Source organism: Xenorhabdus budapestensis, assembly GCF_017743015.1.
GTDB lineage: Bacteria > Pseudomonadota > Gammaproteobacteria > Enterobacterales > Enterobacteriaceae > Xenorhabdus > Xenorhabdus budapestensis.
The window spans coordinates 3,807,672-3,865,342 of the sequence record NZ_CP072455.1; the positions used below are offsets into that span (position 1 = coordinate 3,807,672).

At 43.6% G+C, this 57,671-nt stretch carries 44 protein-coding genes, 4 tRNA genes and 1 riboswitch (2 of these 49 cut by a window edge); of the genes, 20 read left to right on the top strand and 28 right to left on the bottom strand.

Annotated elements, in window-relative coordinates; genetic code table 11:
- From HGO23_RS16775 to HGO23_RS16805, 7 genes are all read right to left on the bottom strand, one after another.
- Positions 1 to 1,257, bottom strand: the 5' portion of a protein-coding gene (locus HGO23_RS16775; RefSeq protein WP_099135042.1) for an HlyD family type I secretion periplasmic adaptor subunit. 96 nt of this gene lie to the left of the window's left edge; only the first 1,257 of its 1,353 coding nucleotides appear in the window; it begins with the start codon at positions 1,255 to 1,257; its stop codon lies beyond the left edge, outside the window.
- A gap of 105 nt (positions 1,258 to 1,362) precedes the next feature.
- Positions 1,363 to 3,066, bottom strand: a complete 1,704-nt coding sequence (locus HGO23_RS16780; protein ID WP_209028812.1) for a type I secretion system permease/ATPase — start codon at positions 3,064 to 3,066, stop codon at positions 1,363 to 1,365.
- Between the two features lie 113 nt (positions 3,067 to 3,179).
- Positions 3,180 to 3,497 (bottom strand): protease inhibitor Inh/omp19 family protein, encoded by a 318-nt coding sequence (locus HGO23_RS16785; protein ID WP_099135144.1) that lies wholly within the window; start codon positions 3,495 to 3,497, stop codon positions 3,180 to 3,182.
- Between the two features lie 166 nt (positions 3,498 to 3,663).
- Positions 3,664 to 5,100, bottom strand: a complete 1,437-nt coding sequence (locus HGO23_RS16790) for a serralysin family metalloprotease (RefSeq protein ID WP_099135044.1) — start codon at positions 5,098 to 5,100, stop codon at positions 3,664 to 3,666.
- 457 nt (positions 5,101 to 5,557) lie between these two features.
- Entirely contained in the window at positions 5,558 to 6,655 is a 1,098-nt protein-coding gene (rlmM, locus tag HGO23_RS16795) for a 23S rRNA (cytidine(2498)-2'-O)-methyltransferase RlmM (protein ID WP_209027309.1), read from the bottom strand.
- A complete protein-coding gene (locus HGO23_RS16800) occupies positions 6,648 to 7,043 on the bottom strand; it encodes a DUF423 domain-containing protein (RefSeq protein WP_099135046.1) in 396 nt (131 codons plus the stop codon). The genes rlmM and HGO23_RS16800 overlap by 8 nt, the downstream gene beginning before the upstream one ends.
- A gap of 30 nt (positions 7,044 to 7,073) precedes the next feature.
- A complete protein-coding gene (locus tag HGO23_RS16805) occupies positions 7,074 to 7,994 on the bottom strand; it encodes a transcriptional regulator GcvA (RefSeq protein ID WP_038259423.1) in 921 nt (306 codons plus the stop codon).
- A 467-nt stretch (positions 7,995 to 8,461) separates the two neighbouring features.
- Between HGO23_RS16805 and csdA the strand changes: the two genes are divergently transcribed.
- Both csdA and csdE read left to right on the top strand, forming a co-directional pair.
- Positions 8,462 to 9,700: a cysteine desulfurase CsdA gene (gene csdA, locus HGO23_RS16810; RefSeq protein WP_209027310.1), complete on the top strand. Its 1,239-nt coding sequence runs from the start codon at positions 8,462 to 8,464 to the stop codon at positions 9,698 to 9,700.
- 7 nt (positions 9,701 to 9,707) lie between these two features.
- Positions 9,708 to 10,175, top strand: a complete 468-nt coding sequence (csdE, locus tag HGO23_RS16815) for a cysteine desulfurase sulfur acceptor subunit CsdE (protein ID WP_099135049.1) — start codon at positions 9,708 to 9,710, stop codon at positions 10,173 to 10,175.
- A gap of 17 nt (positions 10,176 to 10,192) precedes the next feature.
- Here the strand turns inward: csdE and tcdA are convergent, their stop codons facing one another.
- Positions 10,193 to 11,005 carry a tRNA cyclic N6-threonylcarbamoyladenosine(37) synthase TcdA gene (tcdA, locus tag HGO23_RS16820; RefSeq protein ID WP_099135050.1) on the bottom strand — a complete coding sequence of 271 codons (813 nt, stop codon included), beginning with the start codon at positions 11,003 to 11,005 and terminating at the stop codon, positions 10,193 to 10,195.
- 104 nt (positions 11,006 to 11,109) lie between these two features.
- Positions 11,110 to 12,207 (bottom strand): murein transglycosylase A, encoded by a 1,098-nt coding sequence (gene mltA, locus HGO23_RS16825; RefSeq protein WP_209027311.1) that lies wholly within the window; start codon positions 12,205 to 12,207, stop codon positions 11,110 to 11,112.
- Positions 12,208 to 12,432: 225 nt separating this feature from the next.
- Between mltA and HGO23_RS16830 the strand changes: the two genes are divergently transcribed.
- From HGO23_RS16830 to HGO23_RS16850, 5 genes are all read left to right on the top strand, one after another.
- Positions 12,433 to 12,509 (top strand) — tRNA-Met (locus tag HGO23_RS16830).
- Between the two features lie 60 nt (positions 12,510 to 12,569).
- A tRNA-Met gene (locus HGO23_RS16835) sits at positions 12,570 to 12,646 on the top strand.
- A gap of 60 nt (positions 12,647 to 12,706) precedes the next feature.
- Positions 12,707 to 12,783: transfer RNA gene (locus HGO23_RS16840), tRNA-Met, on the top strand.
- Between the two features lie 60 nt (positions 12,784 to 12,843).
- Positions 12,844 to 12,920 (top strand) — tRNA-Met (locus tag HGO23_RS16845).
- Between the two features lie 246 nt (positions 12,921 to 13,166).
- On the top strand, positions 13,167 to 13,922 hold the full coding sequence (locus HGO23_RS16850; RefSeq protein ID WP_209027312.1) for a hypothetical protein: 756 nt from the start codon (positions 13,167 to 13,169) through the stop codon (positions 13,920 to 13,922).
- 30 nt (positions 13,923 to 13,952) lie between these two features.
- Here the strand turns inward: HGO23_RS16850 and amiC are convergent, their stop codons facing one another.
- Positions 13,953 to 15,200, bottom strand: coding sequence for an N-acetylmuramoyl-L-alanine amidase AmiC (gene amiC, locus HGO23_RS16855; RefSeq protein ID WP_099135053.1), 1,248 nt, complete (start codon positions 15,198 to 15,200; stop codon positions 13,953 to 13,955).
- Positions 15,201 to 15,500: 300 nt separating this feature from the next.
- Here amiC and argA point away from each other — a divergent pair, with 300 nt between their 5' ends.
- On the top strand, positions 15,501 to 16,835 hold the full coding sequence (gene argA / locus HGO23_RS16860) for an amino-acid N-acetyltransferase (RefSeq protein ID WP_099135054.1): 1,335 nt from the start codon (positions 15,501 to 15,503) through the stop codon (positions 16,833 to 16,835).
- Between the two features lie 33 nt (positions 16,836 to 16,868).
- On the opposite strand, the gene recD is transcribed toward argA, so the two are convergent.
- The 12 genes from recD to rppH all read right to left on the bottom strand — a co-directional run bounded on the left by recD (position 16,869) and on the right by rppH (position 35,612).
- Complete coding sequence (gene recD, locus HGO23_RS16865) at positions 16,869 to 18,758, bottom strand: exodeoxyribonuclease V subunit alpha (protein ID WP_209028813.1); 1,890 nt, start codon at positions 18,756 to 18,758, stop codon at positions 16,869 to 16,871.
- Positions 18,759 to 18,775: 17 nt separating this feature from the next.
- Positions 18,776 to 22,435, bottom strand: a complete 3,660-nt coding sequence (gene recB, locus HGO23_RS16870; RefSeq protein WP_209027313.1) for an exodeoxyribonuclease V subunit beta — start codon at positions 22,433 to 22,435, stop codon at positions 18,776 to 18,778.
- Positions 22,432 to 25,317, bottom strand: coding sequence for a pitrilysin (gene ptrA, locus HGO23_RS16875; RefSeq protein WP_209027314.1), 2,886 nt, complete (start codon positions 25,315 to 25,317; stop codon positions 22,432 to 22,434). The genes recB and ptrA overlap by 4 nt, the downstream gene beginning before the upstream one ends.
- Before the next feature lie 31 nt (positions 25,318 to 25,348).
- On the bottom strand, positions 25,349 to 28,729 hold the full coding sequence (gene recC, locus HGO23_RS16880; RefSeq protein ID WP_209027315.1) for an exodeoxyribonuclease V subunit gamma: 3,381 nt from the start codon (positions 28,727 to 28,729) through the stop codon (positions 25,349 to 25,351).
- Positions 28,722 to 29,093, bottom strand: coding sequence for a prepilin-type N-terminal cleavage/methylation domain-containing protein (locus HGO23_RS16885; protein ID WP_099135058.1), 372 nt, complete (start codon positions 29,091 to 29,093; stop codon positions 28,722 to 28,724). Before HGO23_RS16885 ends, recC begins: the two co-directional genes overlap by 8 nt.
- On the bottom strand, positions 29,090 to 29,551 hold the full coding sequence (locus HGO23_RS16890) for a YgdB family protein (RefSeq protein WP_244589854.1): 462 nt from the start codon (positions 29,549 to 29,551) through the stop codon (positions 29,090 to 29,092). The genes HGO23_RS16885 and HGO23_RS16890 overlap by 4 nt, the downstream gene beginning before the upstream one ends.
- On the bottom strand, positions 29,544 to 30,167 hold the full coding sequence (locus tag HGO23_RS16895) for a prepilin peptidase-dependent protein (RefSeq protein WP_209027316.1): 624 nt from the start codon (positions 30,165 to 30,167) through the stop codon (positions 29,544 to 29,546). Before HGO23_RS16895 ends, HGO23_RS16890 begins: the two co-directional genes overlap by 8 nt.
- Positions 30,168 to 30,181: 14 nt before the next feature.
- A complete protein-coding gene (locus HGO23_RS16900) occupies positions 30,182 to 30,670 on the bottom strand; it encodes a prepilin peptidase-dependent protein (protein WP_209027317.1) in 489 nt (162 codons plus the stop codon).
- A 360-nt stretch (positions 30,671 to 31,030) separates the two neighbouring features.
- Entirely contained in the window at positions 31,031 to 31,825 is a 795-nt protein-coding gene (thyA, locus tag HGO23_RS16905) for a thymidylate synthase (RefSeq protein ID WP_209027318.1), read from the bottom strand.
- A complete protein-coding gene (gene lgt, locus HGO23_RS16910; RefSeq protein WP_209027319.1) occupies positions 31,822 to 32,727 on the bottom strand; it encodes a prolipoprotein diacylglyceryl transferase in 906 nt (301 codons plus the stop codon). Before lgt ends, thyA begins: the two co-directional genes overlap by 4 nt.
- A gap of 85 nt (positions 32,728 to 32,812) precedes the next feature.
- Positions 32,813 to 35,059 (bottom strand): phosphoenolpyruvate--protein phosphotransferase, encoded by a 2,247-nt coding sequence (gene ptsP, locus HGO23_RS16915; RefSeq protein WP_209027320.1) that lies wholly within the window; start codon positions 35,057 to 35,059, stop codon positions 32,813 to 32,815.
- Between the two features lie 22 nt (positions 35,060 to 35,081).
- Positions 35,082 to 35,612 (bottom strand): RNA pyrophosphohydrolase, encoded by a 531-nt coding sequence (rppH, locus tag HGO23_RS16920; protein WP_209027321.1) that lies wholly within the window; start codon positions 35,610 to 35,612, stop codon positions 35,082 to 35,084.
- A 116-nt stretch (positions 35,613 to 35,728) separates the two neighbouring features.
- A riboswitch (TPP riboswitch) is annotated at positions 35,729 to 35,833 on the top strand.
- 126 nt (positions 35,834 to 35,959) lie between these two features.
- Here rppH and thiB point away from each other — a divergent pair.
- The 3 genes from thiB to thiQ are packed head-to-tail and all read left to right on the top strand — an operon-like array spanning position 35,960 to position 39,253.
- Positions 35,960 to 36,985, top strand: coding sequence for a thiamine ABC transporter substrate binding subunit (gene thiB / locus HGO23_RS16925; RefSeq protein WP_209027322.1), 1,026 nt, complete (start codon positions 35,960 to 35,962; stop codon positions 36,983 to 36,985).
- On the top strand, positions 36,961 to 38,565 hold the full coding sequence (gene thiP, locus HGO23_RS16930) for a thiamine/thiamine pyrophosphate ABC transporter permease ThiP (protein WP_209027323.1): 1,605 nt from the start codon (positions 36,961 to 36,963) through the stop codon (positions 38,563 to 38,565). Before thiB ends, thiP begins: the two co-directional genes overlap by 25 nt.
- Positions 38,558 to 39,253, top strand: coding sequence for a thiamine ABC transporter ATP-binding protein ThiQ (gene thiQ / locus HGO23_RS16935; RefSeq protein ID WP_209027324.1), 696 nt, complete (start codon positions 38,558 to 38,560; stop codon positions 39,251 to 39,253). The genes thiP and thiQ overlap by 8 nt, the downstream gene beginning before the upstream one ends.
- Positions 39,254 to 39,303: 50 nt before the next feature.
- Here the strand turns inward: thiQ and HGO23_RS16940 are convergent, their stop codons facing one another.
- A complete protein-coding gene (locus tag HGO23_RS16940) occupies positions 39,304 to 40,146 on the bottom strand; it encodes a hypothetical protein (RefSeq protein WP_209027325.1) in 843 nt (280 codons plus the stop codon).
- Positions 40,147 to 40,343: 197 nt separating this feature from the next.
- Between HGO23_RS16940 and HGO23_RS16945 the strand changes: the two genes are divergently transcribed.
- From HGO23_RS16945 to rluA, 3 genes are all read left to right on the top strand, one after another.
- On the top strand, positions 40,344 to 42,692 hold the full coding sequence (locus tag HGO23_RS16945; RefSeq protein ID WP_209027326.1) for a DNA polymerase II: 2,349 nt from the start codon (positions 40,344 to 40,346) through the stop codon (positions 42,690 to 42,692).
- Positions 42,693 to 42,935: 243 nt separating this feature from the next.
- Positions 42,936 to 45,845: an RNA polymerase-associated protein RapA gene (rapA, locus tag HGO23_RS16950; RefSeq protein ID WP_099135070.1), complete on the top strand. Its 2,910-nt coding sequence runs from the start codon at positions 42,936 to 42,938 to the stop codon at positions 45,843 to 45,845.
- A 217-nt stretch (positions 45,846 to 46,062) separates the two neighbouring features.
- Positions 46,063 to 46,716 carry a bifunctional tRNA pseudouridine(32) synthase/23S rRNA pseudouridine(746) synthase RluA gene (rluA, locus tag HGO23_RS16955; protein ID WP_209027327.1) on the top strand — a complete coding sequence of 218 codons (654 nt, stop codon included), beginning with the start codon at positions 46,063 to 46,065 and terminating at the stop codon, positions 46,714 to 46,716.
- A gap of 26 nt (positions 46,717 to 46,742) precedes the next feature.
- Here the strand turns inward: rluA and djlA are convergent, their stop codons facing one another.
- Positions 46,743 to 47,552 carry a co-chaperone DjlA gene (gene djlA, locus HGO23_RS16960; protein ID WP_099135072.1) on the bottom strand — a complete coding sequence of 270 codons (810 nt, stop codon included), beginning with the start codon at positions 47,550 to 47,552 and terminating at the stop codon, positions 46,743 to 46,745.
- Positions 47,553 to 47,752: 200 nt separating this feature from the next.
- Between djlA and lptD the strand changes: the two genes are divergently transcribed.
- The 6 genes from lptD (at position 47,753) to apaH (ending at position 54,497) form a co-directional block, all read left to right on the top strand.
- Entirely contained in the window at positions 47,753 to 50,098 is a 2,346-nt protein-coding gene (gene lptD / locus HGO23_RS16965) for an LPS assembly protein LptD (RefSeq protein WP_099135073.1), read from the top strand.
- A 67-nt stretch (positions 50,099 to 50,165) separates the two neighbouring features.
- A complete protein-coding gene (surA, locus tag HGO23_RS16970) occupies positions 50,166 to 51,467 on the top strand; it encodes a peptidylprolyl isomerase SurA (RefSeq protein ID WP_209027328.1) in 1,302 nt (433 codons plus the stop codon).
- Positions 51,457 to 52,449 carry a 4-hydroxythreonine-4-phosphate dehydrogenase PdxA gene (gene pdxA / locus HGO23_RS16975; protein ID WP_209028814.1) on the top strand — a complete coding sequence of 331 codons (993 nt, stop codon included), beginning with the start codon at positions 51,457 to 51,459 and terminating at the stop codon, positions 52,447 to 52,449. Before surA ends, pdxA begins: the two co-directional genes overlap by 11 nt.
- Positions 52,442 to 53,257, top strand: a complete 816-nt coding sequence (gene rsmA / locus HGO23_RS16980) for a 16S rRNA (adenine(1518)-N(6)/adenine(1519)-N(6))-dimethyltransferase RsmA (RefSeq protein WP_099135076.1) — start codon at positions 52,442 to 52,444, stop codon at positions 53,255 to 53,257. Before pdxA ends, rsmA begins: the two co-directional genes overlap by 8 nt.
- A 35-nt stretch (positions 53,258 to 53,292) precedes the next feature.
- Positions 53,293 to 53,670: a Co2+/Mg2+ efflux protein ApaG gene (apaG, locus tag HGO23_RS16985; protein WP_099135077.1), complete on the top strand. Its 378-nt coding sequence runs from the start codon at positions 53,293 to 53,295 to the stop codon at positions 53,668 to 53,670.
- 2 nt (positions 53,671 to 53,672) lie between these two features.
- Positions 53,673 to 54,497 carry a bis(5'-nucleosyl)-tetraphosphatase (symmetrical) ApaH gene (apaH, locus tag HGO23_RS16990; RefSeq protein ID WP_209027329.1) on the top strand — a complete coding sequence of 275 codons (825 nt, stop codon included), beginning with the start codon at positions 53,673 to 53,675 and terminating at the stop codon, positions 54,495 to 54,497.
- 74 nt (positions 54,498 to 54,571) lie between these two features.
- On the opposite strand, the gene folA is transcribed toward apaH, so the two are convergent.
- The 4 genes from folA to ftsP form a co-directional block, all read right to left on the bottom strand.
- A complete protein-coding gene (gene folA, locus HGO23_RS16995; RefSeq protein WP_209027330.1) occupies positions 54,572 to 55,057 on the bottom strand; it encodes a type 3 dihydrofolate reductase in 486 nt (161 codons plus the stop codon).
- Positions 55,058 to 55,332: 275 nt separating this feature from the next.
- On the bottom strand, positions 55,333 to 56,610 hold the full coding sequence (locus tag HGO23_RS17000; RefSeq protein WP_099135080.1) for an insecticidal delta-endotoxin Cry8Ea1 family protein: 1,278 nt from the start codon (positions 56,608 to 56,610) through the stop codon (positions 55,333 to 55,335).
- A gap of 102 nt (positions 56,611 to 56,712) precedes the next feature.
- Entirely contained in the window at positions 56,713 to 57,144 is a 432-nt protein-coding gene (locus HGO23_RS17005) for a JHE-like toxin PirA (RefSeq protein WP_209027331.1), read from the bottom strand.
- Between the two features lie 517 nt (positions 57,145 to 57,661).
- Positions 57,662 to 57,671 carry the final stretch of a cell division protein FtsP gene (ftsP, locus tag HGO23_RS17010; protein WP_209027332.1) on the bottom strand. The gene runs 1,415 nt beyond the window's last position, so 10 of the gene's 1,425 nt are visible here — the last part of the coding sequence; the start codon falls outside the window, past its right edge; its stop codon occupies positions 57,662 to 57,664.

A 57,671-nucleotide genomic window follows, 5' to 3' on the forward strand; every position in this document is an offset into this window, starting at 1 on the left:
TGGCATACCCGGTTTGATATGCAGATCAGCCAGTTTTTCCATACCTTCTGGCGTAACCCTTACCCGGATTTGGTAATAAGATTCTCTGGTCATATCATCGACTAAACGATCGGCAGAAATGACCAATAGTTTTCCAGTCACTTTAGGTGTACTGTTCTGGTTCAATGCAGTAAACATCAGATCAACATTCTGCCCGATATTCACTTTATCAATCAGGTGCACCATCAAACGTGCCTCAACTTCCAACGCACTCTGATCAGGCAGGATTTCCATCAGTTTCTCCCCCGATGCCACAACGCCTCCCTGGGTAAATACTTTCAACCCCACAACTGTTCCCTCAACAGGTGCCGTAATAGAAGTGTGGGATAGATCAAACTGCGCTGTTTCCAGTTTATTTTTCAGCTCATTGGCCTGAACCTGAATATCTGCAAGCTGGCTGCGTACTTCACGCTGATAATCTGCCTGCCGTTGAATCATGCGCTGATGCGTTTCCTGTTGCTGCTTCTCAAGTTGTCCTATTCGACCAGTCATCTCAGCCATACTGCCACTTAACTCAATTTGGTTTCGTTGCAGTTCCAGATAACGGTTACGGGGAAAATAGCCTTCTTCCGTCAACGGACTCAGGTTAGTAACCTGTTCTTTAAGTGAGGCCTGCTGACGCTGTTTGTTTGCCATTGCTTCCCGCAGCCCTTTGATCTGGAAAATCAATCCTTCCTCTGCCTGCTGTATTCCCGCCAGATCACTTCTCAACATTTCCCGACGTGACATGAAAAGCTGTTTCTGCAACGCCAGGATATTGTCAAACCGTGGTTCTGAGCGCTGAGCCAGTAAATCAGGCGAAAAAACCAGTGTATCCAACCCCTGTTGTTCAGCCAGTAATCGCGCCTCCGTTGCCAATGTGGTATGTAACTGTTGTGTCAAAGAATCAATCTGGGCATTGACTTGAACCTGACTGAGCTGAACCAATACCTGACCTGCACTGATATGTTCTCCTTCTGTCACCAGTATCTGCCTGATGATGCCATTAGTCGGGGACTGCACCGTTTTACGATTACCATCCACCACGACAAGGCCAGAAGAGGCAACCCCTTTATCGAGCGGGGCAAATGCCGCCCAGATGAAAAATCCCAGTATGCCAATGCCGATAATCAACCAGCCTAGCCGCAGATAGCGATTTGCATCCAGCGGTAATAATCCTGGCTTATCATTTTGTGCACTCTTTATGTCAGTCTGAACAACTTTGGTCTGATAGGACATCTTTACTCCCGGACAAGTTTTTCCCCGGCTAGCAGCTAAAACTATGTTGAAGCCATGCTAAAACCATGCTGAAACTGTATTAAAGCTATGAAAAATGATGGCAGGTCATGATGCAGTACGCTCAGCAGCCTTTGACTGTGCTAATGCCGCCATAACTTGCTGAGATGGGCCAAACAGTTTCATTTTTCCCTGTACTAGCAATAAAATCTTATTTGTTTGGGAGAGCAATGCCGGACGGTGAGTAATTACCACAACTGTTTTTCCCTGTTCCCGTAATTCTCCAATCGCACCGCTCAGTGCTTTTTCACCAATATCATCCAGATTGGAATTAGGCTCATCCAGCACAACTAACGATGGATTACCGTACAATGCCCGAGCCAACCCAATCCTCTGTTTTTGTCCACCAGACAACCCCATCCCTCCCGCACCGATGACGGTGTCATAACCTTGTTCAAGATTAAGGACCAGATCATGTACGCCTGCTTTCTGTGCCGCTTCAATGACTTTTTCCGGATCAAGGTCATTAAAACGTGCGATATTCTCCGCAATTGTTCCGGCAAACAGTTCAATATCCTGCGGTAAATAACCGATGAAAGCTCCCAGTTCATCCTTGTTCCATTGATAAATATCTGCACCATCAAGTCTCACCACTCCCTCCTGAGCTGGCCAGACTCCCACCAACAAACGGGCCAGAGTGGATTTTCCTGATGCACTGGGGCCAATCACTCCCAGAATATCCCCGGCTTCCAGAGAAAAATTGATGTCTTGCAAAACCTGCTTATTCTTTTCAATTGGTTGAGCTGCTTTAGTTTTAGCGGGAGGAGTGGCAAACACTTTCTCTAACAACAATGCTCCCTTAGGTACGGGTAATGTCATACCACTTTCACGCTCTGGCTGTGCTTGCAGTAATTTATCCAGTCGCTGCCATGATAGACGGGCAGAACTCCAGCTTTTCCATGCCTGGATGAGTTGTTCAATCGGAGACAATGCCCGTCCCATTAGAATTGAGCCAGCAATCATCATACCCGGCGTGATATCGCCTCCAATTGCCAGCCATCCTCCGAGGCCAAGGATTAATGATTGCAAAGCCATACGTACTGTTTTAGTGATTGCGGTAATGGATACTGCCCGTTCACTGGCAATACGCTGAAAATTGAGAAAACGCTCATGCAGACCAAACCAACGCTGACGTAATGTAGGCAACATACCCAATGCTTCAATTACTTCGGCATTACGTAAGTTGGTACTGGCAAGGTTAGCGGAACGTAAAGAGAGCTTATTAGCTTCCGCCAGCGGAGACTGAGATAACCATTGATTTAATACCGCCAAAGCTACCAAAATAAGTGCCCCAATCAACGCCAACAACCCTAAATATGGACTGAACAGAAAAATGACACCGAGGTAAACAGGGAACCAAGGGGCATCAAAAAAGGCAAATAATGCACTACCCGTCAGAAATTGACGAATTGTTGATAAATCATTCAGCATCTGCCCCGCATCCGTAGAGCCATTTTTCAGATTGGATTCATATGATGCGGTATAAACACGCTGGTTCAGGCACATATCAAACTGACTACCGACCCGGATCACTACCATACTTCGGATATATTCCAACCCACCGATGATGGCATACATGCCAAGCGTAATCAGCGTCAACATCAGCAAAGTCATCTCGTTACCGGATGGCAGTACCCGATCATATATCTGAAGCATATAAATGGAGGGAACCAGCATCAGTAAGTTAATAAATGCTGTAAACAAACCAATCGTCCAGAATACTTTGCTGCGTGCACGGATAACATCCGTCATTTCATCTTTTGGCTGGCGTAATTTCACAGAAATCCCTTCATTATCAGAAGCAAAATAGTTTAATTATGTTCTTATCTTTATATTATTTTTTAATATCGCTTTCTTGATCACAGTTACATCTTCTTCTTGAGTGTCATGACAAGTTCCCTGCCATCAACAAGGTATGCCACCCATTGTTCAGATTCCTGACCAAAAAAGGCCCGGCTATTACCGTCAGCATCTGTCAAAGTGATGCCATCAGGAGTCGGTCGCCAGCCTGCAACAGTATTTCCTACCAGTTTTGTCAGACAAGCGTCACTTTTCAGTGCCCAGATAGAGCCTTCTGGCAAACGTGTATCCGTGAGTTCAACGCTGCACACCTGATGTTTATCCGATATCTGCCATATTCCTGTCAGTTCAGTCGGTTTAGGGAGATTCAAACTACTGGCCATACATCCTCCAATCAAAAACAAAGATAACATTATTGATAAAGTGCAAGATTTCAACAAAGCAAACAACGCATTGAAGGAAACTAAATGTCGTTGTAACATTGCCCCTCCTATAAAAGGCTGCCGCCTGAGCAACAGGCAGCAGCTTGTTTTATTAAAATGAATGTTACTAAACAATGAAATCAGCTTCAGGTGATGGCTGACCAATAATTTTCACCAGAAAATCGTTGTCAGCTAACTCTCCTCCAAGACTGATAGACATATCCGTTACATCTGTTGATTCGTTATAAGTCAGTAAAACTTCACCTGCCTTACCTGAAAATGAATCAACAAATTTAAGATCCCCCTTGCCCCCGAAGTTAAACTGAGACAAGTCGATTTTGTCTTCGCCAGACACAAAATCATGGATCCAGTCCGGGTTGTCTTTTAGGGATTCTTTGCCATCCAGATAGACAAATGTGTCCTTGCCTGCTCCACCCCAGAGATGATCACCGCCTAAGCCGCCATAAATGACATCATTTCCGGCCCCCCCTTTCAGGGTATTGTCTGCACTGTTACCAACAATGATATCGTCACCGCTGCCGCCAATCGCATTTTCAATGACTACACCACGCGCAATAGAAACGTTACCTTTCAAGCCGCCTACATCAGAGAAAGCGCCTTCATTCAGGTTAATGCGCTGATTTTGGGTAAAACCGGAGAAATCAAATGTATCTTCTCCACCCGCATCCCAAACACTGAATATCAGTTTGCTATCAGCATCTGTTGCTGTCATAAAATCACGGTCAGTATTGGAATTAAAACCATATACTGTGTCACCTTTACGGGTTTCAGTATTGGCACCATATAAAGCCTGAATGGCAGAGATATCATTCAACAAAGGCGCTGATGAGAAATTTCCTTTGAAATCCTGCCCCGTGTATTTCTCGTTGAAATAACTCATCACGGTATAAGCACGGCTATCTTCGAAATATTCACCGACAGTGATATAACTTGGTCTTACGACATCGGAAGCGTCATATTCAGCAGGATGTTCCAGACCCAGAGTATGCCCTATTTCATGAACAAACGTCTGCCGTCCATAACCATTCACATCAATATCATTTGTTTTGAAAGTTTCGTCTTTAGCATGATACCAAGAGTACATTGTTTTTTGTCCTCTCGGCAAAGTTGCAAATGCATAATCATCAGTCTCACTATAATCAAAAAAGCCCAAAGTAATATTGGCATCGAAACGTGAGCTGACTTCAGTAAATTTTATATTAGCAACATCAGACCAAGACTGTAATGAAAGTTTTGCGGCTTCTTTTTGTTCCTCATTAAAAGCACTGAAACCTGCAATACCAAATTTCGACATTATTAAAGCAGGCGCAGTTTTTAGAAAATGATAGGACAATTCCAGCGTGCCAGAAGGCCCGATTTTACTGTCCTGCCAATGAAAATCAGTCCGCAAAAGTTCATCTGGGGCCTTATCCCCCAAAGGCTTATGCATGACACGAATATTCATATCAGAGTTTGGAACGTAGGCTGAGAGTAGTGCTTTCACATCCTGAACAGAGTTAGAGTCAGATAACCCCGTATAGGTATATTTTTTCTTTGAGGTCATGTAAATCTCCTGTAAAAAAAGACTCATAATCTCAGACCCGATATATCAGCTATAACGGGTACTTGAGTTTTTTTATTCTTCCTAAGTAAGGTATTAGAAATAAAACCCTTGAATAAAATAACGCCAGTTTTTGACCATGTAAAAATGATTAAGATATCATTTTAAAAAATACATTAAACAAAATTAATTTATATGTCTAATTATTAATTTTTGATTAAACGTTTGCGTTAACAAAAAAATATATTTTCTTAACAATACACAAATTAATTTCTACCTGATTGAAATTAATTTAAATGAAGAGTTACCTTAAAATTAATATAGCTAATTGGTTTTATTTTAATAAAAGAAAAAATAAATAAATGCCCCGGTTACGCAAGAAACTCGATAACCGGGGCATTTTCAGATCACTTTAAGCAACAACGGCGGGAAAAATAAAGACGGATATATCAAACAATAATCAATAATCGCGGTTCATTGCATAAACAGACCAGATACGTTGAACGTGCACTGTGATCTCTTCACGGTCGTGATACAAATGTTTCGCCTGAATTTTGGCATTAACGCCATTTTCTTTCAATTGTCGTTCAATTTTTTGTAAAATATTAGCAACTTCTTCGTAACGTTTTTTCATCGGCAACTTGAGGTTGAAAATAGCTTCCCGGCACCAGCTTTTAACCAACCAATCCGTCATAAGCTGAGCAACTTTAGCCGGCTTCTCAACCATATCGCACACTAACCAATAAATATTTTTTACCGATGGTTCAAACTTAAAGCCATCCACACGATGATGCTTTACTTGGCCAGTATCCATCAGGCTATCAGCCATTATCCCATTATCTACCGCATGAACGATCATACTGCGCTTCACAAGCTGGTAAGTCCATCCACCCGGACAAGCCCCCAAGTCTACGGCATACAGACCACTATCGAGACGCTCTTCCCATTCGTCATAAGGAATGAAGATATGAAAAGCTTCTTCCAGCTTCAGTGTCGAACGGCTCGGAGCATCCGATGGGAATTTCAGACGTGGGATCCCCATGTAAAAACGGGAATTATTATTACTGTAGGAATACCCCACATAACAGCATCCGGGAGCAATAAAAAACACATGAGCCACTGGACGGGTATAGTTTTCCTTTGCCAACAGGATCTTTTCCTGCCGCATCGCATTACGCAAAGGAACCGTAAACTTGCGGCAGAATTTCATCAATTCCTTGCTTTCATTGGTATCCGGCACTTCCACACGCAGTTCACCCGCGCGCTCAATAACACCGCTCAGCATCCCAATGATCGGTGTAATACGATCTTCCTGCGGTAAATCTTTCAGCAGCTCACCGACAACCAACATTTGGCGGGCAAAAATCAATTCACGAAATGGAATTTCACGAATAAGACGGTCAGCATCATCATACTGATAACATTCAAACAGCACATAACCACTGTTTTCTTTCACACGAGCGAAACCGTAAATTTCTTTCTTACTCGCTTTATCTGTAATTTCTGCCGCACACTCTTTTTCAAACCCAGGGCGGCAATACAAAGCAACTTTATTCATGGCTAGGCGCCAATTTCCTTAGACGCAAAGCGCCAATTAATACACATAACCAACCGATGAGGAAACTCAGCCCACCGACAGGTGTCAGATAAACCAAATATTTTAGCGGTAAAAAGGCCAGGCAATAAAGGCTGCCACTAAACAGTACGATCCCCACAGCAAAAAATATTCCTGCCCGGCTGAATTGCACCGATGGCTGCCATATCAACACAGCCGCCAGTGCCATCATCGCCAATGTATGTAATCCTTGATATTGCAGGCCAGTATGAACCCATTCCATTTGCTGTGACCGCAACACCGGTGCCAGAAGATGGGCACCTATTGCGCCAAAGGCCACGTAGAAGAAACCACTGATCCCGGAAAAAATAAGCATCGCACGACTGTTCATCGATCTGCTCCTGCTCTCATTCGTTTAGTGTCATTCATTAGTAATAAAGCCTAATCTTTCCTGCTCGCTTGCAGCCTGTGCAAGGATCCATTTACGGAAAGCCGCAATCTTGCCCAATTCTGCCTGATTATCATGGCAAACTAAATAAAATGCATTCTTACTGACCAGAACATCATTGAACGGACAAACAAGACGACCTGCATCAATTTCATTCTGTGCCATCACATTATTCGCAAGTGCTATGCCCTGCCCATGTACCGCAGCCTGAATGACCATTGCACTATGGCTGAATATCGGCCCTTGTTGCACATTGATCAACTGCTGTATATCAAGTTGGCGAACATAGGCTTGCCAGTCCCGTCTGGAAGAATCATGCAATAAAGTGTGGTTGGCGAGATCCGCCGGTGTTTTCAGTGGGCGCTCCCCCATTAACAAAGAAGGAGAACATACAGGCAGCAAATATTCAGGATAAAGACGGTCTGTCCGCAACCCCGGCCAGTTACCCCGTCCATAAAAAATCGCCACATCAACATCATCTGCCAGCTTATCTTCTTCCCGATCCACAGCCTGAATTCTGACGTCAATCCCCGGAAAACTCTGGTTAAAACCAGAAAGCCGCGGCACTAACCATTGAATCGCAAAGCTAGGGGATAAACTTACCGTCAACGCCCCTTTGGCACTACGTGCCTGAAGTTTTCGGGTAGCTTCATTGATAGCCGTGAAGATTTCTTTAATATCCAGATAGTAACTTTGCCCATCTTCCGTCAGCAACAAAGAACGGTTACGGCGACGAAACAGTTTCAGTCCCAAAAAATCTTCCAGACTTTTCATCTGGTGGCTGACCGCAGCTTGAGTGACAAATAATTCTTCTGCCGCTTTAGTAAAGCTTAAATGACGAGCGGCAGCATCAAAAACTCGTAACGCATTGAGTGGTGGTAAACGTTTGGACATGTTGGTTTCTTATATGATGGTTACGATACCGGTAACTCTTTTCATTCAGGTATTAGTTTTTATAATCCGAATCATTATAATTTGTCCATTGATGATATACCAGCAAATCCCTATAGTGTGCGCACTTCCTAAGCCGGAACGAAAAGTAGCTCTGTCGCGAGGCAAATTTGGAGTGATATAAATTTGTAAAAGCACATAGATACTTTTGGCTTTGTGGTTGTGATGTTGTGTTTGCAAGTTGTCTGGGACAACCAGGCTTTGTAGCGTATGCTACTGTTTTTTTCACTTCCTGTACATTTACCCTGTCTGTCCATAGTGATTTTTTTAATGCACCGCAATTGCGGTGCTTTTTTTCCCTGCTTTGCTGTAAAATCCCTCAAACTTGATTAAAGAAAAATTTATTCTTTTATACCTTCTGGATTGTAGAACGAAAGGTATACGACATAGCATTCAAATTAACATAATTTATGAAAGCCTTTGATTCAGAAAAATTTCGCCGACAATTTCCTGCTTTACAGCCATCCTCTGAGTATCCAAAACCTACTGTGTTTCTGGATAGCGCAGCGACTTCTCTCAAACCCACATGTATGATTGAGGCAACTCAACGCTATTACCAGAATCACAGTGCAACTGTTCATCGCAGTCAACACGAGACTGCACAAGCAATGACCTTACGTTATGAACAGGCACGTTCTTTAGTCGCTGAATTGCTCAATGCACCGCAACCTGAAAATATTATCTGGACCAAAGGCACCAGCGAAGCCATTAATCTGGTTGCACAAGGGTATTTTCGTTCCCGCTTATCAGCCCATGATGAGATTATTGTCAGTGAACAAGAGCATCACTCCAATCTACTACCGTGGCTGATTCTGGCAGAACAAACCGGTGCTAAGATCGTTAAATGGCCGATTGGAAAACGATGTCAACAAAAACAGTATCAGCCAGAAATTGAAACGCTGGCAGAACTGCTCAATGAAAAAAGTCGGTTAGTTGCTATCAGCCAAATGTCAAATGTGACCGGAGCTACTGTTGATTTAACACAAGTCACAACCCTCGCCCATCAATATAACTGTCTGGTACTGGTCGATGGGGCTCAAAGCATTGTTCACACTCCCGCCGATGTACAACAGTTAGATATCGATTTTTATGCTTTCTCTGCACATAAGCTCTATGGACCTAATGGGTTGGGAGTATTGTATGGAAAAGGATCACTGCTGAATGCCATGTCTCCGTGGCAAGGGGGCGGGAAAATGCTGACTCAAGTCTCCTTCGACAGTTTTACACCAGAAGCAATACCTTATCGTTTTGAAGCCGGCACACCGAATGTCGCCGGAGTCATCGGGTTTGCTGCTACGTTGGAATGGTTAAAAACACTCGATATTTCACTTGCCGAATCCTATGCTGTTGCCCTGACAGATTATGCTGAGCAGCAACTCAGCGCGATACCGGGTTTTATCAGTTATCGTGCGACAAGAGCCAGCCTATTGGCCTTCAACTTTGCAGGCATACATCATAATGATCTGGCAACGCTGATCGCTGAACAGAATATTTCCCTGCGTTCAGGGCAGCACTGCGCCCAACCACTGCTTGATGCTTTGGGGATCAACGGTTGCCTGCGGGCTTCTTTTATGCCTTATAACACCCAACAAGATGCAGATAAATTAGTCAGTGCAGTAAAATTCGCTCTGTCACTACTTGAGGAATAAATCACCAATGACATCACTGCCAACTCCTATCCTTGCCCCACATCCGTTTGGTACAGAAATTACGGAGCAACAACTGATTGAAAAGTTTGAGCAATGCCGGCTGTGGGAAGATCGCTATCGGCAACTCATCGGGCTTGCTAAAAAGCTACCGGACCTGCCCGATGAGTTAAAACAACAGCAGATTGAGATTTCCGGCTGTGAAAACCGGGTTTGGTTAGGACATCAATTGCTTACTGAAAACCGCCTACATTTTTATGGTGACAGCGAAGGGCGCATCGTGAAAGGTTTATTAGCATTTATCCTGACCACAGTGGAAAGAAAAACGGCGGAGCAGGTTTTACAAACGCCATTAACCGAGCTGTTTCAGCAAGCAGGTCTCGAACAGCAATTAAGTGGATCGCGGCTCAACGGCGTAAAATCTTTGATTAATGCCGTGCAGGAAATTGCCCGCTCGTATCAAAACTGTTCATACTAAAACTGTTCATACTAAAATTAAAGACAGCTTTCCCGCTCCGCTCTAGCCACCATTTTTTTCAATGCGTGAGATACAGCAACAAACCCAAAAGTCGCCGTAACCATCGTTGCGGCACCAAAACCAGAGGCACAATCCATCCGCTTTGAACCATCAGCCGTACTTTTGACCGCGCAAACCGTACCATCAGATTGTGGATACACTAATTGTTCCGTTGAGAAAACACAGTCGATGCCCAATTTTCCTTTACCGTTCTTCACGACCCGATAATCAGATTTCAGGCGTTCTTTCAATTTAGCGGCCAAAGGATCCTGCACTGTTTTGGCTAAATCCACGACCTGAATCTGGGTTGGATCAAGCTGCCCACCCGCACCACCCGTTGTCACCACAGGGATCTTATAACGGCGGCAATAAGCCAGCAGGGCTGCTTTCGGGCGAACACTGTCAATAGCATCAATAACATAATCAAAATCCGCAGAGATCAATTCCGCCACATTATCAGGCGTAACAAAATCATCAATACAAGTGACCTGACATTCAGGGTTAATCGCCCGTATCCGCTCAGCTATCACTTCGGTTTTTGGTAACCCCACATTCTGCACTAATGTATGCAGTTGACGATTGGTATTGGTAGTGCAGACGTCATCCATATCAATCAGCGTAATCGCCCCAATACCTGTGCGAGCCAATGCTTCCGCTGCCCATGAACCCACACCTCCAATGCCAACCACACAAACATGTGAACGGGAGAATAATGAAAGCGCTTTCTGGCCATATAATCGTGCAGTACCAGCAAAACGCTGAAGATAAGCATCAGAGAGAGAAACTTGCATCAATAATAAATCCTGAATAAAACCTATGCTATCAGACACACTTTATTTTCCGCGCGAAAATATCAGGCAGAGATAGGTAACGATTGTTTGAACTGAGCAGGATCTTACTGGTTTGCTGCCAAAAAGCCAGATAATGCTTTCTTCAATATCCAAACACGTCCATAGTGGTTATAAAAACCAGCCATTTCTCCGGCAAGACTGCCAACACCATGATAAATATCGAAATGATGTCCTTTAATTGCTCCCCCGACATCCAGTGCCACCATCAGGTGCATTCGGTACTGTCCGGTAAACTTGCCGAGGTTATCCAATATCGGTACTTCCGCCAGCAACACTGTTCCGGGAGGAACTAATGCCTTATCCGATGCTACTGAAGCTTTTGCGACTAAAGGCACTGCACTGGCTCCCCGCACTGCGGTATAAGGTTCAGGCTTAAAAAATACGAAAGAAGGATTCTGTTCCAGAATTTGCCGAACTTCAGATTCATTATGCTTTTCAGCCCACTGCCGAATGGCTCTCATTGATATTTCTTCCTGGGGAATTTCTCCACTATCAATTAACACTTTACCTATACTGCGATAAACATGACCATTCTTTCCACTATAACCAAAAAAGGTTAATAGTTTGTCGTCACCAAAATCCACATAACCACTCCCTTGTACTTCCATCAAAAAATTATCTATTAGAGAGTTGCTGTAGCCAATGATCCACTTTTTATCGAGAACCCCATTATATATAGCCGCACGATCCGGCAAGCGAGAATACGCTTGATCTGGCATTTGGTACAAAGGATATTTAAATTCACCTTGTTTAATATGGCGAGCCTGCAATATAGGGGTATAGTAGCCGGTAAATTTGACATTACCGTAATTATCTTCGCCTTCCATCTGATAAACGAGCAAACCAAACTGAGCTAAATTGCGAATATTTCCACCATATTGCATCCAGTTTTCGATGGCATTAAAGGTAGCGCGTTGATTGGCATACAATTGGGGAGAAGACTCGCTGATTAATTTGACCTGAGTGACAAAATCTCCGGCATTGACGGGAGAGCCTTGCGCATTTGGCGTATTAACAAGCCGGAAGTCCTGGGTAAAGTGACCATCTTTATACTGCTGACCTTGCTCCGTCGGGCGCAAATGACAAGCAGATAACAGAGAAACGACAACACCACATAAAAGATATTTGCCCCAAAGTTTCATATTATACTTTATCTCCTGCCATTCCGTTTCGACAGCAAACAATATCAAACCCCAATAAATAATAAAATGTAGTTAGAAAAAAATAGATTACTCTGCTTAAATCACAAGAGAACAAAAATAAAACAACAAGCTTTATTTTTAAGCAAAAAAACAAACAAAATTGGTAAATATCAACAAAAAAGCTTGCAACGGAATCGATCCGGAGTATAGTGTGCCGACATCGGACGCGGGGTGGAGCAGCTTGGTAGCTCGTCGGGCTCATAACCCGAAGGTCGTCGGTTCAAATCCGGCCCCCGCAACCAATTCGGTATCGTTTTTATCGATACTGTTTTTATAGATATAATGTAGCATTTGCAGACGGACGCGGGGTGGAGCAGCCTGGTAGCTCGTCGGGCTCATAACCCGAAGGTCGTCGGTTCAAATCCGGCCCCCGCAACCAATTTAGTATCGTTTTTATCGATACTGTTTTTATAGATATAATGTAGCATTTGCAGACGGACGCGGGGTGGAGCAGCCTGGTAGCTCGTCGGGCTCATAACCCGAAGGTCGTCGGTTCAAATCCGGCCCCCGCAACCAATTTAGTATCGTTTTTATCGATACTGTTTTTATAGATATAATGTAGCATTTGCAGACGGACGCGGGGTGGAGCAGCCTGGTAGCTCGTCGGGCTCATAACCCGAAGGTCGTCGGTTCAAATCCGGCCCCCGCAACCAACTTTCTGATTAAAATCTCACTTCTTACCAAATTTTCAACCTGTTTATCACTCTTTTTTATTCATTATTTGTATATATTCAATGCGTAATATTACAACCACAGGGTAGTCAATCCCCTGTTTGTAAACAAAAATCATCTCCTCCATTAAAATAATTTATAAAACCATACAAAAATAATACATTTAATTAACAAGTTGTTATTATAGTTAGGCTATTTTAAAACCGACCTAAAATAAGGGTAGCAACATGCCATTTTTTCGTCCCTTTAGAGAAAATTTTTATAAAGGTGATTTAATATATGGTTTAACTGATAGCAGGAAAAAATATGTTAATGAAAGTAAAAACTTTCTGATTGCTAAACATTGTAATGATGAAGCTCTTTATCCACCAATATTTATTGATAATTATTTAACACCTGCCGAATTAAACCATATGAAAAATTTTATGAAAAATTATCAAGGAAAAAACAAAAAAAATAATTGGATAAATAACGAGGAAAAATCCAGTTTTCAAAATAGAGCGGAAGAATACAGCAGAAGATACTGGTATGAAAAACCCAAAAAGCAAGAGGATGAAGACAAATATAATCACTATAAAAGAGATTTCTTTAATCATCTGAAAAGTCACCATAAATACCGCACTGTTACTGAAAACATCAATGAATATAATAAGATAGACATAGGAAGAAAATGTAAAGGCGGATTATCATGGGCAAGCATAGTCAATGGAAATTTACCTCATGATATGCATATCCACTTTATACTTGATGGTATAAATATGGATACTGTAGTTTATAAACACGACAAAAATATCACTGGAAAAGAATTAAGATGGCTTTTCAGACACAGAGAGTATCCTAACGTCGCTAAAAAAATACAATTTTGGCTGAATGACACCCCAACTACTCCACCTTGGGAAGGAACAGGATCAACTCTATGGAAAAATTATGTATGCCAAGATGACTACTCTGAAACACTTTCCCTATTATTTAACGCTCTATAATGTTTTCTTTATTTTATATGGGTGGATATTTCACCGCCGTGCTAATTCTGCTCCATTTTTAAAATAGGCTTTAATACCGGCAAAAATAGATTCAGCCACTTGTTGCTGGAATTTCGCAGTACGTAGTTTTCGTTCTTCTTCCAAATTACTGATGAATGCAGTTTCAACCAGAATAGAAGGAATATCCGGTGCTTTTAATACGGCAAACCCCGCCTGATCGACACTGTTTTTATGCAGTTTATTCACTTTACCCATTCGCTTAAGCACTTCATCCCCAAATTTCAGGCTGTCATTAATCGTCACAGTCTGAACCAGATCCAGCATGGTATGATCCAAATATTTATCACCGCTTTTACTCACCCCACCAATCAAGTCAGCCTCATTCTGCGTTTGGGCCAGAAAACGGGCAGCATTACTGGTTGCCCCTTTCGTTGACAAAGCAAATACGGACGATCCCCTAGCGGCACGATTAGTAAAAGCATCAGCATGGATGGAAACAAACAGATCCGCCTGCATCTTACGTGCTTTTGCTACCCTGACTGTCAGCGGAATAAAAATATCTTCATTACGGGTCATATACACTTTCATCCCCGGTTGACGTTTTATAAGGGCTTGCAGACGGCGGGCAATCTGTAAAACAACATCTTTCTCACGGGTTTTGTATTTCCCGATAGCGCCAGGATCTTCACCACCATGACCGGGATCAAGCATAATCACAATTGGCCTGTTCTTCCCGGCCTTGCCTGTTTTTTTCCTCTCTGTCGGTGGCATATGCTTTTCCAGATTTCCACTGTTGTACTCTTCAAGCAGTGCCAGCAAAGGATCATCATTGGCTTTCGCTACCTTTGGATAGAAATCTAACACCAAACGATGCTTGAATTTCGCAATAGGCGGCAAAGTAAAAATATGTGGTGCAATCGGCTGCTTAATTTCAAACACCAAACGCACAGTTTTGGGATCAAATTGCCCGGCTCGTACCAGTTTCAGATAAGGATCACGTTGCTGAACCTGCGATCCTATACTGCTCAGGACACTATTGAGCTGGATACCCTGCAAATCAATAACAATTCGGTTGGGATTTGAAAGTGAAAATTGGCGGTATTTAAGCGGAATATTAGACTCCAGCGTCACCCTGGTATAACTTGATGCAGGCCAAATACGCACAGCAATCACTTGTGACGTTGCTGCATACCCTATCGGACTAATACTTAACAACCAAAGCGCTGCTGCTCCTTTCAACAAACGGCGACGTGAAGAATTATGGTCTGAATGACTCATTATTTATTCCATTTAAAAACAACCAGACAGTAACTTTTATCTAAGAGACAGTTAGGTGGAAGACTCTAATTAATTATAAAGGAACTGTCATCAAAAAAAGCATTTTCTGCTATCTCAACAGCTATACTCTATGAATTTCAAGATGCAGCGTAGCCAACAAAGCTGCGACCTGAGAGATAACAAACATAAATATCAATATAAATAATAGCTTTGTTTTTATCTATATTCCCTCTTGCCATTTCCCTTCTAAAGAATAAAAATATAAAAAATACGAATAAAAATGCAATTGAGGGGAATATCATGAAAGAACGCCGTACCGAATTGGTCGAAATTTTCCGGCATTCGGTTCCGTATATTAATGCACATCGTAACAAAACTTTTGTCATTATGTTGGTCGGTGAAGCTATCGCCCATGAAAATTTTCCGAATATCGTTAATGATATCGGTTTATTACATAGCCTCGGCATTCGTTTAGTTATTGTGTACGGTGCTCGGCCACAAATCGATCAGAACCTCACCCAACATCACTATCAACCGATTTATCATAAATACACTCGGGTTACTGATGTTAAAACGCTGGATTTTATCAAACAAGCCGCTGGCGTGTTACAGCTTGATATTACAGCCCGACTTTCCATGAGCCTCAATAATACGCCATTACAAGGTGCGCATATTAACGTGGTCAGCGGCAACTTTATCATCGCTCAGCCTTTAGGGATCGATGATGGTATTGATTATTACCACAGTGGTAAAATTCGCCGGATTGACGATGAAGCCATAAATCAGCAGTTAGATAACCATTCCATTGTATTAATCGGGCCTGTTGCTGTTTCCGTTACCGGCGAAAGTTTCAACCTGACGACCGAAGAAATTGCTTCACAACTGGCGATTAAATTAAAAGCCGAAAAGCTGATAGGATTCTGTTCATCACAAGGCGTCACCGATACGGAAGGGAATACCTTGTCAGAAATTTTCCCCAATGAGGGGGAAATACTGTTGAATAAACTGGAAAGCACCGGGGATTACTCCTCCGGGGCAGTACGTTTTTTACGTGGCGCCATTAAAGCCTGCCGCCGCGGAGTTCGGCGCAGTCATTTGATCAGTTATCAGGAGAATGGCTCACTAATCCAGGAATTATTCTCCCGCGAAGGCATCGGAACCCAAATTGTTATGGAGCGCTCTGAGCAGATCCGTCGCGCCAATATCAACGATATAGGAGGCATTCTCGAACTGATCCGTCCACTGGAGCAAAATGGGATCCTGGTTCGCCGCTCACGGGAACAACTGGAAATGGAGATCGATAAGTTTACCCTGATAGAACTCGATAATGTCACTATCGCCTGTGCTGCCCTGTACTCTTATCCTGCGGAAAAAATCGGTGAAATGGCCTGTGTTGCCGTACATCCGGATTACCAAAATTCTTCACGTGGCGAGGTGTTATTAGGCGCTATTATTAATCAGGCCATACAAATCGGACTGGAACGATTATTTGTCCTTACAACTCAAAGTATTCACTGGTTTCAGGAGAAAGGTTTTGAACCCGCAGAAATTACTATGTTACCAGTGGAAAAACAGGCGCTGTACAATTACCAACGCCGTTCCAAAATTTTGATGTTGGATCTGAAAACTCATTGACATAACTCCACCCACATATATATCCAATAGATTTCAAGTTGCGTCACGACGGCAAGAGAACGAATCCACTAACCCACTCCGCCTTTGAGTGGGTGTCGCAACTGCCTTGGACAAAACCACCTTGTGTGCGTATAGCGTCAATTTCTCACGGGCGCGGGTCAAAGCCGTATAAACCAGCTCGCGACTAACAACAGGAGAAAACTGGGTTGGCAACACTAATGCAGTATGCTCAAACTCAGAGCCTTGTGATTTGTGCACTGTCATTACATAAGCCGTTTCATGTAAGGGCAGACGGCTTGGCTGAAAAGGTTTTATCTGCCCGTCAGATAACTGGAAATAGGCTTTCAACTCATTATTCTGATCCTTAAGCATAATACCGATATCACCATTAAACAGTCCCAATGTACTGTCATTGCGCAAGATCATGATCGGCCGCCCGGCATAGCTCCTATTCTCCATAAACTGATTTCCCGTATATTTGGGCAAAGCAATCATTCCTTTACGATGCAGCAATTGTTCCACTCGCTGGTTCAATCCACTGACACCAAACGGCCCTTCTCTTAAAGCACATAACAACCTGAAACGGTTAAATTCTGCCAGGATAGTCTTTTCAGATGCCTTTTCGTTCACCAGCGCCAAATAGCGGTAATAACCTTCTGTGGTTTCAATCAACAAACGCTGATAATCTTCATCTTCTGCTAGGGGATTAAAATTCACATCAGGCAGAGATTGCCTTAATACAGCAGCAACACACTTACTGTCCCCCTGATTGACTGCTGAAGCTAGTTGCCCAATACCAGAGGCAGAATTAAAACGATAGCTTTTACGCAGCAAACATAAACAATCCCGTACTGCCAAAGTTAAATCTTCTGGCTCAGACACTGAATATGACACTAACTGACAACCCGTTAACTTCGTCAGTTGTTTTGCACGATCGACACTGTATCCTTGTTCAGCAAAACGACAGATATCTCCCAATACCGCTCCCGCTTCTACAGAAGCCAGCTGATCCTTATCTCCCAGAAAAATCACTTTTGCTTTTGCTGGCAAAGCATCAATCAGACGCGCCATCATGGGTAAATCTACCATGGAGGCTTCATCAACAATCAGGATATCAAGGGCAAGCGGATTATCACGGTGGTAACGGAGTTTTTGGCTTTCAGGCTGTGCACCTAGCAAGCGATGGATGGTTTGTGCCTGCTCAGGGATATTGCACCGTTGTTCATCTGTCAAAGCAAGTTTGTTGACAGCCTCACCAAGCGATTCAGTCAACCTGGCAGCCGCTTTCCCTGTAGGAGCCGCCAGTTGAATATTCAATGGCTTTCCTTCGTTCAATTTAATCAATGCGGCCAGTAATTTCGCTACCGTCGTTGTTTTTCCGGTTCCCGGCCCACCAGAGATAACAGAAATACGACTGGTGACAGCAACTGCTGCCGCCACTTTCTGCCAATCGATTTCACTTGCAGCAGCAACACCAAAAAGCTCATCTAAAATTTTCCGTAGCTGAATTTCATCAATATCATCAGCCAATGCCACATCAGCAAAAAACGCGGCTATCCGACGTTCGCTTTGCCACATCCGCTGCAAGTAAAGGCGATAACCAGAAAGTATTATCGGTGTAGGAGATTGCCCATCGCCTATTGCCGGACATGCCTGCAAAGCAGCAATCATTTGTTGTTGATTAGGTTCTCCTACGAAAGTCCACAGTGATGCCACTAACTCAGTGTGTCGTCCTTCAAATAAATGTTCAGGTGAGATCCTGTTCAAAAGCAGGCAAACATGACCAGCCCCCACTTCTGCACTCAAATAGGCAGTGATCAGCAATAACAATGGATTTTCATCTTCAATCATCGCATAGGCAAACTGCACATCTAACGGACGCAGCAATTTTTGGGCAACAGCTTGCTGCAATAATGACATTATTCCATTCATGGCTGCACTCATGCACTTTGTTCCTCATCAGTTGCATAGTCATCGTTTATACAGTCAACAGTACAATCGACGGTACTAAAGAGCGCATCCAGTGCATCAACAAATTCAACGGGTGGCAAATAGCGATAAATACCATGCCCCGGATTATTGTTATCAATGCCACGCAGAAACAAATATACCACCCCGCCAAAATGCTGCCGATAATCATAATCCGCCAACCGATGGCGTAAATAACGGTGCAGTGCCAGCGTATAGAGTTGGTACTGCAAATCATACCGATGCTCTATCATGGCTGAGGCCATGGCTTCCTGAGTGTATGATTCGCTGCTCTCTCCCAACCAGTTCGATTTGTAATCCACCACGTAAAACTTATCCTGCCAGCAAAACACTAAATCAATAAACCCTTTCAACATGCCTTTGACCTGATGGAAGGACAAAGGAGCGCACTGTGCTGACAAGGGATCATAACGATGAGTCAAGGCATCCAGTGCGTTGGAACGCAGTAAATTATCAACAGGCAAATAAAACTGCATTTCGTTTTGTTGATGATAATGTGGAATATCAGCAAGCCGCATTCCCTGTTCATTTAACTCTGCGGTCTGGATATCCGTCATCCATTGCTGCAATACGGATGCCCAACTCTCATCAAAACCTGCGGTTGTCAGCTTTTCCGCCAGCCAGATCTGATCCGGTGGGGAGCTGAAATCCAGCTCTTCCAGAACTGAATGTAAGAACGTTCCGGCTGTTGCCCCGCGCGGAAAAGTATGCGGTGTCATCAGCAATGACGGTTCAACTTGTTTTTCACCACGGACGTCAATATCAAGTTTCGGTGCAATGGATTGGACAATCACTTCTACTGATTCGCCAAACGCACTGACATGAGCCTGGGAACTGATGTAATTATGGGAAATCGAACCCTGTAAGCCGGAATAACTGGTCACCCGCCAGTCATCCCGAATGGAACGCCGGAATTTTCTGGCAGCCAGCAATAGCACATCTTCACTTTTGGGTTCCCATCTTTCATCTCCGATATCCTTTATCGGTATCACCTGAATATTGTCATCTTTGAGTTCATTTAAGCTGCATTCCAGTAACTCTGCATCACCTTTCTGCCCTTTTTGCACCAAATAACCAAGGGCGGAAAGATGTAAATCCGTATCTCCGGTTTTTTTCTTATTACCCTGAATCAATGGCGCAACACCGACACTACAGTGATACACAGCTCGCGTTAAAGCCACATAGAGCAGACGCAAATCTTCCGCCAACCGTTCTTCATCGGCTAATGCCAGCTTTTCACTATCCTCAAAGAGACTGAAATGGGTTTCAAAATTCTGACGATCGTGATAAATGGCCCGTTCCTGTTTTTTGAAGCTGCAAATAAAAGGCAACCAGACTAAAGGGTACTCCAGCCCCTTTGATTTGTGGATGGTACAAATCTGAACCAGATGTTTATCACTTTCCAGACGCATTTGCTGACTTTCTAGCTGTGGATCAGGACGGGAAATCTGCTGTGCCAACCAGCGAACCACTGAATGTTCGCTATCCAATTGCAACGATTCTTCCTGCAACAGTTCACTAATGTGCATAATATCAGTCAGACGACGCTCACCGTCGTATCCTGCCAACAAATTCTCTGCAATCCGGTATTTCCCCATGACCGCCCGTAACATCGGTAAAACACCACGTGAGCGCCACAACCGGGCATAACCGTCAAACTCATCCACCAGCTTATCCCATGCCGTTTCATCATGATTTAGCTGATCAATCTGCCGGGCACTTAAGCCAAATAAACTACTGGCTAATGCACTTCTGAGTACACGTTCCTTTTCTGGTGATAACACCGCTTGCAAAAGCCAGAGCAAGTCCTTAGCTTCCGGCGTATCAAATACATTCTCACGATTGGAAAGGAAGACAGACGGGATTTTCAATTCATTCAATTCATCACGAATCAGTGCGGCTTCACGGCGACTACGCACCAGTACCGTAATATCCGCCGCTGTAACAGGCCGATTTTTTTCGCCCCGCTGTAACAGCGCACTCCCTTCCTGTCCTGCCAGTAACCAATCTCTGATTTGGGCAGCACACAGTCGTGCCATGCCCTGTTCGTAATCCCTTTTTGAAACACCCTCTCCAGACTGGAGCCAGAACTGCAAGGCTGTTTGTTCCTGCTTATGGAGCAAGAATTTCAGGTTGTGATTTTTCTCTGCTGAGTTGACGTGAATAAACGGAATTTGGTCAAACAGAAATGGGCGGTCTGTATGGGAAAACAACTTATTGACCGCTTGTACCATCGGAGCGGAAGAACGCCAGTTTGTTTCCAGCGTGTAATGCGCACTCACTTGGGCACGCGCCTGAATGTAGGTGAAAATATCCGCCCCGCGAAATGCATAAATTGCTTGTTTAGGGTCACCAATGAACAACAAACCATTTTCCGTTTGATGACGATATATGGCCTGAAAAATTCGGTACTGCTGCGGGTCAGTGTCCTGAAACTCATCGATCATCGCAACGGGGTAACGTTGCCGGATGGTTTCCGCCAGTTTTTCTCCACCTTCACGTTTCAAAGCAATATCCAATCGCATCAGCAAGTCGTCAAAGCCCATATACCCACGCATCAGCTTTTCCTGATTGATGGACTGGCGTATTTCAACAATCGCTTTGGAAATGATAATGTCCCGTAAGGTCAGTGGTTGCTGATATAAATCATCAATGGCCGTAAACACGGGATGTCGGGGAACTTCACCCTTTTTGGTTTTTTCTTCCAACCTTGACTGGCAAAATTTATCCAAGTCTTTAGGAAGCTGATAATCTCTGGTTTGCGATTTAGCCCACTCAGAAACGCTATTCAGCCAATTAGGTAAATTCTTCTTACTGTAACTGCGCTTATCCACCCCAGAGTTATCAATTAGCGCTTGTAAATCCTGTACAACCTCATTCCACTGCTGTTTGACCCCGTCAATCAAAGCAATGATCTTTTCATGGCGGCTGACTAAGGTTTCATCACCGTCCGGCGCGTTGACGATATAAGGTATATCCCCTCGCAGATGATCAGTTATATCTTCCAGCAGGGCTTCTGGCCCGCTCCATTCCTGACTGATCACCGTCGCCATTGATAGCGATAACGGATAACAGTGACGCCGCCAGAAATCAGCACAACCTTGCTTACGAAGTGGGTATTCATCCTGAATCAACGTTTGCTCAAACAGAATGCCGGATTCAAACGCATTGTGCACCAACATGCGCTGACAGAAGCCATGAATGGTGTAAATTGCCGCTTCGTCCATTTGACGTTCAGCAGCCAGTAACCAATCCGCCGCACTTTGCCTGTCGGGGATCTCTGCCAGCAATTGCTGATAAACCGGATCATTCACCGCGTTATCCTGCCGAATGCACGCCAGTCGCAACTGGTGGATATTTTCACGAATACGCCCACGCAATTCATCCGTTGCTGCCTCGGTAAAAGTTACAACCAAGATCTCTTCAACATTAAGCGGACGGGAAAAGGCGGCATTGCCGCCCAATCCAAGTAACAAACGCAGGTAGAGTAAACCTATCGTATAGGTTTTTCCCGTACCTGCTGAAGCCTCAATCAGCCGTTGGCCATGCAGCGGCAATGTTAACGGATTAAGTTTATGAGACGTTATGTTACGGGGTATTTCTGTGCTCACTGAGCATTCACCTTAACCGATAATTGTTTCTGGAAAGTGGATACATTCGGGTAAGTCTTCCAGCCTTTCAACTCTGCATATTGATGAAGCGAGCCTTTCTTCCCTGTAATTTGTGAAATCAGTGCCAATCCATGACGTTTCATCACTGCTTTATCGTAAAACTCAAGCAACTGTGCTTTAGTTACTTTTTCCAGAGCAGCAATGATTTTCTCTCTTGAATCAAATTTGAAGTTATTACGGCCAAAATCACTGCTGTAACGGGATGCTTCCGCAGAAAAAGTTTGCGGTGGCTGACGCATTTCTGTCAGCAATGCTGTTTTATACTGCTTAAATTCAGCATCAGGCATCACCTGCAATTTTTTCTCAGCTTGCTGATAGAAACTCTGGTAACGCTGGTGCAAGTAATCTGGCTGTTTGCTATTACTCTGCAATAAGAAGCCAAGCCCCCATTGTTCTCCTACCCTTGTATTGAAGGCTAAAACCGCATAGCCCAATTGCTCTGTTGTTCTTAATTGATCAAAGAACCAAGGCGATAAAATGCTACCTAACAGATTGGAATAGACATATCCGTTAATGCGATCATATCCCGTCGGGATGTAGACTTCCGCCAGTGCGTTATCAGTGCTGCTGGCAGTGCCTTCAAAGTTAACGGCATAATTACGCTTCAATTCGATACTTTCGCCACTCCACCACACAGTACCCCGGTTGGCGAGCTGCTTATGTGCAGATATAACAATATCAATACTCTGTTTTTCGGTTAAATTACCGAAGACTACCGCCTGTAAAGCAGAACTCTGGATCATCTCATAACGGTATTTGACAATATCATCAACATTGATGCTATCCAGCGCCTTTAAGCGTTCAGCCTGCTCAATATAAGGAACACTGGATAAATAAGAAACCAGCTGCATTGCCATTTCATAGGCTTTGCCTTCATTGGAGATTTCCAATTGGTTACGATACCAGGACTTCGCTTGTTTCAATTCAGTCAAGGTTGGTGTAAACGCCATATACTGGCTGATAGCAGAAGTTAACAATTCAGGTAAATGTTGGGTGTAACCATATACCCCGATTTGCAACCCATCCGCATATCCGGTTGTAATCGCCAGACCTCCGACGGCTGCCTGATAACCAAGCTGATCCAGTGCAAGAGAAGATAAATAAGACAACAGAGCGTAAGTCACCTGTTCTTTGGCGCTCTTCACACCATTAGCATTACGCAGATCCAATGCGATGCTTGCCTTCGGTTCATCGGCAAAATATTGGCTTGGCATATACAGCAGACGCACATTCGATTGTTCCAGGATCATTTGAGGATGTTTCTGGCTGCCAGATGCCTTAATCAAGGACAAATTATCAGGAATATAAGGGTTCAGTTCTGGTAAAGAGAATGAAGTACCTTTCTCCAGTTTTTGCCACTCCGCACGCTGTTGTTGAGTGATTTTATTAATCTGATAAGGTGCCTGAACAAAATAAGCCTCTTTATTATGTGGTTCTTTCGGACTAATAAACCAGATGCGGGCATTCTCAGGTGTCAATTGAGCCAAACGGCTGGCAATGGCCTGAGGGTTGTATTCATCCGCAAGATAGCCAGCATCCAGAACATGAGAAACAGGAACCTGTAGCATGGCATCAGCTAACGACTGAATATAGTTCATATTCCGTACGATTGACGCATACTGGAATGATAAATTGAATACTTTAGCCATTTCATCAAAATAGCTCTTTTGAATACCTTTTTGCTTCAACAGGTTAATGTAAGAAAAGATAGCAGCAATAACCTGATCACGCTGTTCAAGCCCTTTGTCTGTCAATGTGACATAAATACCAAATGAGCCAGAATTACCATCTGTTTTCGGGCTGGCACTGGCACTAATTCCTTCGGCCAATCCCTGTTTCAGCAACCAGTCAGATAGGGTATTTTCACTACGATTACCAATCAGATAGCCAATATAGGCATCGGTTTTACTGCGAAAATCAGCGCTGTTATCAGCAATCCTGAACTCCAGTTGCAGCGATTTATAAGGTTTAGATGGCACATAATGGATAATGATATCTTTTTCTTTATCTGTTATCGCCGGAACCGTAATGGCAGAGACTGAAGCATGTCGATTCGGAATACGGCCAAAAGTATCCACCGCAATCTGAGCCAATTTTTCTATCGGCTGATTACCATATAGAACACCTTTCATCAAATTGGCAGAGTAATAACGCCGATAAAAATCAACCAGCGCAGTCTGTAACTTACTGTCTGGTTTATCTTTCAGGGTTTCCAGATTTCCCCCCGCAAAACGGGAATTCGGATGAGCCGGATTCAAAGTTTCAGAACGGATCTGCCAGATGCGATGCCCTTCTCCGGAACGAGCAATGGTCATCTCGTTATCAACAGCATTACGCTCACGATCAGCATTCACAGGATCCAGCAAAGGCTCCGCAAGAGCATCAGCGAGACGATTGGTCGCTTCTGCCAAAGAGCCATTTTCCACCTCCAGATAAAAGGCTGTACGGTTAGCTGAGGTGCTAGCATTGCGGCTTCCCCCGTGTTTCTGCAAAAACTCTGCAAAACTGCCGGGCTGAGGATATCGTTTAGATCCCATCAACACCATGTGTTCCAAATAATGCGCCAGTCCAAGCTGATTATCCGGATTCTGCATATGACCAATGGGGATTGCCACAGCAGCCAATGATTTAACTGCTTTTTCATCTGAAACCAGCAGAACTGTCATGCCATTTTTCAGTTGGATAGCTCTATACTCACGGAAATCACGTTCACTTTTATGAATCGTTTCCAGTAACGGTTGCCAAGGCGATTCGGCATAAGTTGTTACTCCCCAGAAAAATAAAAAAAGCATCATCATGATGCGAATGACATATTTAGGCATGACCTAATATTCTCCCTATTTCTTCTTTAAGCTATTTCTTCTTTAAATAGTACGCCATAGGCAATAAGTAGCTCTGCACTTCGCGTTTCATGCGTACCCAAAATGATTGATCCACCTGCCTGAAAGCTCTTTGAGTATAAGCATCATTAAATTCACCATTTTTTCCTTGTGTTCCCAGCCATTGCTGCATCAATTTGCTTTCCGCTTTTTGCTGAGCTTCCTCACTAAAATCGATCTGCTGGCTTCCCTTGTCGTAACAAGCCTCCAGCCATGCCCAACCGCTTCGGCAGAACAGAGGAAGAGGCTCGGACATCCCTTGAAAATAGCCAGCAACCAATTGATTGAGATGGTTCTTGGCTTCATCGGTTGTCAATAGTGAAAAACACCATGCACTGTTTTCCCTTCCATACATTCGGCTTTCACCTTCTCCTCCTGAGAAGCAGTAGGCAAGATGTTCAATCCATAGTTGGATACCATCATTGGCAGTTAAGTTCGCTGGACGCCAACATAAAATTCCATCAGATTGAACTTGGTTAATTTTTCCGGTCAGAGTAACAGCATCTAATTCATGGCGTAACTCTATGAAAGAAGAGTCCATTCTCTCTTCTCGTATCTTATCTGCCAATGGCTGCATCGCCTCAAGCTGATTCAGCCAATATACCTCACCAAATGCACCGTGTGGCAACCCACCCGATGCACGGAGATGATAAAACAGTGGTTCAGGTTGCCTCTGTTCAAGCAAAATATTTAATAACAATTGATTGAATTGATAACGCTGCAAATGATCCAATACAAAGGGTTCTTCCTCAGGTAATTCCGTTTCTTCGATAACAAAATGAACTTTCAATTTTTGCTGAAAAAAAGCCCTGACTGGATGGCGATAAAAACGAACCAGATCATCCAACGTCACTTCTGTTATCTCACGAGAATCGCAACCTAATGGCTGACCAAAGTTAACGGGGGAAGTGCCTTGCAAACTGGCTGCCGGTAGCCATTCAACCGCATAACTTTGCAGCTCATGATCAGGTTGAAAGTTTTCCGTAGCAAAAGGGACACGCGTATGTTGCCGCAACAGATGATTTCTGACTTTTTTTGCACTGTCATCCACATTGAGCATCTCATCTCCCGGCAAGCAGCAACTCTGGCAAACATAATCCAGCAGTTCGTTGACCAATACGGAAGGGTTACATTCTGTATCATCGCGAATTGATTTACCAATGTAACTGATATACAAACACTCTTCCGCTGACATCAGTGCTTCCAGAAACAGATAACGGTCATCGTCACGCCGTTTCCTGTCCCCTCTCTGGCTTTTTTCTGTCATCAGATCAAAGCCAAGCGGTGGGATTGTTCGTGGATAAATACCATCGTTCATTCCCAACAAACAAACAACTTTAAAGGGAATAGAGCGCATTGGCATCAGAGTACAGAAATTCAGAGATCCCGCCAGAAAACGTTGACTGATCTTCTCATCATCAAAACGAAGAGCCAATTCATCACGCAATAAGATCAGGGGTATCTTTTTGCCATAATGTGCATGCAGGCCATTCTCAATCACCTTCTGCCATTGTTGGGTGATCAATGCCAATACCAGCTCGGTTTCATGATCCGCAATAAAAAAGGTTTCCAGCAATTGTGGACAAATACCAAGCCAGTCCGTTAATGATTGCTCTTCACTCAGGACCCTGCGCCAGCGATTTAATTCCATCAAAAATTCAGCCAGTTGCCCAGCCAGCTCCGCGGCAAGGCCACTGGATTCATCATAAGGTAAAACTTCATTCCACGGGCCTGCGTGGCTATCCATTGCATAACCTAGTAACATGCGTGTCAGACCAAAATGCCAGGTATTCTGCCCGGTGGCAGGTAATGACAGTGCTTCAATATTGTCATCATCCAGCCCCCAGCAAATACCGGATTCCTTTACCCAACGCCGCAATAAACGTAGCCCATCTTCCTGAATTGCGAATTTATCAGCCAGAGAAGGCACTTCCAATAATGCTAATACCTGCTCGGCTGTAAAACGGCTCTGAGGTAAATCCAATAGAGTAATAAAAGCCTGCAATACCGGGTGTGCTTGACGGGCTTTACGATCAGAAATGGCAAAAGGAATATAACGTTCACCCGGTGCGTTACCGAATACGGCCTGAATATAGGGCGTATAATTGTCGATATCGGCCATCATGACGATAATGTCCCTCGGCGTCAGAGAAGGATTATCATCTAACAGACGCAATATTTGATCCTGCAAAACTTCGACTTCTCTCTGTGGACTGTGGCACGAATGAAAAGACAGAGAACGATCTTCCCAGACAATCTGTCGTTTCTTCAGACTGTTTTTGAATGTACTTTCTGTAGAGCCAATTTGAGCATGATCTTCAAGATGCAAGATATCCCGCTGGAGTTGATGCAGAATACAATCTGGCTCCAGTTCAACAAAAGCATGGATGTCAGCATCCGGCTCCAACTGGGACAACAGGTAAAGATTATCTCTTCCTAATTTTCCCCATGAAGCCAGTAAAGGGTTACTCAGATTCTGTTCCCCTTCTTCATTAAAAAGGGATGGCGCATTATCTGGATCTCTGAACCGTTCTAATGATTGCTGGCTGCGGTAATGTCTGGGTTTACGGCTGTTCAACTTAGCAAGAAATGCGTAATTCTGAATATCACCCCAATAATATTGGCACGGGTTAGTGAACATCAGGTGGATATCAATCTGCTTACCCAGTGCCTTGACTACTTGCAGGTAGGTGGGTGGTAAGGAAGATATGCCACAAATAAAGATCCGTGAAGGTAGTTTTTCCTGTGAAAAATTTCCATCTTCCAATGCTGAAATAAATCGATGATATAAATTGGCACGATGCCACAGAGGTTGCTGTAGTTGATGCGTGTACTCTATTAGCTCAATCCAGAGCCGTTTCTGCCATTCCTGATTCGCACTTAGTCCATCAACGAGCTGCCCACTTTCCCAGCTCTCCAGCCATTGAGGACGATAAACCAGGTACTGGTCAAACAGGTCAGCAACCCTGCCAGCCAACTGGTGGATCTTACGTTTATCATTATCCTGATCAAGATAATGCCTGAGTGCCATAAACTCAGGCTCTGTTAACAGGTTAGGTAAAAGTGTCATCAGCTTCCACTTCATAGCATCTTTGCTGAATGCCCCTTCTCTGGGAACATCAGGCAATACCTGTGTAAACATCTGCCAGATAAACGTTGCCGGCAAAGGAAATTCCATGTTTGCAGCAATCCCCAATTTCTCTGCCAGTTGAATTTGCAGCCACTGTGACATACCGGGGCTTTGAACCAGGATCACTTCTTTGTCAAATGGGTTAGCAAGGGGGTTTTTCCTGATAAATATCGCCATCAACTCTTTCAGAATATCGAGTTGATTTGAATGATAAACTTTAAACATCAATGCTCCCACTTGTACAAAACCAACGTTCTAATTTACCTGAAGGATTATAGCTTTTTGTCACTGTTACCGTTATCTGATAGCACCCCAATGAATGAAATTCCTGTCGAAACTCGGTTTCCCACCCTTGTTGTGCTCCCTTTTCACCTCCGATCATCTTTCCTTTTAATGGCTCATATTGTTCCAACTGCTCATGTGCCAGTTTTACTGCCTTAAGTTGTAACCAATACTGCTGGAAATTTGATAACAGAGCCTGATGGTAACGCATTAAACCTAACAGAGAGACAGCAAACATAACAGATGCCACCATGACTTCCGGCAAACTTATGCCATCCTGCTGCTTATGTCTGCGAAATATTTTCATAAACAAAATTCAACCGCTATGACAGGACAAAAATCCAACCAGCCACTTTTAACAGAAGTAAGTGTATCTTGATTTGAACCTTTCATCTGTTTCATCCATTGATAAAGTTCAAGATGTTCTCCGGCAGAAAACGGCGCTATTCCCTTTAACAGGAAAAGATCATCCTGATAGCGCCTGAGGCAACTTTGCAAATAAGATCCTGATTTCTGTAAACAGAGCCAGTTCTCCAACTCCCGTGAATTAAGCGGCCATGGCTGTACTGAACCCCATGCCAATGATGACTCTGCCTGTTGAAAAGCATTCAGATATTTCTGTTCGTCAAACATCATCAACATGGCATTTTCCTGTTGGTAATGCAGTGCTTTCAGCATCATTAAGCTTAATGTCAGCATCATAAGAATCGATACCAACAGCGCATTACCTCTTTGGTTTTCATGCTGTTGCCCTAAGTCATTCACCAGATGATTTCCTTATGTTGCGCAACCGAACTGTGGTTTGGTAGTGATAGACAACAGAAGGAGACTTCACCCAACTGGCTTTGATGGACAATGCTATAAATATCAGCCTATTTTTTGGCTGTGATTTTTCAAGGTGAAAAGCGTCAATAGTGACTTCTTTGGGATCAAAAAGCCGTTCCCAGCTATTTTCCTGACAACTTCCTGTTCCTCTTTTCCATTCAAGAGCACGATTATTTAATCGGTAACCAAAGAATTCAGAGGCTGTATGTTCAGGTTCTTCCCATTGATTATTTAAATTAAGGTCAAAAGCAACAATAAAACAAGAGTTGGTAGGTTCAGTATTTTTATTGTGAATCACCAACGCTTCTCCTTTACACCGTTTACTGTCCTGACAATATCCTGCCCGCCTGAGATCTTTTTCCATCATATGAGCTACCCGATTCACCAGATAGTGAAGACGGTATTGGCGGTAGAGATCGAATATCTGACCGGATAAAACAGGATAAGTCTTTGCCATCGCAATAAAAATCACACTGCCAATCAACATGGAAACCAGAACTTCCAGCAAGGAGAAACCTGATTGTTTTTGTCTGAAACGACACATCATCCATATCATAGTTTTTTTATTCCCTAACAATGAGGCAGCCGACTTATATTATTGCTGCATGTCCTGATTCTTCCTCGCCCTGAAATCACGACACTTATTTCTCCGGCAGCATTTGTCAAAACAAAGCTGGCTGGCATCGCGGTATTTCTGACACCATAAAAATCGATTTTATTGCTGGTTGCTGAAGCCAGAACCACATCATCATGCGGTGATTTGACTCGCTCTCCCTCTCCCCCGTGACAATCCTTACTTTCGGTTACTGATGAAATCAGACACCATGATTGCCCCATCACCAGCCACAATGTTCGTTCCTGATTCATATAATTCGCCAGAGCCTGCTGCCTTTCCATAAAGGACAACACATTCTGCCCGGCTGATTGTAAATGCAAACCGCTTTGGTAATTTACCCAGCTATGCAATCCCCAGAGCAAACTCATTGAGATTAAGATCATTGCTATCATTAACTCTAACAATGTAAATCCACTTTGTTTGTCAGTGTATTTATCACTCATCAGCATCCAGCTTATGTCTCTGCTTACCCATTTAAATTCTTGTTGGCGAAAATATCTTCAATTTGGGAGGAAATAAAAAGCCTAAGTTTTTATTTATGCGAGGGGATTTGAAGAGAAAAATCAGTATATTGCTTTGTTACATTTTATTTGCGAACCAGCCCAACAACATAGCCAATCGAGATTAAAATCTGCACAAATTAACGATTTCAACTTAGTGATTGAAAGATAAAAAGTTATTTATTCTATAATGTTGGCAATCGGAAATAGAAGATTTTCAGGCAGAAATATAAGGTATAAATTATTTTTTCGGGTAAATAATATTTCCATCCCCAAATAGGGGATGGAAAGGATAATGCAGAATTAAATCGCAACCGGAGCTTTAATACCCGGATGCGGATCATAATCTACGATTTCAAAGTCTTCGAATCGATAATCGAACAGAGATGCAGGCTTACGCTTAATAACCAACTTTGGCAAAGTTCTGGGTTCACGGCTCAATTGCAGTTTCGTCTGCTCCATATGATTGCTGTATAGGTGGGTATCACCGCCAGTCCAGACAAAATCCCCCACTTCCAGATCACACTGCTGAGCCATCATGTGAACTAACAGAGCATAGCTGGCAATGTTAAATGGTAACCCTAAAAATACATCACAGGAGCGCTGGTAAAGTTGGCAGGAAAGCTTACCGTCTGCCACGTAAAACTGGAAAAATGCGTGACATGGTGCCAAAGCCATTTTGTCCAATTCGCCAACATTCCATGCAGAAACAATGATCCGGCGAGAGTCAGGATCACTCTTCAACTGCTCAATAACTTGGGTTAATTGATCGATTTGACGACCATCCGCTGCTCCCCAGGCGCGCCATTGTTTACCATAAACTGGCCCTAAGTCACCATTTTCGTCAGCCCATTCGTCCCAGATAGTAACGCCATTATCATGCAGGTATTTGATATTGGTATCACCATTCAGGAACCACAACAGTTCATGAATAATAGAGCGGAGATGGCAGCGTTTAGTTGTTACCAGCGGAAAACCTGCTTGCAAATTGAAACGCATCTGATGACCAAAGATTGAAAGTGTTCCTGTGCCTGTACGGTCATCTTTTGCTGTACCTTCTTCCAGCACTTTTTTCATTAAACCCAGATACTGTTTCATTTTGCCTCTTGTACCTTATCGTTTCGCATATTATTGCGAGTATTATTGTTGCGGGAACACTTATATGCCCATACCATCATCAGGATCCCCACTAAAATCATTGGTATGGAAAGGATCTGCCCCATACTGATCCCTTCAAATAATCCAAGTTGGGCATCAGGCTGACGGAAAAACTCAACGATGATACGGAATACACCGTAACCAATCAGGAATAGCCCTGAAACACTTCCCATCGGGCGCGGTTTACGAATAAATAAATTCAGGATGATAAACAGTACAATGCCTTCCAACACCATTTCATACAGTTGTGAAGGATGGCGCGGCAGGACACCATACTTTTCCAAAACAGGCCATAGCGAGGAATTGGTGGTTGCCAGTGCGATATCTTCACTGCGAGAACCCGGGAACAGCATTGCCCACGGTGTATCAAGCGTAACACGCCCCCACAACTCGCCATTAATAAAGTTACCGATACGCCCCATACCTAAGCCAAAAGGAACCAATGGCGCAACGAAATCAGCAGTTTGCAAGAAGTGGCGTTTAGTTCTGCGCGAGAACCACCACAGTGCACAAATGACGCCAACCAATCCTCCGTGGAAAGACATACCACCGTCCCAGACTTTAAACAGATACAGAGGATTATTCAGGAACATCGGCAGGTTATAGAACAGAACATAACCGAGGCGTCCACCAATGAATACCCCGGCAAAACCTGCATACAGCAAGTTTTCTACTTCGTTTTTATTCCAGCCACTGTTTGGTTTTGCCGCGCGACGGTTTGCTAACCACATAGCAAAAACAAAACCAACCAGATACATAAAACCGTACCAGTGGAGAGATACGGGGCCGATTGAAAATATGACAGGGTCAATATTAGGAAATGCCAGGTAGCTAGTGCTCATCGTTCCCCACTAAAAATAATGTTGTGTGAATGAATTTGTGTGTTAATGCCCTAAGACAAATAATCGTAAATAATAGCATGGGCGGTTAAATGCCACCACGCACCAACCCACCAAGACCGTGGGTTTCCATAAATGCAGAGGAAATCTCTCTCACCTGTTGGCTGGTTTCCGCCTCCAATACTTCTTTAACAAAATGATTGAGTTCGCCGGCATCTAAATGATGCAGCAAGTACTTGATACGCGGGACACTTCGACCACTCATACTCAGGCTACGATAGCCAAGACCTATCAGAATCAACGCCCCCATCGGCAAACCTGCCATTTCACCACAAACACTAACGGGTAAGCCAATACGCTGGCTTTCATCAATAATCTGTTTTAAAGCTCTGATTACTGCCGGATGCAGGTTGTCATACAGAGAAGCGACATGTGTATTATTACGATCCACCGCAAGCAAATACTGGGTTAAGTCGTTTGTACCGATAGAGATAAAATCAACTCGTTTCTTCAATTGTGGCAGCAGCAGGATCAGGGAAGGAACTTCTACCATGATCCCGACCTGTGGCATCACAATAGTTGTAGCAACTGATCGTTCAACTTCTGCTTTTGCCCTGTCGATCAACTTTCTGGCTTCATCAATCTCCTCAATACTGCTCACCATCGGCAGCAATATTTTCAGATTCTCCGTCTGCACATTGGCTTTCAACATGGCTCTGAGTTGAATCAAAAATATTTCCGGCTGATCCAGTGTTATGCGAATTCCCCGCCAGCCAAGACAAGGGTTTTCTTCGTTGATTGGCATATAAGGAAGGTTTTTGTCAGCACCAACATCCAACGTCCGCAATACGACTGACTTATCAGGAAAAAGTGTGAGCATTTCTTGGTAGCGGCTTTTCTGTTCATCTTCTGATGGAAAACCACTATGCAGCATAAAAGGGATCTCAGTACGATACAACCCGACGCCGTCGATACTATCACCCATTTGTTGCTCATATTTCAAACTCAAACCCGCATTGAGCTGAACCAGTACTCTTTCCCCATTTTTGAGACGTGCTTTTTGTTGCAATTCACCTTCAGCCAATTCGCTGAGCACTTGCTCTTCTTCGATAAGTTGACAGTATTCCTGAACAACCAGCGGCTCTGGTTCAATAAAAAATTCTCCGCGATAACCATCCAGAATCAACATCCGGTTATGCAGTAGTTCTGGTTGAATATCTGCCCCCATAATCGCAGGTATTCCCATTGCCCTGACCAATATTGCGGAATGAGAGTGAGTTGCCCCATCCCGTACAATGATACCAGCCAGCTTGTCCTGTGGTATTTCGGCCAGTAAATTGGCGTTGAGTTCATCGGCAACCAGAATGAAATGTTCAGGCCACTGGCAGTTGCCAGTAAAAGCATCATCCAGATGGAACAACACCCGCTGCCCAAGTGCCCGTAAATCAGAGGCTCGTTCCCGCATATAAGCATCTTGCAGGCTGGCGAATTGTTCAGCGTATTTCTCAATTACGGTCTTCACTGCCCATTCTGCGATAAAACCGTTATCAACGGAATGAAACAGATCTTGTTTAAGTTTGGGGTCGTTCAGTAAATGGGAATAGAGATCAAAAATGGCAGCACTTTCTTTCTGTGAACTGGCTGTAAATCGTTTACTTATTCGACGACATTCTGCGGTTGCCAGTTCAAGGGCTCGGGTTAAATGAGAACGTTCAGCTTGATAATTCAGTGTTGATGCTTCAAATATTTGTTCGAGCGATGGTTGAGAACAATCCTGCCATCCCTGAGCCATGACAATGCCATCGGAAACCGCCAGTGCCTTGATACGTGTCTGGCGATACTGACCAAACAGCTCCCGGGTCTGCGCTTGAGCAAGGATCGCAGCCAATTGCATAGCAAGTGTCACCATAAAGGATTCTTCACTTTCATCAAATAATCGGCGTTCATTCTGTTGAACAACCAAAATCCCTTGCAATTGGCGACGATAAATAATCGGAACCCCTAAAAAGGCCCGCAGATTCTCTTCTTTTACTTGAGGAATATATTTGAAACTAGGATGGTCACGCACATCGGCAAGGTTGATTAATTCCGACAAATGCCCGACTTCCCCCACAACGCCTTCATCAAAGGAGAGGCTTATCCCCTGTTTTCCCGGCTTTTCCAACCCCTTAGTAGCCATCAGGTAATAGCAACGACGCTGATGGTCTGCCAGATAAATAGAACAAACATCCGTGTTCATTGCTAAACAGGTTTCATTGACTAATAACTCAAGCGCTTCTGATAAATTTGTTGCCATCGCAACCTTTTCAACAATTTCCCGTAAGCGCATGAGCATAACGATTACCTAAATTAATTATCTAACTTCTTCTACGACGATATATATAGGTTGAATAGGATTGTGAAGTAGATTCCTGCGTTGGCATCACAATAGAAGAAAATTCTTTCATCACACGGCGGTATACATCTCGTTTAAACGAAACAACTTGCCTGACAGGATACCAATAACTCACCCAACGCCATCCATCAAACTCTGGTGTACTACTGCGCTGAACATTAATATCTGTTTCATTACAAAGCAACTGCAATAAAAACCAGCGTTGCTTTTGCCCGATACAAACGGGCTTTGTATCCCAACGCACCAAACGCTTGGGTAATTTGTAACGCAACCAGCTACGGGTGGAGGCGAGAACCCGTACGTCTTTGCGATTTAAACCAACTTCTTCGAACAACTCACGATACATCGCTTGTTCTGGTGATTCCCCCGGATTGATGCCCCCTTGAGGAAACTGCCAGGAATGCTGCCCATAACGGCGGGCCCAGAGAACCTGCCCTTGACGATTACAAATTACAATTCCTACATTCGGGCGGTAGCCATCATCATCGATCACCAGACTACCTCTTGATAAAACGAATTTGAAAAGATAGTTAATTGTTTCACACTCATCTCAAACGGTAAACCTCTATGATGGGGCTTTGCAGTTACAACTGAAGTCTCTACAATACGGTCATCTCAACGGGGTGCGATTGTTGCCGGGCAACATCGCTGAGAACAAACCCGTAGAACCTGATCCGGCTGATATCGGCGTAGGGATTTGAGTTGCTATTCATTGATATATAAATAGTAATTTTATCTGGCACTTTCTCAAATCCTTTGCCAATTTGCTAATAACTCATTTAATTATGAGTGCTAATAGTTACTGTTAATAACTACTATTAATAACTACAGGAGAGCAAAGTGTTTAAGCATCTATTTTTCCGATTTATTGCGAGATTTATTGCGATAAGTGCATTATCGATTTCTGCATGTGCCTTTGCTCAAGCAGCACAAGCAAAACCCACATTAACCGTTTATACTTATGATTCATTCGCTTCTGAGTGGGGCCCCGGCCCTGTTATCAAAAAAGATTTTGAAGCGGAATGTGACTGTGAATTGAAACTCGTCGCCCTGGAAGATGGTGTATCTTTGCTGAACCGTATAAGAATGGAAGGCAAAAAAGCATCGGCAGATGTTGTTCTGGGGTTAGATAATAACCTGATCCAAGCTGCCCAACAGACTGGATTATTCACTCCCAGCCATGTTGATACAACAAAGTTAAAACTGCCTGTCACATGGAATAACAATACCTTTATTCCTTACGATTACGGTTATTTTGCCTTTATTTACAACAAAAATACCTTGCCTAATCCCCCCAAAAGCATGGAAGAGCTTATTAACAGCCACCAGAATTGGAAGATTATTTATCAGGATCCACGTACCAGTACTCCTGGGTTAGGTTTTTTACTCTGGATGCAGGATATCTATGGTAATAATGCTGCGCAGGAGTGGCAGAAAATCGCCAAAAAAACACTGACTGTCACCAAAGGCTGGAGTGAGGCTTATGGGTTATTCCTGAAAGGTGAAGGGGATATGGTGCTTAGCTATACCACATCACCGGGCTATCACATCGTATCCGAGAAAAAAGATAATTACGCCGCTGCTATATTCAACGAGGGGCACTATTTACAAATTGAAGTCGCCGCCCAGTTGGCTTCCAGCAAACAGCCTGAACTGGCACAAAGATTCATGCAATTCATGGTTTCACCCGCATTCCAGCAAGCTATTCCGACCACCCAGTGGATGTATCCCGTGATTGACGTACCTCTACCTGAGGTTTTCAAACAACTGCCTGTGCCTGAGAAATCACTGCAATTCAACGCAGAAGATGTAGCCAAACACCGTACACAATGGATCCGTACATGGCAAAGTGCTGTAAGCCGTTAATTGCAGGTTGGTTACTGCCGGGGGTGATTGCCTCCGGCCTGCTGCTTCTCATTGCCCTGTCAGCTTTCGGGGTACTTTGGTTTAATGCGCCTGAAAGCCACTGGCAGGCATTTTTGAGTGACAGCTATCTGTGGCATGTCATTCGTTTTACTTTCTGGCAAGCGTTTTTGTCTGCTTTATTCTCAGTCACACCTGCAATATTTCTGGCAAGAGCGCTCTATCGCCGTCGTTTTCCGGGCAGAACGCTTTTTTTACGTCTATGCGCCATGACGCTGGTACTTCCTGTTTTAGTCGCCCTGTTTGGCATACTGACTGTTTATGGGCGTATTGGCTGGCTGGCTAATCTTTGCCAATGGATAGGAATTGAATACCGTTTTACCCTTTACGGCCTGCAAGGTATTTTGTTGGCGCATATTTTCTTTAATATGCCAATGGCAACACGATTACTGCTCCAATCGCTGGAAGGTATCGCAGTAGAACAACGGCAACTTGCAGCACAGCTTGGTATGAATGAATGGCAACATTTTCGCTTTGTCGAATGGCCTTATCTACGCCGTCAGATCTTGCCAACCGCAGCGCTGATTTTCATGCTGTGTTTTGCCAGTTTTGCCGCGGTGCTCGCATTGGGAGGCGGCCCTTCTGCAACTACAATTGAACTCGCTATTTATCAGGCTATTAAGTATGACTACGATCTTGGTCAGGCTGCTCTGCTCGCGCTGATCCAACTCTTTTGCTGTCTTGGTCTGGTTTTGCTGAGCCAAAAGCTCAAAGGAGTTCTTTCGGTGGGGTATGGTCATCAACAACAATGGCGTAATCCACAGGATTCATGGCTGAAAAAACTATGTGATGGATTGCTTATCACCACAGCATTGCTGTTTTTGCTCCCTCCTTTACTGGCCGTCATTGTAGATGGTTTGAACAGTGCCGTGTTTGATGTCCTCAGTAAACCCGCCTTGTGGTGGGCTTTCACAACATCCGTAATTATCGCACTGGGCGCTGGTTTCTTATGTGTTTTACTGACTATGATGCTGTTATGGAGCAGCCGTGAGTTACGCCTGCGTCATTTATCCCGTTGGGGACAAGCAATAGAAAGCAGTGGATTATTAATTCTTGCTATGCCCGGTATTGTCCTTGCAACAGGCTTTTTTATTCTGCTGAATAATACTGTTGGGTTGCCGGATTCCCCTTATGAACTGATTATCCTGACCAATGCGTTGATGGCAATTCCCTATGCTTTAAAAGTGCTGGATAATCCAATGCGTGATCTGGCTGAACGCTATAATCCGCTATGCCGCTCTTTAAATATTCAGGGCATCCACCGTTTACGCTGGATTGAGCTTAAAGCTCTGAGAATCCCATTAGCGCAGGCACTGGCTTTTGCCAGCGTGCTGTCAATCGGGGATTTTGGTGTTGTCGCATTATTTGGAGACGAGAATTTCCGCACACTGCCTTTCTACCTTTATCAGCAAATCGGGGCATATCGCAGTCAAGATGGTGCTGTGACTGCATTCCTGCTACTGCTTCTCTGTTTTATTTTATTTAGTGTTCTTGAACGATTACCGGGTCGACGCCATGATTAAACTTGAAAATGTTACTTACACCTATGAGCAGATTGCCATGCGTTTCGATGTCAACGTCGAAGCGGGCGAACGTATTGCAATCCTCGGCCCCAGTGGGGCGGGCAAAAGTACATTATTAAGTTTAATGGCAGGCTTTCAATTCGTGAAGAGTGGTGATATCTGGTTGGATGGAGAAAATCATACAAATACAGCTCCTTCCAAGCGCCCAGTATCCATGCTGTTTCAGGAAAACAATCTGTTTTCCCATTTAACCATTGAGCAGAATATTGGTTTGGGCTTACACCCCGGTCTTAAATTAAATGCTCAACAACGGCAGACGCTGCAACAAATTGCATCGCAAGTTTCACTGACAGAATATTTGAATCGCCTGCCCGCCCAGCTTTCCGGTGGGCAGCGCCAACGCGCGGCCCTGGCTCGCTGTTTAGTACGCCAGCAACCTATTTTATTACTGGATGAGCCTTTTTCAGCACTTGACCCCGCTTTACGTAATGAAATGCTGGCATTGCTGGATCAGGTATGTTGTGACCGAAAACTCACGTTACTGATGGTATCCCATAATCTTGATGATGCCGCCAAAATCGCACCGCGTTCTCTGCTGATTGTGGATGGAACAATTCATTATGATGGTGCAACAGAGAAATTGGTGAATGGCGAAGTGCCTGAGGCAAGGGTTTTGGGGATAGTATAATTGATTGTATATTAATCACTCAAATTACCCATTAAACATTTTCGGCGGTGTCAAAGAATATCAAATAATTGGGATAAGCCGTCATATCTTTCCTCATCTACCTTTTCTTCATTCTCCAGATGCATAGCATACTTATCCCATATCAGGCATCCTTCTCCAATCCAAGGTGGAGTAGTGGGACGCTTATTCTTCCAAAATTGTACTTTGCCTGCGACTCTGGGATTGGCTCGGTGTCTGAACAGCCATCTTAACTCTTTTCCGGTTATACTTTTTATATTTCCACTTCTCTTTCCCTCTAAACTCACACTCACAAACTGACTATTATTTGTGTTTGTGTTTGTGTTTGTGTTTGTGTTTGTGTTTATACCATCATTATTTATGTTTAGATCATACTTTCCAATGATGCTTTCCATATTAATACCATCAAGTATGAAATGTATATGTATATCCCGAGTTAATTCATTATCACCTATGCTTATCCACGATATTCCACCTTTACATTTTCTTCCTATAAGTTTACGTCTGTATGTTGTGCATTCAGTCACACTTCGATATTTATTATCCAGATTTAGATGTCTAAAGAAGCTTTCTTCATATTTTTTGTATTTATCATTTTCAATGTATTGGAATTCCTTATAAATATCACGGCGTATTTCTACATGTGTCGGATTTTTTTCATCCATACTTTCAAGAAAATTAGCCATATCTTCTAATTCTGAAGGAATTAAATAATTAGCAATCGTTACCGGAGGATAATCTTTATTATCATAATGATTTTTTGTATCTTCAAAAAATTCGACTGTATGTTTATATCTCCTTATTATTTCATTAGATAACCCATATATTAAATCACCTTTATAAAACTTTTCTCTATAAGGAGGAATAAATGGCATATATTACCCTACTCAATACCCAATATATTTAAAATGATTTTTTATATCACCTGTTATTTAAAATAGTGTATTCATTAGTATAGTTTTTAAAATTAAAAGACCCGATAAGTAAAAATCCTGCCAACCGATCCAAAAACAACTGTATAAATAAACATGAAATGCTATAATTCAGGTTATTGTCTTAATACCGAAATATTATGCAGATAAATCCTGTTGAACAAGGCTTCATCCTATCACGTCACTGGAAAGATACGCCATCTGGTATCGAATTGGTGTATTGGTTAGCTACAGATAAAGGTAGCCGACGCATTACCATTCCTCACCAAAAAGCCATCGCTTTTATCCCTCAACGTGATTTGCATAAAGCGCAGCCTCTGCTGGCACAAGAGCGATCTTGTGAGTTAAAGACATTACCACTGAAAGATTTTAATCGCCAAGCTGTCTCCGCCTTGTATTGTTCGCAATATCGTCAATTACAACATTTGAAAAAAGTATTCAGGGAGCAGGACATTCCGCTTTACGAAACCGATATCCGCCCTCCGGATCGTTTTATGATGGAACGCTTTATTACCGCCCCTGTTTGGTTCCATCAGAAACCAGACGGGGGCTATCAGATGAAACCCAATCCCGATTATCGTCCCAACTTGAAATGGGTTTCTCTGGATATCGAAACCAGCCAGCATGGTGAATTGTATTCCATCGGTTTAGCAGGTTGTGGTGAGAAAACCGTGTTTATGCTGGGGCCGGAAAATGGTGAAAAGCGAGAACTGGATTTTAATCTGGAGTATGTTGCCAGTCGCCCACAACTGTTGGAAAAACTGAATGAGTGGCTGAAAGTTTATGATCCCGATGCCATTATCGGTTGGAGCCTGATCCAATTTGATTTAAAGGTTCTACAGCAACACGGCGAACACTATAACATTCCTCTGCGATTTGGTCGTGATGGTAGCCTGCTGGAATGGCGCGAGCACAGTTTTAAGTCTGGACACTTTTTTGCATCAACAGAAGGCCGTTTGATCATTGATGGTATTGATGCACTGAAAACAGCCACCTGGAATTTTCCCTCGTTTAGTCTTGAATATGTTGCTCAGGAGTTATTGGGAGAAGGGAAAGCGATTGATAGCCCTTATGATCGGATGGATGAAATCAACCGTCGCTTTCAGGAAGATAAGCCTGCTCTCGCCCACTACAATTTGCAGGACTGTATTCTGGTCAACCGAATTTTTGAGAAAGCAGACCTCATGGCATTCTTGCTGGAACGAGCGACGGTAACAGGATTGGCTGCGGATCGGGCCGGAGGTTCTGTTGCCGCATTCACCCATCTTTATCTGCCGAGAATGCACCGTATTGGTTATGTCGCTCCCGTTCAGCCAACGGATTTCACAGATCACAGTCCGGGTGGTTTTGTGATGGATTCATCTCCGGGCTTGTATAATTCGGTGCTGGTATTGGATTACAAGAGCCTTTACCCTTCCATTATCCGTACTTTCCTTATCGATCCCGTCGGTATGGTGGAAGGCCTTGCCCATCCAGATAATAAACACTCTGTGCCCGGTTTCCGGCAAGCGTTTTTCTCCCGTACACAACACTGTCTGCCTGATATTGTCACGCAAATCTGGCATGAGCGTGACAAGGCAAAAAAACAGCAGAATGTCCCACTGGCTCAGGCCCTGAAAATTATTATGAATGCCTTCTATGGTGTACTCGGAGCCTCAGGCTGCCACTTTTTTGATCCACGCCTGACGTCATCCATTACGATGCGTGGGCACCAGATTATGCACCAAACCCGCGATTTGATTGAATCACAAGGGTATCAGGTTATTTATGGCGATACGGATTCCACGTTTGTCTGGCTGAAACGCCCTCATTCCGAAAAAGAGGCCAGCCAGATTGGTCACTCGCTGACACAGTTTGTCAATCAGTGGTGGAAGAATCATCTCAAAACCCAATTCAATCTTGAAAGCACACTGGAACTGGAATTCGAAACCCACTATCGGCGTTTTCTTATGCCGACAGTAAGGGGTACAGAGGAAGGCAGTAAAAAACGTTATGCTGGTTTGAGTGGCAACAAGATAGTATTCAAAGGATTGGAAACGGTAAGAAGCGACTGGACGCTATTAGCACAAACATTCCAGCAAGAGTTGTATTCCCTTATTTTTCACCAGCAACCTTATCAGGATTATATTCGTGATTATGTCGCCCTCACATTGGCAGGTGAATTTGATAACCGACTGATTTATCGAAAACGGCTACGTCGAAAGCTGGCTGATTATCAGCGCAATGTTCCCCCTCATGTCAGAGCAGCACGTCTGGCTGATGAGTATAATCAGCGGAAAAATCGCCCATTGCAGTATCAAAATGGCGGTTGGATCAGCTATATCATCACGCAATCCGGGCCTCAACCACTGGAAAACCTGACTTCACTGCCAGATTATGAACACTACATCAAAAAACAGATTATGCCGATTGCCGATGCCATCTTGCCATTTCTTCGGGATGATTTTATAACCCTGTTGACGGGGCAAATGAACCTGTCTTTTGATTAATTGATATTTTTGCAGGTGACGACTTGCTCAGCTTGAATTAACATAACGCCCCTCTAAAGGGAAATGACCCTTTTATGATCTATTTTTTCCGAAAAAGGTGATGAAAGGTGTCACTGAAACTAGTCAGAAAAGCTAGTCATAAAAACTAACCCTATCGATAACCAATAATAATCGATATCCAACAAAAGCAGCCATCCTGCAACCATAAATAACATTATCTAACAGAAAACTGAGCCAAAATTTATGCCATTTACTCTTGGTCAACGCTGGATAAGCGATACAGAAAGCGAACTTGGATTAGGTACAGTCGTGGCGCTCGACGCGCGCATGGTGACATTGCTTTTTCCAGCCAGCGGAGAAAACCGCCTCTACTCACGCAATGATTCCCCTATTACCCGTGTTATGTTTAATGCGGGCGATACCGTGACCAGTCACGAAGGCTGGAAACTCAAGATCGATGAAGTTCAGCAAGAAAATGGCCTGCTGAACTATGTCGGTACTCGTTTAGATACTGAAGAAGAAAATGTCAGCCTGCGGGAAGTGTTGCTGGATAGTAAGCTGACATTTAATAAGCCACAAGATCGCCTGTTTGCCGGTCAGATTGATCGAATGGATCGCTTTGCATTGCGCTTCCGTGCCCGTAAGCACCAGAGCGAACAATTTCGGCTGGCAGAGAGTGGACTGCGTGGTATTCGTGCCAGCCTGATCCCTCATCAGTTACATATTGCCAACGAAGTCGGCAAGCGCCACGCTCCCCGCGTATTATTGGCAGATGAGGTCGGCTTAGGTAAAACCATTGAAGCCGGGATGATTATTCATCAACAGTTGATGGCTGGCCGTGCAGAACGTGTATTAATCATTGTGCCAGACAGCCTCCAGCATCAATGGCTGGTGGAAATGCTGCGCCGTTTCAATCTGCGTTTCTCCCTGTTTGACGATGACCGTTACGCCGAAGCCCTGCACGATGGCGATAATCCATTTGAAACAGAACAATTGGTTATCTGCTCTCTGGATTTTGTTCGCCGCAACAAACAGCGGTTTGAACATCTGCTGGAAGCAAACTGGGATTTGATGGTCGTGGATGAGGCCCATCATCTGGCATGGAGTGAGCAAGCGCCAAGCCGCGAATATCATGTTATCGAGCAATTGGCAGAGCAAATCCCATCTGTATTGCTGCTGACCGCAACTCCAGAGCAATTGGGCCAAGAAAGCCATTTTGCCCGTTTGCGTCTCCTCGATCCGAACCGTTTCCACGATTATCAGGCTTTTATTGATGAGCAACAAAATTACCGCCCGGTTGCTGATGCGGTAACTTTGTTACTATCCGGCAAGACACTGAGCAATGACCAGCAAAACCTGATTGTTGAACTGATCAGCGAACAGGATATTGAACCTCTGCTGAAAGCGGCTAACAGTAATCAAAATGAAGAGAGTGAGAACGCCCGTCGTGAACTGATCTCTATGTTGATGGATCGCCACGGCACCAGCCGCCTGCTATTCCGTAATACCCGCAGCAGCGTGAAAGGCTTCCCACATCGGGAATTACACGAAATTAAACTGCCATTGCCAGCCCAATATCAGACTGCCATTAAAGTATCTGAAATTATGGGTGCTAAAAAATCGGTGGAAGCACGCGCCAAAGATATGCTCTACCCTGAGCGTATCTATCAGGAGTTTGAAGGCGAGAACGCGACCTGGTGGAACTTTGACCCTCGTGTGGAATGGCTGCTTGGCTTCCTGCTGGCAAATCGCGATGAAAAAGTGCTGGTGATCTGCGCCAAAGCACAAACCGCTCTGCAATTAGAACAAGTTCTGCGTGAGCGTGAAGGTATCCGCAGCGCAGTATTCCATGAAGGGCTCTCCCTGCTGGATCGCGACCGTGCCGCTGCTTACTTTGCTTCCGAAGAAGAAGGTGCACAAGTGCTGCTCTGTTCTGAAATCGGTTCCGAAGGTCGTAACTTCCAGTTCTCTAATCAGCTCGTGATGTTCGATCTGCCTTTTAATCCTGATTTGCTGGAACAACGTATCGGTCGTTTGGATCGTATCGGTCAAAGCCGCAATATCAAGATCAGTGTTCCTTATCTGGAAAGCACCGCACAATCTGTCCTGCTGTGCTGGTATCACGAAGGTCTGGATGCTTTTGAACACACCTGTCCGACAGGTCGTTCCATCTATGACAAATATTATGAAACACTGTTGAACTTTCTTGCCAAACCCAATGAGCAAACAGGCTTCCAGGAGTTTATTACCGAATGTCGCGAACACCACGAGAAACTCAAACAGCAATTGGAGCAGGGCCGTGACCGTCTTCTGGAGATGAATTCCAACGGTGGTGAGCAAGGACAAAAACTGGCTGAAGTTATTGCCGCACAGGATAATAATACCGATCTGGTGAATTTTGCCCTGAATCTGTTTGATATCATTGGTATTAATCAGGAAGACCGCAACGATAATATTATCGTCCTCAATCCATCTGATCACATGCTGGTGCCTGATTTCCCAGGGTTGCCGCAAGATGGTTGTTCTGTCACGTTTGATCGTGAAAAAGCGTTGTCCCGTGAAGATACACAGTTCCTAAGCTGGGAACACCCAATCATCCGTAATGGTTTAGATCTTATCCTGTCAGGAGATACCGGAAGCTGCGCAGTTTCTATCCTGAAAAACAAAGCACTGCCAGTCGGCACACTGCTGGTTGAGTTAATTTATGTTGTTGAAGCTCAGGCACCTAAACATCTGCAATTAACTCGCTTCCTGCCACCAACACCATTGCGCTTGTTGATGGATCTGAAAGGCACCAATCTGGCATCTCAGGTAGAGTTTGAAGGTTTCAACCGTCAGTTGAATGCCATCAACCGCCATAATGCCAGCAAGCTGGTTAATGCAGTTCAAAAAGAAGTTCATGCTATTTTGCAGCAATCTGAACCATTAGTTGAGCAACAGGCACGTGAATTGATCGAAAAAGCGAAAAAAGAAGCTGATGAAGTATTGTCCGCTGAGTTGTCACGTTTGGAAGCATTAAAAGCGGTTAACCCGAACATCCGTGGTGATGAGCTGGAAGCGATTGAATCTGAGCATAAGCACCTGCTGCTGAACCTTGACCAGGCAAGCTGGCGTCTGGATGCGATCCGCTTGGTTGTAGTTTCTCACCAGTAAATAACTATCAACCAACAACTGACGATCAATAACACTTATCTTGCAACTAAGGGATATCCTCAAAGAGATATCCCTTAGTTTTTTTACTTACTTTTGTCTTATCCGTTTTATCTTAGTCAGTTCACGTTATTTTGATCTCACCCCCTTAATCATATACTGCTAGAATGCGCCCCGTTATTTTTCTGAGCAAATCTTTTCCGAACCCATTGGAGCTACTATGCTGGAGTCTTACAATCCCCCGACTGACCCTTGGTTACATGTGCTTTATCAGGATGAGCACATTATGGTTGTCAATAAACCAAGCGGGTTGCTTTCTGTGCCGGGTAAAGCAGAAGAGCACAAAGACAGTATCATGACGAGGATCCAGGCTGAATTTCCAACTGCGGAATCTGTTCACCGGCTGGATATGGCAACCAGTGGTATCATGGTGGTCGCATTAACTAAAGCGGCAGAGCGTGAACTTAAACGGCAATTCCGTGAGCGTGAACCGAAAAAAGTCTATATCGCACGCGTTTGGGGGAAATTGGAGCAGGAACAGGGGCTGGTTGATTTACCGCTGATCTGCGACTGGCCGAACCGACCGAAACAAAAGGTCTGCTTTGCAACGGGAAAATCGGCACAGACAGAATATCAGGTACTTGAACATGAAGCTCAGGCAACCCGCGTCAGGCTGGCTCCTATCACCGGACGCTCCCATCAGCTTCGCGTACATATGCTGGCACTGGGGAACCCCATTCTGGGAGATCGGTTCTATGCCCATCAGCAGGCCAGGGAACTGGCACCTCGCCTGCAATTACATGCTCAGGAGTTATCGATCACTCATCCGGCCTACGGCTCTCCGATGCATTTTGAGTGTAAGGCTGACTTCTGATTGCAACTATTAATCTTCAATTACTACTATTTGAAGCCTTTCTCTTTTTTGATCAAATCGTAAGCGGATTGAATAGACTGTGCTTTCTGTTTGGCAATTTCCATCATTTCTGGTGGTAAACCTTTTGCCACCAGCTTATCGGGATGGTGTTCACTCATCAGTTTCCGATAAGCCCGTTTAATCGTTGTAGCCTGATCATTTTGGTTAACACCCAACACCTTACACGCATCTTCCAACGTCGCCCGTTGTTGACCAGGCCCCTGATAATGACCGTGCTGCTGGTATTGTCCGCCGAAATGGCGGCCACCTTCCATCATGGCAAGAAATTGTTCAAATTGAATACGGGAAATCCCCAGTTCTTCCGCGATCACAAACAACACTTTTCTTTCATTCGGATGCAGCTCACCATCAGCAAATGCTGCCTGAAGCTGAATTTCGAGAAACATTCTGATCAGATCAAAGCGTCCAAAGCAGGCCCGACGAAGTTGTCTCAATGTCTCACGCAGTGGAAATTCAGGATGTTTGCCTTCACGAAATGCCCGCTGCGCTGCAATCCGTGCCTCACCATGCAGTTGCATTCTATCCATAAGCTGACTTGCTAGCTGAATATCCGTTTCAGTCACCCGACCTTTCGATTTGGTCAGATGCCCCAATATCTGGAAGGTACTACGGAAAAACAGCGCTTGCCGGGATGGTTTTTTGGCTGACGTTCCCTGATTGCTTATTCTGATTTTATCAAGAATGTGCCCTAGCAATACCCCAATAACAATGCCCCAGAAACCGGCACCAGATGCAATACCAAATATTAACCCTAATAATTTTCCCCAATACTGCATATACTCTTCAATTCCTCAATGCCCTGAGCGAAATTTTGCATTATCATACTGTTCATCATTATCATACTATTCATTAAGCTCTGTGCCTAACAGCAAGATTAGTGAAATTTAACTTTACTCTGGCGCATATCTATCAAGTGCGTTAGTCTCTCAGCGTTTGTCGGCGTGATGCCACTGATGATGGAACCGCATAAGCATCTATGAATAAATGTTACCCCACTTTGCTAGCCACTATGGTATGGGCAGCACTTTACAGTCAGCAAGCACACGCTGACCTTGCAGCACAGTGTATGCTGGGCGTCCCTGTTTACGACAAACCCATTATTACAGGGGACCCTAATAAACTCCCGATTCATATTCAATCTGATGATACACATGGTGAATATCCCTCTGCGGTTGAATTTGTCGGCAATGTAGATATCCAACAAGGCAATAAAACGCTGACAGCCGACAGAGTCAGATTCGAACAAACAGAAGATTCAGTTCCGGTACGGACTATGACCGCAACAGGGAATGTCAGATATGATGACCCTCAAATTATCCTGAAAGGGCCACGGGCCTGGTCCAACTTAACCACTAAAGACACAGACGTGGAACAAGGCAAGTACCAAATGGTCGGCCGTCAGGGACGTGGCAACGCTGATAAAATGATGCTGCGCAATGAAAACCGCTATACCATTTTAAATAATGGGGTGTTTACTTCCTGCCTGCCGGGCAATGATAGCTGGAGTGTTGCGGGTTCAGAAGTCATTCTGGATCGTCAGGAAGAAGTGGCTGAGATTTGGAATGCTCGATTCAGAGTCGCCAATGTCCCCGTATTTTATACCCCTTACCTGCAACTGCCGATTGGTGATAAACGCCGCTCTGGTTTTTTGATCCCTAACGCCAGTTTTTCCAATAAAAACGGCATTCAGATCCTGTTACCCTACTACTGGAACATTGCCCCTAATTATGATGCTACCATTACTCCACATCTGATCAGCAAACGTGGGCTTAAGTTCAATAATGAATTCCGTTACTTAACGAAAGCAGGTTCAGGAACTGTCGCATTGGATTGGATTGGTAATGACCGCCTGTACACAGATGATAAAAAATTCAATCTCAGACCTGAACGGGATAGCAACAACCGCTGGTTATTCTACTGGAACCACAGCGGTGTCATGAACCAGGTTTGGCGTTTCAATGCCGAATATACTAAGGTCAGTGATCCTCACTATTTTACTGACTTCAATTCTCAATACGGTACTAGTACTGACGGCTATGCGACACAAAAATTCAGTATTGGTTATGCACAACGAAACTGGAATGCAACCTTAACAACCAAACAATTCCAGATTTTTACAGTCAGTGACAGCATAAAAGCTTACCGGGCGACACCTCAGTTGGATCTGAATTATTATAAGAATGATTTAGGACCATTTGATTTCCGCACTTATGCGCAATTTGCCAAATTTACCAGCGTAGGTAAAGAGCAGCCAAACGCAATTCGCTGGCATCTGGAACCATCTATTAATCTGCCACTTTCCAATGGCTGGGCGAGCCTCAATAACGAAATTAAGTTGATGGCAACCTATTATCAGCAAGATATTCCTGCTGCTCAAAAAAATTCTCAATTAGAAAAATCAGCAAATCGCGTTCTGCCACAATTTAAATCAGATGCGAAGATGGTGTTTGAACGCGCCATGTATTTTAATCCGGCTTACACCCAGACACTGGAACCCCGCATCCAGTATCTCTACGTTCCTTATAAGAACCAGAATAACATTTACAACTACGATTCTTCTTTGCTGCAAGCCAACTATACTGGCTTGTTCCGTGACCGTTTCTACAGTGGTCTGGATCGCATTTCATCAGCCAACCAGTTTACAAGCGGTATCACTACCCGCATCTATGATGAAGATTTAGTTGAACGTTTTAGCCTGTCTGTAGGTCAAATCTATTACTTTGAAGCTCCGCGTGTTAAAGATATAGAGCCTACTCAGACAGGCCAAAGTACCGTTGGTACTAAGAAAAGAACAGGGTCTACAACCTGGGCCGGTGATGTTGAATGGAAGATTAGCTCATCATGGGGATTCAAAGGTGGAGTTCAGTACGATACCCGCCTGAGCAAAGTCGCAATAGGTAATTCGGTAGTGGAATACCGACGTGATGCTGACCGTCTGATACAATTAAACTATCGCTTTGTTGATCGCGATTATATTCAGGCTACCCTCAGGAGCGCTCCGGCGTACCAGCAGGGCATTTCTCAGGTAGGTATGGTAGGAAGTTGGCCGTTAGGTGATCGGTGGGCGCTCGTGGGAGCGTATTACTACGATACCAAAAAGAAGCAACCTGCCAGTAAGATGGTTGGTATGCAATATAGTACCTGTTGCTGGGCTGTGAATGTCGGTTACGAACGTAAGATCGTAAACTGGAAGAACAACCAAAGTGAATATGACAATAAATGGTCACTCAATGTTGAACTCCGTGGCTTAAGCAATAATTACAGTTTAGGTAGCCTGAAGATGCTGCAACAAGGTATTTTGCCTTATCAACGTGCTTTCTGATACCAATTAAACACAATGTAAACACAATAACCCCGTCTTATGGCGGGATTGATATGATGGGAAACATATGAAGAACTGGAGAACGATTATTCTCGGGTTGCTGTTTGCAATGAACACTACCGCAGTTGCTGCTCCACAGGAACTCAATAAGGTTGCTGCCATTGTTAATAACGATGTCGTACTGGAAAGTGACATCAACAACCGTTTAGAATCCGTTAAAATCAACGCAAAACAAGCTGGTCAACAAGTACCAGATGCGAAAGCATTGCGTCACCAGATCCTTGAACGCCTGATTATAGATGACATCATTCTGCAAATGGCAACACGAATGCAGCTCTCTGTCCCTGAGAAGGATGTGGATTCTGCTATCGAAAATATTGCTGCGCAGAATCATCTGAGCGTTGCTCAACTGAAACAACGTCTGGCTGCGGACGGTATGAATTTCGATACCTACCGCAATCAAATCCGCAAAGAGATGCTGATTGCAGAAGTGCGTAACAACGAAGTACGCCGTCGTGTTTCTATCCTGCCACAAGAAGTTGATTCTATAGCTAATCAGCTCAGCAGCAATGATAACCAGAATACTGAATTGAATATCAGCCAGATTTTGATCCCTCTGCCAGAAAATCCGACACATGCTCAGGCCGAAAAAGCAGAAGCCACTGTAAATAAAATCTTGTCTGAACTTAAAAACGGCAGCGATTTCGGTAAACTGGCTATCACCTACTCCAGCGATACACAAGCCTTAAAAGGCGGCAATATGGGCTGGAACAAATTACAAGAGCTGCCATCACTATTTGCTGAAAAACTCCAGTCAGCTCAGAGAGGACAGGTGATTGGGCCAATCCGCTCTGGGGTTGGTTTTCACATTCTGAAAGTTAATGATATCCGTGGCGGTAATGCATCCGTTGCTGTTACTGAAGTCAATGCCCGTCATATCCTGCTAAAAACATCACCTGTTATGAATGATGATCAGGCCCGCGATAAATTGAGGCAGGTTCGGGAAGAAATCTTAAGCGATAAAACCACCTTCGAAAAAGCAGCAAAAGAGTATTCTGAAGATCCGGGTTCTGCCCAGCGTGGCGGTGAACTAGGCTGGAATTTACCAAGTGCTTATGCCCCTGCTTTCCGCGATGCTTTGGTTAAACTTCAGAAAGGTGAAATCAGCCAACCAGTTCACTCTTCTTTTGGCTGGCACTTGATCCAATTGCTGGATACCCGCAAAGTAGACAAAACTGATGCGGCACAAAAAGATCGCGCCTATCGATTACTGTTCAACCGTAAATTCAATGAAGAAGTGCAAACCTGGCTCCAGGAATTACGTGCCTCCGCTTATGTGAAAATTTTAAATGGTAACGATGCACAATAATAAACCCATCATTATTACCCCCGGCGAACCAGCCGGGGTTGGTCCTGATTTAGTTATTGCCCTTGCTCAATTTGAGTGGCCTATCCAACTGGTTGTGTGTGCCGATCCTGAGCTTATGCTTTCTCGTGCCAAACAATTGAATCTTCCACTGCAATTACAACCTTATTCTCCTGAACACCCACCTTCCTCACAGGCTGCCGGAACACTGACCATTCTGCCCGTTTCTCTCCATACGCCAGCTATTACTGGCGAATTAAACCGAGAAAATGGCAGTTATGTCACAGAAACACTGGCAAAAGCCTGCGATGGTTGCTTGAGTGGTGAGTTTTCAGCATTGGTGACAGGCCCCGTTCACAAAGGCGTTATCAATGATGCAGGGATAGTCTTCACCGGACATACTGAATTTTTTGCTGATCATAGCCAGTGTTCAAAAGTCGTTATGATGTTGGCGACAGAAGAGTTACGGGTAGCATTGGCGACAACACATTTGCCCATTTTGGATGTTCCTAAAGCGATTACCTTTGATTCTCTGCGGGAAGTGGTGACTATCCTCAATCATGACCTAAAAACCAAATTTGGTATCCTGCGCCCTCATATTTATGTATGTGGCTTGAATCCTCACGCAGGTGAAGGTGGGCATATGGGGCGTGAAGAGATAGATGTAATCATTCCGGCATTAGACAGCTTAAGGGAAGAAGGTATTTGGCTGGAAGGCCCATTGCCTGCCGATACCCTGTTTCAGGCAAAATATCTGGATCATGCTGATGCTGTGCTTTCTATGTATCACGATCAGGGGCTGCCCGTGTTAAAATACCAGGGTTTTGGCAGAGCAGTGAATATCACGTTGGGGCTGCCATTCATCCGAACGTCTGTCGATCATGGCACAGCATTGGAGCTGGCGGGGACAGGTCAAGCTGATGTGGGAAGTTTTATCACCGCATTGAATCTAGCAATTAAAATGATACAAAACAGTAATGAATAATAAAGTCCACCAAGGGCATCATGCCCGTAAACGCTTTGGGCAAAATTTCTTAACCGACCAGTTTATTATTGATAGCATTGTCGATGCTATGAATCCACAGCCGGGACAGGCTATGGTAGAGATTGGGCCGGGTTTGGGAGCCCTAACCGAACCGGTCGGCGAGCGTATGGATAAATTGACTGTCGTCGAACTTGACCGTGATCTGGCGGCTCGTTTACACGTCCATCCCAAATTGAAAGACAAGCTGACTATCATTCAGCAAGATGCCATGACCGTTGATTTTGGTCAGATTGCTAAAGCGCAAGAACAGCCTCTGCGTGTATTTGGTAACTTACCCTATAACATCTCTACTCCATTGATGTTTCATCTTTTCAGCTATACTGATGCTATCGCTGATATGAATTTTATGTTGCAAAAAGAAGTGGTGAATCGTCTTGTTGCAGGGCCTGGTAGTAAAGCCTACGGGCGTTTAAGTGTAATGGCACAGTACTACTGCCACGTAATCCCTGTTCTTGAAGTACCACCTACAGCATTTACCCCGGCTCCGAAAGTGAATTCAGCCATCGTGCGGTTAATCCCTCATAAATCTATACCTTATCCGGTTCAGGATATTCGCAAGTTGGCCCGGATCACCACCCAAGCATTTAATCAACGACGCAAAACTATCCGTAATAGCCTGAGTGATCTATTTTCAGTCGAACAGCTATCTGAATTGGGAATCGATCCAAGCACACGAGCTGAAAATATTTCGGTCGAACAATACTGTAAGATGGCTAACTGGTTATCGTCTCAACCTGAAACGGTCTAATTACCGAACATCCGTTGCAGTAACAGGAGGCAGCTATGCTCAACGAACCAAGAGTTTATATTCAAGTTCAAAGCACTTACGTAGAAAGCCAATCAGAGCCGGAACGGCAACGTTTTGTGTTTGCTTATACAATATCAATTCGCAATCTTGGGCATTCCCCCGTGCAACTCATTAGCCGTTACTGGCGTATTACCAACAGTAATGGTCACCAAACAGAAGTTCAGGGGGAAGGGGTTGTAGGAAAACAACCGGTAATCCCACCCGGAACAGAATATCGCTACAATAGCGGAACTGTTCTTGAAACACCTTTGGGCACAATGGAAGGTCACTATGAGATGATTGATCACAGTGGTCATTCGTTTCGTGCGATTATTCCGGTGTTCCGATTGGCTATTCCGACACTGATAAATTAACTATGGCTACATACCTTATCGGCGATATTCACGGCTGTTATCGTGAGCTGATTGCGCTCTTACAACAAGTCGATTTTCATCCTGACAAAGATACGTTATGGCTAACGGGGGATTTAGTCGCCCGTGGCCCTGATTCACTGGCAGTTCTGCGTTATGTTAAACAGCTTGGTTCCGCCGTTAAGCTGGTTTTAGGCAACCATGATCTGCATCTGCTGGCTGTGTATAACAAAATCAGCCGCAATAAATCCAAAGATCAATTGGATGAGTTGCTTGCTGCTCCAGATATCGATGAGTTGGTTAATTGGCTGAGAAAACAGCCGGTATTACAGATCGATGATGAACTAAAGCTGGTTATGACACATGCAGGGCTGACCCCGCAATGGGATCTGGATACAGTCAAAATGTGTGCCCGTGAAGTGGAAGCGATTCTGCTCAGTGACAGTTATCCCCTGTTTCTTAACGCTATGTATGGTGATATGCCCAATAGCTGGTCGCCCAAATTAAGTGGATTAGCACGGTTGCGCTACAGTACTAACGTATTAACACGGATGCGCTATTGTTTCCCGAATGGTCAGCTAGATATGATTTGCAAGTCTAAACCTGAAAATGCTCCTGCTCCTCTGAAACCCTGGTTTGAATTACCACGCAATATCCCTGAGGATTATTCCATTGCGTTCGGCCACTGGGCGGCGCTGGAAGGGCGGGGAACGCCTGCTGGTATCTATGCCTTGGATACAGGTTGTTGCTGGGGAGGCAAACTGACTCTTTTACGTTGGGAAGATAAGCAGTATTTCAGCCAACCAGCCTTAGTTACAGCTTCAGGTTGATTAGACTCGTGATGCTTAGTAATGCCGGAGTGTCTTTTGACACTCCGTATCTCAAATCTGATTGGCAAATAAGATCACTTGCGCCGTTCCAGGATCTCAAAACAGTAGCCATGCGAATTATGTTCATCTGCATCATGGTATTCGGTAAAGATCGAGTTCCATTCATCTGGTTCATAATCAGGGAAATGAGTATCACCAATCACTTCTGCATCAATATGTGTCAGATACATGCGATTAGCCAGAGGAATAAATTGTTCATAAATTTTACCTCCGCCTACCACCATAACTTCCTCAACATCACCTGCCGCAGCCAATGCTTCTTCGACTGAGCTTACCCAAGTGACACGATCGTCACTGGCTGGCTGACGGCTGATTATGATGTTCAGACGCCCCGGTAAAGGACGACCAATCGATTCATAAGTTACCCTTCCCATTACGATCGGTTTTCCGAGTGTATTACGTTTAAACCAGGATAAATCGCCCGGCAGAGCCCACGGCATGGTATTTTCCATACCAATAACTCGATCCATAGCCATCGCAGCAATCAAGCTGATATTCATTAAGTCACCTTACAGGCATGTAGTATAAAAACTGTGGACACTATACGGAAAGGGGTAGTTACAGTCGATAAGATTAGCAATTTTATTCAGAACAAATAATTAGCCTATACATCTAATAGATTTCAAGTTACATCGCAACAAAAAAGTAAACTAGCCTTTATTTAGAATAGGAAAGATTACCCCTGATCACATCAATAACTATGTGACCAGGGGGACTCTTTGCAACTAAACAATAACTTGCAACCAAATTACAATTCTAATTCTATTCGCAAATATTATTTTTTGTCAGCCATCATATGATATGAAACGGCAATACCTGCGGCTTGACCAGCAAGTGAAGGCTCATCGCTGGCTAAGCAAATCCCCGCAATATAGTGATGATCAACAGCATATTTTCTGTATTTTTTCGCGTAACGCTCACCAATACGCAATAAACGCCCATCACTTAACTTAAATAACGCCTCATCAACAGCACCATTTCCCCATACTTCCAAACTTTCGATAACACTATCATTTAGTTCAATCGAACTCGTTTCTGAGGTCACCGTACCAAGTATATAAGATGAGCCGTTGGTAAATGTAATTTTAATACCACCAACTCTAGGTGCATTCCCAATTCTTTGTACATATCCAATCAAGGATTGTATTTTATTGTATTTCCCATTGATTAAAGATGGTTTGAAAGGCTCCTGCATTGCATCGTCTTCTGTAAGAGCCTGAATTCTCATTTTGTTAGTCGGACGATCAAATACAGTCGAATAACTGATAATTTTAGGATAGAAACCACTTTCAAGGCTATTATTCTGTATATGCTCGATTAACTCAATACATTCTAAACCATGTAATAAACAATATCCTCTTACAGATAATAAATTATTAGTGACACTCTCAGCTGTTGATGTGTTTATAGCATCATTATATTCATTAGTATACATCGTATGAATATAGTTCTTGGCCTTACCAACTAATTTATCGATAAGTTCTTTTAATTCATTAACTTCAATATCTGTTAACCCAATATCTTTTTTCTTCTCTATTCCCATTTTCCAATAAGGGATCTGTAACATAATAGTGTTAGTATACATTGGGAGAATCTGATAATTTGTTCTATTATCAAAAGATTTGAATCTTTCATCTACACTAACCAGATATCTTGCCAGGAACATATATGCATCATGACTTTCCTGACTGCCAGGCGAGTTTTTCAGCATAGATTCTACATGTTCCATTTTCCCTTTGATCTCTTGTACTTCTCCATTAAGTATTCCTTTAATGGTTTGTAGAACAGCATTCTCTATCATCTGCTCTACTTTTTGGAGAATTTGCTCCCAAGTATTATCTTTCTGCTGAGGCCAAAATAGTCCTAACAGGAAAGATATTGCTGGGCCCGGACCTGGAATGAATCCTATGCCACCAATAACAGCATCCTTTATGATTGACGACATGTCCCATTCATAATCAGGTGTGGACATTGCATAAAGATCCATGGGCATTACGTCAGTCAGTAAAGGCAATGTTTCATTTGTAGATACAGTAATAGGTGTGGTATTCATAATGTTATTTTACCTTAATACCTTAATTAAGCTGTAGTTAAACAATAACTTTTGGATATTTCTTAAATTAAAATCCATTGGTTATAAATAGTTTTTATATCATTATTTATTATATCCAGTAACAAAGGCCCGCTTATCCGTGTCATTATAAATTACGACTTTACTGTAATATAAAGAGTTTCCAGGTGCCTTTAATATTCCGTCCTCTCCTGCTTTCACTATGATAGAGGAAGATTCGAACCATTCTGATGTGAAAGAATGAGACCAATAAAAAACAGCCCTAACTGTTGGTGCAGGGCCAGAGTTGGCTACATAGTAATCGGGACGTGCTTCAGGAATAATAGGCGTATCAATTCTTGTTGCCTGCACAGAAGAATGTGGTTCTATTGTTATATCACTATAATTACTGACTGTAGGGGGTTCTGATGCTGGTGTATTTGGACCGTAAGTTGTCGATACTGGAGTAGGTTCATTATTACTATTTGTAATAGTAATACCATTAACACCGTTTGTATTTATATTTATTGTGATCATAAAATCCTTTCCTATTGTTAATGAGCAGTGAAAATATAATTTCTCGTTTGTAGAATATTAACTATTTTTATTTTCATGATTTTTTAATATATCATTATATAATTATAGGTTTATCTATAATTATGAATAGTTTCTCCTTACAGTTAATAGTTTATTTTATTAATGGATATATTGAACCTATATTTTTTTGCCGCGGGTATTCTAAACATATTGACAAGGTAGTATGAAATATAAAAAATGGCAACTCGGCTTAAAAATTATATTACTTATTTAAGTGTATACTTCAATAAGTAGATGCGGATAATATTTATTGATAAATATTAATCTTAATAGTGTAAGTGCTAAGTACTGTTATTATTATTAGTGTTACAGCCGTATTTATTTATCTAAACCGAAGATATTTCCATAAGAAATATTTGAATAATACAGTTTATTGATTATTATCAATACCCGTTTTCTTTATTTCTCCTTCAAATCAGACATGCTAACGACCATGAAAAAGGCCTCATAAGAGACCTTACATCCCC

Excerpts from the sequence above, each read along its gene's own strand:
- csdE (WP_099135049.1), top strand. The coding sequence starts at position 9,708 with ATGACATCACTGCCAACTCCTATCCTTGCCCCACATCCGTTTGGTACA.
- djlA (WP_099135072.1), bottom strand. The coding sequence starts at position 47,552 with ATGCAGTATTGGGGAAAATTATTAGGGTTAATATTTGGTATTGCATCT.
- HGO23_RS16850 (WP_209027312.1), top strand. The coding sequence starts at position 13,167 with ATGCCATTTTTTCGTCCCTTTAGAGAAAATTTTTATAAAGGTGATTTA.
- HGO23_RS16895 (WP_209027316.1), bottom strand. The coding sequence starts at position 30,167 with ATGATATGGATGATGTGTCGTTTCAGACAAAAACAATCAGGTTTCTCC.
- thiQ (WP_209027324.1), top strand. The coding sequence starts at position 38,558 with ATGATTAAACTTGAAAATGTTACTTACACCTATGAGCAGATTGCCATG.
- folA (WP_209027330.1), bottom strand. The coding sequence starts at position 55,057 with ATGAATATCAGCTTGATTGCTGCGATGGCTATGGATCGAGTTATTGGT.
- thiP (WP_209027323.1), top strand. The coding sequence starts at position 36,961 with ATGGCAAAGTGCTGTAAGCCGTTAATTGCAGGTTGGTTACTGCCGGGG.
- amiC (WP_099135053.1), bottom strand. The coding sequence starts at position 15,200 with ATGAGTCATTCAGACCATAATTCTTCACGTCGCCGTTTGTTGAAAGGA.
- HGO23_RS16805 (WP_038259423.1), bottom strand. The coding sequence starts at position 7,994 with ATGTCCAAACGTTTACCACCACTCAATGCGTTACGAGTTTTTGATGCT.
- tcdA (WP_099135050.1), bottom strand. The coding sequence starts at position 11,005 with ATGCAAGTTTCTCTCTCTGATGCTTATCTTCAGCGTTTTGCTGGTACT.
- HGO23_RS16900 (WP_209027317.1), bottom strand. The coding sequence starts at position 30,670 with ATGAGTGATAAATACACTGACAAACAAAGTGGATTTACATTGTTAGAG.
- apaG (WP_099135077.1), top strand. The coding sequence starts at position 53,293 with ATGCTCAACGAACCAAGAGTTTATATTCAAGTTCAAAGCACTTACGTA.
- HGO23_RS16780 (WP_209028812.1), bottom strand. The coding sequence starts at position 3,066 with ATGACGGATGTTATCCGTGCACGCAGCAAAGTATTCTGGACGATTGGT.
- apaH (WP_209027329.1), top strand. The coding sequence starts at position 53,673 with ATGGCTACATACCTTATCGGCGATATTCACGGCTGTTATCGTGAGCTG.
- rapA (WP_099135070.1), top strand. The coding sequence starts at position 42,936 with ATGCCATTTACTCTTGGTCAACGCTGGATAAGCGATACAGAAAGCGAA.
- HGO23_RS16790 (WP_099135044.1), bottom strand. The coding sequence starts at position 5,100 with ATGACCTCAAAGAAAAAATATACCTATACGGGGTTATCTGACTCTAAC.
- thyA (WP_209027318.1), bottom strand. The coding sequence starts at position 31,825 with ATGAAACAGTATCTGGGTTTAATGAAAAAAGTGCTGGAAGAAGGTACA.
- mltA (WP_209027311.1), bottom strand. The coding sequence starts at position 12,207 with ATGAAACTTTGGGGCAAATATCTTTTATGTGGTGTTGTCGTTTCTCTG.
- rluA (WP_209027327.1), top strand. The coding sequence starts at position 46,063 with ATGCTGGAGTCTTACAATCCCCCGACTGACCCTTGGTTACATGTGCTT.
- HGO23_RS16940 (WP_209027325.1), bottom strand. The coding sequence starts at position 40,146 with ATGCCATTTATTCCTCCTTATAGAGAAAAGTTTTATAAAGGTGATTTA.
- HGO23_RS16785 (WP_099135144.1), bottom strand. The coding sequence starts at position 3,497 with ATGGCCAGTAGTTTGAATCTCCCTAAACCGACTGAACTGACAGGAATA.
- HGO23_RS16800 (WP_099135046.1), bottom strand. The coding sequence starts at position 7,043 with ATGAACAGTCGTGCGATGCTTATTTTTTCCGGGATCAGTGGTTTCTTC.
- HGO23_RS16945 (WP_209027326.1), top strand. The coding sequence starts at position 40,344 with ATGCAGATAAATCCTGTTGAACAAGGCTTCATCCTATCACGTCACTGG.
- HGO23_RS17000 (WP_099135080.1), bottom strand. The coding sequence starts at position 56,610 with ATGAATACCACACCTATTACTGTATCTACAAATGAAACATTGCCTTTA.
- lgt (WP_209027319.1), bottom strand. The coding sequence starts at position 32,727 with ATGAGCACTAGCTACCTGGCATTTCCTAATATTGACCCTGTCATATTT.
- ptrA (WP_209027314.1), bottom strand. The coding sequence starts at position 25,317 with ATGCCTAAATATGTCATTCGCATCATGATGATGCTTTTTTTATTTTTC.
- rsmA (WP_099135076.1), top strand. The coding sequence starts at position 52,442 with ATGAATAATAAAGTCCACCAAGGGCATCATGCCCGTAAACGCTTTGGG.
- lptD (WP_099135073.1), top strand. The coding sequence starts at position 47,753 with ATGAATAAATGTTACCCCACTTTGCTAGCCACTATGGTATGGGCAGCA.
- recC (WP_209027315.1), bottom strand. The coding sequence starts at position 28,729 with ATGTTTAAAGTTTATCATTCAAATCAACTCGATATTCTGAAAGAGTTG.
- rlmM (WP_209027309.1), bottom strand. The coding sequence starts at position 6,655 with ATGAATAAAGTTGCTTTGTATTGCCGCCCTGGGTTTGAAAAAGAGTGT.
- HGO23_RS17005 (WP_209027331.1), bottom strand. The coding sequence starts at position 57,144 with ATGATCACAATAAATATAAATACAAACGGTGTTAATGGTATTACTATT.
- HGO23_RS16885 (WP_099135058.1), bottom strand. The coding sequence starts at position 29,093 with ATGAAAATATTTCGCAGACATAAGCAGCAGGATGGCATAAGTTTGCCG.
- pdxA (WP_209028814.1), top strand. The coding sequence starts at position 51,457 with ATGCACAATAATAAACCCATCATTATTACCCCCGGCGAACCAGCCGGG.
- ptsP (WP_209027320.1), bottom strand. The coding sequence starts at position 35,059 with ATGCTCATGCGCTTACGGGAAATTGTTGAAAAGGTTGCGATGGCAACA.
- surA (WP_209027328.1), top strand. The coding sequence starts at position 50,166 with ATGAAGAACTGGAGAACGATTATTCTCGGGTTGCTGTTTGCAATGAAC.
- csdA (WP_209027310.1), top strand. The coding sequence starts at position 8,462 with ATGAAAGCCTTTGATTCAGAAAAATTTCGCCGACAATTTCCTGCTTTA.
- argA (WP_099135054.1), top strand. The coding sequence starts at position 15,501 with ATGAAAGAACGCCGTACCGAATTGGTCGAAATTTTCCGGCATTCGGTT.